At 30.5% G+C, this 45,627-nt stretch carries 38 protein-coding genes and 1 other RNA gene; 6 read left to right on the plus strand and 33 right to left on the minus strand.

Annotation, left to right across the window (positions count from 1 at the left end; all coding sequences use genetic code 11):
• Positions 1-247: 247 nt before the first annotated feature.
• Both N4A57_RS17615 and N4A57_RS17620 read right to left on the minus strand, forming a co-directional pair.
• Positions 248-493, minus strand: coding sequence for a YkuS family protein (locus tag N4A57_RS17615; protein ID WP_293659399.1), 246 nt, complete (start codon positions 491-493; stop codon positions 248-250).
• A 74-nt stretch (positions 494-567) separates the two neighbouring features.
• Entirely contained in the window at positions 568-1,572 is a 1,005-nt protein-coding gene (locus tag N4A57_RS17620; protein ID WP_293659400.1) for a LacI family DNA-binding transcriptional regulator, read from the minus strand.
• A 201-nt stretch (positions 1,573-1,773) separates the two neighbouring features.
• On the opposite strand from N4A57_RS17620, the gene N4A57_RS17625 reads away from it, so the two are divergent.
• Both N4A57_RS17625 and N4A57_RS17630 read left to right on the plus strand, forming a co-directional pair.
• Positions 1,774-2,712 carry a M23 family metallopeptidase gene (locus tag N4A57_RS17625; protein WP_293659401.1) on the plus strand — a complete coding sequence of 313 codons (939 nt, stop codon included), beginning with the start codon at positions 1,774-1,776 and terminating at the stop codon, positions 2,710-2,712.
• 52 nt (positions 2,713-2,764) lie between these two features.
• On the plus strand, positions 2,765-3,163 hold the full coding sequence (locus N4A57_RS17630) for a bactofilin family protein (RefSeq protein WP_293659402.1): 399 nt from the start codon (positions 2,765-2,767) through the stop codon (positions 3,161-3,163).
• 53 nt (positions 3,164-3,216) lie between these two features.
• On the opposite strand, the gene N4A57_RS17635 is transcribed toward N4A57_RS17630, so the two are convergent.
• From N4A57_RS17635 to N4A57_RS17650, 4 genes are all read right to left on the minus strand, one after another.
• A complete protein-coding gene (locus N4A57_RS17635) occupies positions 3,217-4,116 on the minus strand; it encodes a diacylglycerol/lipid kinase family protein (RefSeq protein WP_293659404.1) in 900 nt (299 codons plus the stop codon).
• Positions 4,117-4,236: 120 nt separating this feature from the next.
• On the minus strand, positions 4,237-5,715 hold the full coding sequence (gene pdxR, locus N4A57_RS17640; RefSeq protein ID WP_293659405.1) for a MocR-like pyridoxine biosynthesis transcription factor PdxR: 1,479 nt from the start codon (positions 5,713-5,715) through the stop codon (positions 4,237-4,239).
• 276 nt (positions 5,716-5,991) lie between these two features.
• Positions 5,992-6,288 carry a hypothetical protein gene (locus N4A57_RS17645; protein WP_293659406.1) on the minus strand — a complete coding sequence of 99 codons (297 nt, stop codon included), beginning with the start codon at positions 6,286-6,288 and terminating at the stop codon, positions 5,992-5,994.
• A gap of 92 nt (positions 6,289-6,380) precedes the next feature.
• The gene (locus N4A57_RS17650) at positions 6,381-6,623 is read right to left on the minus strand and encodes a hypothetical protein (RefSeq protein WP_293659407.1); all 243 of its coding nucleotides are present in this window, start codon (positions 6,621-6,623) and stop codon (positions 6,381-6,383) included.
• Between the two features lie 169 nt (positions 6,624-6,792).
• Here N4A57_RS17650 and spoVB point away from each other — a divergent pair, with 169 nt between their 5' ends.
• A complete protein-coding gene (gene spoVB, locus N4A57_RS17655) occupies positions 6,793-8,328 on the plus strand; it encodes a stage V sporulation protein B (protein ID WP_293659408.1) in 1,536 nt (511 codons plus the stop codon).
• On the opposite strand, the gene ssrS is transcribed toward spoVB, so the two are convergent.
• From ssrS to N4A57_RS17670, 3 genes are all read right to left on the minus strand, one after another.
• Positions 8,325-8,498: non-coding RNA, 6S RNA (gene ssrS / locus N4A57_RS17660), on the minus strand. The genes spoVB and ssrS overlap by 4 nt on opposite strands.
• A gap of 118 nt (positions 8,499-8,616) precedes the next feature.
• Positions 8,617-9,657 (minus strand): nucleoid-associated protein, encoded by a 1,041-nt coding sequence (locus N4A57_RS17665; protein ID WP_293659409.1) that lies wholly within the window; start codon positions 9,655-9,657, stop codon positions 8,617-8,619.
• Positions 9,658-9,821: 164 nt separating this feature from the next.
• Positions 9,822-10,883 (minus strand): 4Fe-4S dicluster domain-containing protein, encoded by a 1,062-nt coding sequence (locus N4A57_RS17670; protein WP_293659411.1) that lies wholly within the window; start codon positions 10,881-10,883, stop codon positions 9,822-9,824.
• A gap of 90 nt (positions 10,884-10,973) precedes the next feature.
• Between N4A57_RS17670 and N4A57_RS17675 the strand changes: the two genes are divergently transcribed.
• Genes N4A57_RS17675 through N4A57_RS17685 form a run of 3 tightly spaced genes read left to right on the plus strand, consistent with a single transcriptional unit; the run spans position 10,974 to position 18,165 of the window.
• Positions 10,974-15,866 carry a cytidyltransferase gene (locus N4A57_RS17675; protein ID WP_293659412.1) on the plus strand — a complete coding sequence of 1,631 codons (4,893 nt, stop codon included), beginning with the start codon at positions 10,974-10,976 and terminating at the stop codon, positions 15,864-15,866.
• Positions 15,867-15,874: 8 nt separating this feature from the next.
• Positions 15,875-17,113, plus strand: coding sequence for a lactate/malate family dehydrogenase (locus tag N4A57_RS17680; RefSeq protein WP_293659414.1), 1,239 nt, complete (start codon positions 15,875-15,877; stop codon positions 17,111-17,113).
• Entirely contained in the window at positions 17,110-18,165 is a 1,056-nt protein-coding gene (locus tag N4A57_RS17685) for an NAD(P)H-dependent oxidoreductase (RefSeq protein ID WP_293659416.1), read from the plus strand. Before N4A57_RS17680 ends, N4A57_RS17685 begins: the two co-directional genes overlap by 4 nt.
• Positions 18,166-18,452: 287 nt before the next feature.
• Here N4A57_RS17685 and N4A57_RS17690 read toward each other — a convergent pair whose 3' ends face one another.
• The 24 genes from N4A57_RS17690 to N4A57_RS17805 all read right to left on the minus strand — a co-directional run bounded on the left by N4A57_RS17690 (position 18,453) and on the right by N4A57_RS17805 (position 45,320).
• Positions 18,453-19,892: a stalk domain-containing protein gene (locus N4A57_RS17690; protein WP_293659417.1), complete on the minus strand. Its 1,440-nt coding sequence runs from the start codon at positions 19,890-19,892 to the stop codon at positions 18,453-18,455.
• A 34-nt stretch (positions 19,893-19,926) separates the two neighbouring features.
• Entirely contained in the window at positions 19,927-20,112 is a 186-nt protein-coding gene (locus N4A57_RS17695; RefSeq protein ID WP_293659419.1) for a hypothetical protein, read from the minus strand.
• A gap of 354 nt (positions 20,113-20,466) precedes the next feature.
• Positions 20,467-20,631, minus strand: coding sequence for a hypothetical protein (locus N4A57_RS17700; protein WP_293659420.1), 165 nt, complete (start codon positions 20,629-20,631; stop codon positions 20,467-20,469).
• A gap of 426 nt (positions 20,632-21,057) precedes the next feature.
• Positions 21,058-22,098 carry a zinc-dependent alcohol dehydrogenase gene (locus N4A57_RS17705; RefSeq protein WP_293659421.1) on the minus strand — a complete coding sequence of 347 codons (1,041 nt, stop codon included), beginning with the start codon at positions 22,096-22,098 and terminating at the stop codon, positions 21,058-21,060.
• A gap of 11 nt (positions 22,099-22,109) precedes the next feature.
• Positions 22,110-22,394 carry a putative quinol monooxygenase gene (locus N4A57_RS17710; protein WP_293659423.1) on the minus strand — a complete coding sequence of 95 codons (285 nt, stop codon included), beginning with the start codon at positions 22,392-22,394 and terminating at the stop codon, positions 22,110-22,112.
• A gap of 42 nt (positions 22,395-22,436) precedes the next feature.
• Positions 22,437-24,359, minus strand: coding sequence for an oxidoreductase (locus N4A57_RS17715; RefSeq protein ID WP_293659424.1), 1,923 nt, complete (start codon positions 24,357-24,359; stop codon positions 22,437-22,439).
• Between the two features lie 389 nt (positions 24,360-24,748).
• On the minus strand, positions 24,749-26,734 hold the full coding sequence (locus N4A57_RS17720) for a sigma-54-dependent Fis family transcriptional regulator (protein WP_293659425.1): 1,986 nt from the start codon (positions 26,732-26,734) through the stop codon (positions 24,749-24,751).
• Between the two features lie 351 nt (positions 26,735-27,085).
• On the minus strand, positions 27,086-28,747 hold the full coding sequence (locus N4A57_RS17725) for a leucine-rich repeat domain-containing protein (protein ID WP_293659426.1): 1,662 nt from the start codon (positions 28,745-28,747) through the stop codon (positions 27,086-27,088).
• Positions 28,748-29,110: 363 nt separating this feature from the next.
• A complete protein-coding gene (locus tag N4A57_RS17730) occupies positions 29,111-30,157 on the minus strand; it encodes a transposase (RefSeq protein ID WP_293659427.1) in 1,047 nt (348 codons plus the stop codon).
• Between the two features lie 234 nt (positions 30,158-30,391).
• Positions 30,392-31,045 carry a hypothetical protein gene (locus tag N4A57_RS17735; protein ID WP_293659428.1) on the minus strand — a complete coding sequence of 218 codons (654 nt, stop codon included), beginning with the start codon at positions 31,043-31,045 and terminating at the stop codon, positions 30,392-30,394.
• A gap of 33 nt (positions 31,046-31,078) precedes the next feature.
• A complete protein-coding gene (locus N4A57_RS17740; RefSeq protein WP_293659429.1) occupies positions 31,079-31,642 on the minus strand; it encodes a hypothetical protein in 564 nt (187 codons plus the stop codon).
• Positions 31,643-31,942: 300 nt separating this feature from the next.
• Complete coding sequence (locus N4A57_RS17745; protein ID WP_293659431.1) at positions 31,943-32,080, minus strand: IS3 family transposase; 138 nt, start codon at positions 32,078-32,080, stop codon at positions 31,943-31,945.
• Positions 32,081-32,231: 151 nt separating this feature from the next.
• Positions 32,232-32,381 (minus strand): hypothetical protein, encoded by a 150-nt coding sequence (locus N4A57_RS17750; RefSeq protein ID WP_293659433.1) that lies wholly within the window; start codon positions 32,379-32,381, stop codon positions 32,232-32,234.
• A 450-nt stretch (positions 32,382-32,831) separates the two neighbouring features.
• Positions 32,832-33,914 carry a ribonuclease H family protein gene (locus N4A57_RS17755; RefSeq protein ID WP_293659434.1) on the minus strand — a complete coding sequence of 361 codons (1,083 nt, stop codon included), beginning with the start codon at positions 33,912-33,914 and terminating at the stop codon, positions 32,832-32,834.
• Positions 33,915-34,147: 233 nt separating this feature from the next.
• The gene (locus N4A57_RS17760) at positions 34,148-34,873 is read right to left on the minus strand and encodes a YebC/PmpR family DNA-binding transcriptional regulator (protein ID WP_293659435.1); all 726 of its coding nucleotides are present in this window, start codon (positions 34,871-34,873) and stop codon (positions 34,148-34,150) included.
• Between the two features lie 109 nt (positions 34,874-34,982).
• Complete coding sequence (locus N4A57_RS17765; RefSeq protein ID WP_293659436.1) at positions 34,983-36,962, minus strand: TRAP transporter permease; 1,980 nt, start codon at positions 36,960-36,962, stop codon at positions 34,983-34,985.
• Positions 36,963-37,469 (minus strand): DUF1850 domain-containing protein, encoded by a 507-nt coding sequence (locus tag N4A57_RS17770; protein WP_293659437.1) that lies wholly within the window; start codon positions 37,467-37,469, stop codon positions 36,963-36,965. It lies immediately after the preceding gene.
• 65 nt (positions 37,470-37,534) lie between these two features.
• Entirely contained in the window at positions 37,535-38,542 is a 1,008-nt protein-coding gene (locus N4A57_RS17775; RefSeq protein ID WP_293659438.1) for a TAXI family TRAP transporter solute-binding subunit, read from the minus strand.
• A gap of 199 nt (positions 38,543-38,741) precedes the next feature.
• Positions 38,742-39,803, minus strand: a complete 1,062-nt coding sequence (locus N4A57_RS17780; RefSeq protein ID WP_293659439.1) for an ABC transporter ATP-binding protein — start codon at positions 39,801-39,803, stop codon at positions 38,742-38,744.
• Between the two features lie 10 nt (positions 39,804-39,813).
• A complete protein-coding gene (locus N4A57_RS17785; RefSeq protein ID WP_293659440.1) occupies positions 39,814-40,464 on the minus strand; it encodes an isochorismatase family cysteine hydrolase in 651 nt (216 codons plus the stop codon).
• A gap of 410 nt (positions 40,465-40,874) precedes the next feature.
• Positions 40,875-41,654: a 3'(2'),5'-bisphosphate nucleotidase CysQ gene (gene cysQ / locus N4A57_RS17790; protein WP_330671549.1), complete on the minus strand. Its 780-nt coding sequence runs from the start codon at positions 41,652-41,654 to the stop codon at positions 40,875-40,877.
• 159 nt (positions 41,655-41,813) lie between these two features.
• On the minus strand, positions 41,814-43,232 hold the full coding sequence (locus N4A57_RS17795) for a hypothetical protein (RefSeq protein ID WP_293659442.1): 1,419 nt from the start codon (positions 43,230-43,232) through the stop codon (positions 41,814-41,816).
• Positions 43,222-44,649, minus strand: coding sequence for a HAMP domain-containing sensor histidine kinase (locus tag N4A57_RS17800; protein ID WP_330671550.1), 1,428 nt, complete (start codon positions 44,647-44,649; stop codon positions 43,222-43,224). Before N4A57_RS17800 ends, N4A57_RS17795 begins: the two co-directional genes overlap by 11 nt.
• Positions 44,637-45,320, minus strand: coding sequence for a response regulator transcription factor (locus N4A57_RS17805; protein WP_293659443.1), 684 nt, complete (start codon positions 45,318-45,320; stop codon positions 44,637-44,639). Before N4A57_RS17805 ends, N4A57_RS17800 begins: the two co-directional genes overlap by 13 nt.
• Positions 45,321-45,627 lie beyond the last annotated feature (307 nt).

Below are 45,627 nucleotides of genomic sequence, written 5' to 3' on the forward strand. Positions count from 1 at the left end.
ATGCTACTCCAACATGACACATGAACCTATATACGAAGATTCACACTTTCGCTTGTGACAAGGACTTGGGTGGAAAAGATTTTCAATATATTTTCCTGAAATAGGCTCACATAAAGCAAGTTTATACACCAGAAATCTATATAAGTTGTATATCTATATATAGTTTAATAACACTACACTATTTTATCAGAATTTTATTTAATAGCAACTAAAAAATTATTAAAAAAGACCTCATAAGAGGTCTCTTTTAACTAAAAGTATTAGTTAATTGGTTTTTAATATCTTCCGGTGTACGTCCATCCGCACTTATAACAGATGCCTTAGTAGCAGTATCTTGCATACCTAAAAAGTTATTTTTCTGTCCTGTAACTATTACTGCATCTAGATTTCTTATATCACTGCTATCATTTTGAAGTTCAACTACATCATATCCTTCATTAGATAAAAAGTTCTTCACATTTTGTAAAGACTTTTCAACACCAACTCTTTTCATAGTCAAATGCCTCCATTTTCATAAATATAAGTATACATAAAATAGTATTCCTTATCTATGAAATATTTATACTATTACTTTATGGACTTAACGCTTTCCCTTTCTACTAAATTATGAGGTAGCTTAACTACATTACAATCTAGCTCTTCTTCGTTTATTTTCTTTATTATCATTCTAATGGCAACAGCACCAATATCATATATAGGCTGATGTATTGTAGTTAATTTAGGCCTATATATGGAGGATAGTTCAATATCATTAAAACCTGCAACAGATACATCATTAGGTACATTATACCCATTATCAAACAAAGCATTTATAGCACCAATAGCCATTACATCATTTGATGCAAATATGGCAGTAGGCATATGTTTACTTTTAATTAAATTTTGGGTTAATTCATATCCCTTTTCAATTTTATATTCCCCTTCATACACAATGTTTTCATTTAGTGCTATATTATTATCTTCTAAGGCCTTTTTATATCCTTCATAAATTCTTAAACTAAATGCATCACGTCCTTGTCTTCTCATAAGAGCTATTTCTTTATGTCCTTTGTTTATTAAATACTCTGTAATTTCATAGGCTGCTTTGAAATTATCTATGGATACGGAGGGGATCTGAACTTCGTCCGTATTTCGATTTATTAAAACCACAGGAGTATTCATATTAGATATGTACTTAATAAGTTTTTCATCTAATTCCCAAGTCATAAAGACAATACCTTCCACTTGTTTAGCCTTTAATAGGTTTAAATATCTCAACTCTTGTTCTTGGTCTCCATAGGTACTACATAATAAAATATCATAATTATACATTCTTCCAATTTCTTCAATTCCACTTAATATTTCATTTATAAATGTATTAGAAATATCTGGTACTACCACGCCAATTAATTGACTTTTTTTCATTACTAAACTTCTTGCTATAGGATTAGGCATATATCCAGTCTCTTCAATTATTGCCATTACCTTTTGCCTAATCTCATTACTTACAGGTTTAGATCCATTTATTACCCTAGACACGGTAGATATGGAAACACCAGCTTGTTTTGCTATATCTTTTATAGTTATACTCATTTTTTTCACTCCATTTTTATTATATTTATTTTTAAGAAACAAATATAAACAATCAGATTTTTAAGTAAGTCTTTCTCATGAAATTTACTAGTTCTACATTTAATTTAAATTTCCTTCTTATTTTTGGTTTTTTTTGAAGGATTTTTTATTTTTTTGTAGAATAATAGCCCTAATAGTGTTTTAGAAATGAGGAAATTTAATATGAAATTCAATCATATAATAAAAAAACTCAAAAATGAATCCGTATCTATTATGATAGTTCCACATACGGGAGAAAATGTTAAACAAATTAACTTTAAAAAATCATTTTTGTATACTTTTCTAGGTTGCTCATCCATATCCTTTATTATAATTTGTGCATCATTGGCTTTTTTAATAAGTGGCAATGGATCTTTATATAAGGATTTGGCTACCAAAGAAAAGATTATTAGTAAGCTAACGGCTGAAAACAATGTTCAATCAAAGGAAATTACTCAATTGAGGAACAAGACAAAATTAATTAGTGAAAAGCTAGAAGCTTTAAACGATTTAGAAGAACAAGTTCGAGCAATGGTAGGATTAAAAAAAAACATTGATTCCATGAAGGAAAAGGAAGTTTCAAGATCCTTAGTATCTAGAATAAACTTAGATTCATCAGACGAAGAATTAGACTCTCAAATATTATCCCTATCTGGTAGTATGGATAGTGAAAATGACAATTTACAGAAATTAATTAAGGATGTAAACAACCGATTAGAATTTTTAAAATGTAAACCTGACAAATGGCCTACTCATGGAAGAATAACTTCAAAGTTTGGTTATAGATTGTCTCCACTGACAAACAGAAGACAATTTCATAAGGGCATTGATATAGCCAATAAAACGGGGACAAATATCCTATCTGCAGCTAATGGTATTGTTGTTTTCTCAGATAGAATGTCTGGTTATGGAAATACTCTAATCATTTCCCATGGGTATGGTTATAGAACTGTATATGCCCATAATCAAAGGAATTTAGTAAAAGTAGGACAAAAGGTAACAAAAGGACAATTAATAGCTAAAATGGGAAATACAGGTCGTAGTACGGGACCCCATGTGCACTTTGAAGTCCATTATAATGGTAAAAGAATTAATCCTATGAAAATCTTGAGTAGTAAATAGTTTATGTGTACATAGGAAAAATAAAATACTTTAGAATAAATGGAGGTCTAGCATGTTTAAAAAAAATACTAGTTCAGAAAATATTAATACAAATATCAATACTTTAATTGGTAAAGGTTCTACATTTGAAGGGAAGTTAAATGCCCAAGGTACTGTAAGAATAGACGGAGAATTTCTTGGTGATATAATCATAAATGGAAATCTAATCTTAGGTGTTGAGGGAAAAATTTCAGGAAATATTCAAGGAGATAATGTTATAATTTCTGGTTCTGTACATGGAAACATTAACACTAATGAACAACTTAAGATCAATTCATCGGGGAAAGTTATAGGTGACTTAAAGGTTGACAGCCTTGTAATAGAAGACAAGGCCATATTTGAAGGAAAATGTAGCATGAAAACTAATTCTACACAAGTTATTCCTATAGAGAAAACTGCTGAAAAAAAATAACTTTAATGTACCTTAAGGGAGAGTCTATATTTAGTCTCTCCCTTGTTTGTTTACTATGGAATCACCACTTCTATTGCCTTAGGAATTGTTAATATGGTGGCTGGTAACCTTTCACCCTTTTCACCATCTAAATCCAATATTATATCTTTATTCTTAGAAGTAGGTGTTATTCTTATTTTATTAGATTGAAGGTACATAATTTTAGGATGGTTTATATGCTCTCCTGCAATCACTTGTAAAAACAAGGTGACAAAATCTTTTATATCACATTTTTCTATAATGCACACATCTAGTAATCCATCATCAGTCTTTGCCATGGGAGCAACCTTCTTAAATCCTCCAACCATAGGTGTATTAGATACTATGAACATGAATATTTCCTTTTTTTCTTTTTTTTCTTCATACTCAATTTCTACTTCTATACTATTAAAAAGGTTTTTAGGAATTTCCTTTACACCTTCCACATAATAAGCGTACTTACCAAAGGTAGTTTTAAAATCTGAAGATGCTTTGTATCCCACATCTGTAAACATTCCTCCAGCTGCTACATTTAAGAAATATTTTTCTCCAACTTTTCCTAGATCAATCTTTGCAGTCTTCATATTCTTAATCATGTTTATAAAGGATTGGCCATCATTAGATATTTTGTACCAATTAGCAAAATCGTTAACAGTTCCACTAGGAAGTATGGCCAGTGGAATATTAACATTATACTTTACCATTCCGTTTATAACCTGATTTACAGTTCCATCTCCTCCTACAGCTACTATTAAATCAAACTTACCTTGGGGAATATTTTTTAATTCATTTAAGGTTCCTTCTTCATTTATGGTATAGTATATATCCACTTCCCTTATTATTTTATCTAGTACTAATCTTCCAATTATCCTATCAAGGCTTTTTTGAACTATCTGTTTACCTGATGAAGGATTTATAATGAACTTTACATTCATAAGCTCACCTCACCTCATATTTTTATTTAAAATGCTTTCTTAAAAGTTAAATAATCTATTTTTTATCCTAATAAAATTCCTCATACATTCATAATTCCCTTTTTAGGTTCCTATCATTCCTTATAATAAGGGGGTATAGTAATCTCTTATATGTTCCTTATCATATCCCTTAATTATATTTGCCAATATGTTCATACCCTTTTCTATTTGTTCTGGGTATACGGCTGCTATACTTAGTCTAAAATAACTATTTTCATTTACTATGGGAAAAAATATATTTCCTGGTATTATTAATACATTTTTTTCAGCTGCCTTTTCATAAATTTCATCAGAATTTAGTCCCTCAGGTAGTTTAAACCAGAAGTTTAAACCTCCATTAGGAATGGAATATTCTAAACCTAATTGACTAAAGTATTTACTAATACTTTTGCCCATAACTTCAAATCTTTCTTCATATATTTTTTCCATATGATGTATATGGTCTTTCCAAATATCTCTTCTTAAGTATAAATCAAAGACCCTCTGATTTAATCCAGAAGTGGAAATATCTGATGTATGCTTAGCCCTTAATATTTTATGGTATACCCTTGGGGGCATTACTAAAAATCCAAGGCGCAGCCCAGGCATGAAAATCTTTGAAAAACTCTTAATATATATTACTAATCCATCCTTATCCAAGCTCTTTAATGTGCCATTTTCCCTTTTATTAAATACTAAATCACTTAGATAATCATCTTCCACTATTAATATATTATATTTTTTAGCTATGTCTAATATTTTCTTCTTTTTTTCTAAAGAGTAACTATAACCTGTAGGATTTTGAAAATTAGGCATTAAATATATTAACTTAGGTTTGTTAACCTTAACTGATTCTTCTAATTTCTTTATATCTATGCCATCTTCTAAAATGGGAATAGATATTATTTGGGCTCCCCTTGATCTAAAAGTTCCAATTGCCCCTGTATATGTGGGGCTTTCTACAATTACCCTATCATTATATTCTACTAGGGCCTTTGCTATTACGTCTATTCCCTGTTGAGCTCCTGATATTATTTGTACATTTTCGGGTTTGGTTTCAATATTATAATTTTTTAGATATTTAGTCAAAGACTCTCTTAATGGAAAATATCCTTGGCTTTCTTGGTATCCAAAAACTTCTCCCTTATCCCTATCTAACACCTCATTTAGCAATACTTTAAATGCTTCTACTGGAAATAAATCAGGAGTAGGAGTTGCACTGGCAAAACTTATCATATCTTTTCTAATCTGCATTTGCCCTTGGTCCATTAGTTTAAGATCATCCTTAGCAGGGTATTTTTCTAATATTACATCTTCGTTATCATATTCAAGTCTAGGGGATACAAAAGTACCACTTCCCATTTTTTTATATACATAACCTTCCTTTTCTAATAATCTATATGCATTTACCACAGTACTATTATTTACTTCTAACTGACCTGCTAGTGACCGTATAGGTGGTAACTTATAATGATCCTTTAATTGTCCTTTTATTATGCTATCTCTAATAATATTAAATAATTGGACATATAAGTGTTGAGGTTTTCTTTTGTCTAAAGTGTTTTTGTTGAATTTTTCCATAAGGCCCTCCTAAAAACAACTTTATCCGATGACTAACAATTCTATTTTTCCATCCGAATTAAGTTTTTCTTCATATGTATCTATAATTTCACTTAAGTTCCTTTCCTTTAATCCTATATATTACTATGAAATACTCCATATATTATAATTATACAAAAACTCCGTTTTATAAGTCTAGTTAAATCCTTTATTTTTAAATAATATCACATGTGAATAAAAAAAATACAGCTTATAAAAACTGTATTTAAACTTTTAGGAAAAATCTATTATTTATTTTTAGTGAATAGAAACACAATTTTGTCCATATTCTAATCGTTTTATGAAATTCTTTAAAAAACTCCTAGTTACCCTATTATCCTTAAGACTTATATTTCTCAAATAATTGTCTTCTATTTGAATTATTTCATTAGTTTTATTATCTTGAGCATATTCAATATAATATTTCATATGACTATTGTAAATTTTACTACACACATTAAATCCCTTTTCAACTAACTTTTCTTCTATGATTCTTCCTTCCTTTTCATTTTCTTTGGTAGTTAATATCATATAATCATATTTCTGTTTTTCCACCCTTATCCCTTCCTCACTTTTATATTTTATCACTTTAAAGCACTAAAGTTATTTATATAATAATAGCATTCCTTCTTTCTGTCAACTATATTTTAAATTTTTATTCTTTCAATTTTAACTCTCTTATCATGATCACATTTTTCACAATAAAATAAATGTACACAAAAATTACTATTTGCTCCATCTACCATACTTGTCAATCCAATTGGTAAATAGGGGCTATATTCATCTAAAAAATCTGTTATGGGGCCCTTATCAATCATAACACTTTCACATTTATGGCATCTGCACAAATATTTAGTTAAACCATTACATAAAGGACATACCAATTCCAATTTTCATACCTCCTCAAATCATTTTTCTTTTTTAATATTCTACACCTATTGATTATTTATTCTATTTAGGCATATTCAAGATTCATATTTTAACTTGTATGGAATATGATTATTATAGGTTAAAAAGTTTGAGATAAGAGAGTTCATCTCAGATTAAAGGAGGTCATTCATGAAAAAAAATTCTTTTCTTTACGGCACACTTTTATTAGTAGTTGTAAATTTCATAGTAAGATTTTTAGGATTTTTTTATAAAATAGTTCTTTCACGTATGATAGGTGCTGAAGGTATAGGGTTATTTCATCTAGTTTTCCCCATTTTAATGATATGCATCACCTTTACCACAGCTGGAATACCTGTAGCCGTATCAAAATTAGTAGCCCATAATATTTCCTTAGGAAATAAAAAAAATACCTATAGGGTTTTAGCCTTAGCCACCATAACAGGATTTATTATGAGTTCTTTCTTTGCTTTTCTCTTGTTTAAAAATGCCAGATTTATAAGTGATAACTTATTAAAGTCCTCAGATTCCTACTATAGCCTATTAGGTATTTGTCCCTCTATTGTTTTAATTACTTTATCTTCCATATTTAGAGGGTACTACTATGGTATAAAAGAAATGAAGCCTGCTGGTACTTCCCAGGTATTAGAACAAATTTTTAGAATCACATTTGTCATCGCCACATTATATATACTTGGTCCTATTGAAATTAAATATGCTGCATTTGTTGCTGTAATTGGTATTTCAGTGGGAGAATTGACAGGATTCATATGGTTATTGTACAACTTTAGGAAAACAACAAGATTAAAAAGAAACTATTCTCCCTTAAAAAACAGACCCCTATTTTACATAACAGATATACTCCTAATAGCTACTCCCATAACAATTACTCGATTAATAGCAGTTATTGTACAATCGTTAAACGCCCTATTAATACCTCAAAAACTTCAACTTGCTGGTTATTCCTACGTGGAATCTATGAAGGTTTTTGGTAAGATTACAGGAATGGCCTTTCCCTTATTATTTTTGCCCTTTATAGTAACATCTGCTTTAGTAATAAACATTATACCTAACGTGTCTCAGGAAATGGCCTATAAAAACCTTCATAATATTAGAGTTAAATCTGCTTTAGCCATAAAAATGACCTTATTCGTATCAATTCCACTCTTTGCTCTGTTTTTAACTTTTTCTGAACCTATTTGTACAGTAATATATAATGAACATGATGTATCCTTTTATCTATCCTTTTTATCTTATTCAGTTATCCTTTGGAGTCTTCATCATACGGCAGCAGGAGTGCTCCATGGCATGGGCAAACAAGTAATCACTACTATTAATTACCTACTAGGAACTAGTGTTCAGCTATTTTGTACTTTTTATTTAGTCCCTAATCCCCATTATGGTATTAAAGGATTTTTATATGGATTTTTAATATCATCCCTTATAATATGTACTCTTAATGTGTTATCCTTAAAATTTTTCATAAAAAAAATGCCCATTAAATTTATTAATGACATTTTAAAACCTATAATATGTACTTGTTTCATGATTGCATGTATAAAATTTGCTTACTCAATCTTACAGATTGGTCTTGTTCTCAATACAACCATAAGCATTTTATTTGGATTTTTAGTATATATGATCTCCATATTACTTACTGGAAGTGTAAAAATTAGTACTTTAAAATATGTCTTTACAAAAAAATAAGCCCCAGAATGCCGTTTTGCTTTATAATTCACACCCGCGTCTCAACTAAGTGGGTACCTGCCCCTTATTTCTGAAGTCCAATAAAGGCATTACATAGATAAGGAAACCCCAGTTCCCGGATGTTATTTGTCGGTTGAATTATGAAGCTTATACGCACATTCTAGGTACGTTTAACTATATTATACAATATGTTAATACAGTTTTAAAGGGAATGAAATTGAAAAGCTATAATTTATATCTATTTTTAGTAATTTAATAATATTTTATTCTCCTAAACTGTATTTTGACCTATCTTTCTTGAAAAAATCTCACATTTTTCACTACTATATTTACAGTTCCATCACCATTTCTTTTTATCTCGATTTTAGCATCATCTTCAAAATCTTCATATTCTCCTTTTATTTCAATTCCCGTATTTGTCTTCATAACCCTCCTTTTCATTTTTTTCTCTACCCAATTTTTATCTATATCAAATCCATGCAATTCTATTCCTTCATTATTCATGTGCTGTATAAAATGATCCTTTTTATCCTTATCCTCACCTAGTAGGTCCCTTGCAAATCCATCTAAATCTACTTCTGCAGCATTTTTAAGAAGACTTATAGTTCCTTCTCTTAGTTCCTGAGCCTTGTCTATGTCTTCTCTTAAATTTTTTCTAGTCCATTTTTCAGCTGCACTTTTAAATATTTTTGTTTTATCCCTACTATCTAATATCATATTACAATTTAAAAAATCATTTATAAAAAATTGTGCTACCCCTGCATCATCTTCCTTATTAAACATTTGCTTGTCTAAAACTATTAGATCATATTCAGCATCTTCATCATATCTTTTTATGAAAGCACATTTTTGTATTTTTTGATTTAGTCCTGGAAGACCTATAGCCTGAGGTACTATGGATATTTTAAATTTTTCCTCCACAAATTCCACCTGATGTATAAAAGATGTACTATAATCTAACTTAAGAACAGCTATATACTCATTATCTTCAAATGAATATAGGGCTATAACTAAATCACAAGAGGATATGTTATTATTACTTTTCATTACTTTAAAAAGTTGTTTTCCAATCCTTTGAGAATTTTCCACAAAGGTTTCACTATCATTAAATATGTCTTGGCAAGAATTTAATACTACTTGATTTCCCGATCTGAAATTAGCTTTCTTATTAGTTTCATCTTGCAAACACTTTACAATATGTTTTTCTAAAAATTCATGGATAACCTCATCTATTTCCTGTTCATAATCTGTTAAAAGTGGCATATCGGAATTATTATCTAAAACATGGATTATTGCTTTTTTTACTAAAATAGAATCTGTATTTCTCATTATATATTACTCCTTTGTTGAATTATTTAGTACTAGATTTAAAGTCCAAAATCTATTATACTATATAAATTAATCTTCTTTAAGAAATTTTCATACTTTAATTATTTTCTAAATTAATTATAAAAACTCCTTTTTTTAGTAAGGAGTTTTTATAGGAATATGCCTTATTCTAACCAATCTGCATTCCCTCTTATATAGGGCCTAATAGGATATTTTTCTGTAAAATTTTTGAGTACTTCTTTTTTAGCCCAATCTTCTTTTAAATTATTAACTAAATTACCTGGTATATTATCTGAAAAGGGGCAATTAGCTAAACATATCCCACAATCCGTTCCTAAAGCCCTCCATCTTCTATAGCATTCTTCTGCATTAATCTTCCATCTTTCAATTCCATCTATCATTTCCATAGGTCCCTTAGGTATGGACCTACCTGGACAAGTGCTAGAACAACGTCCACAGACTTTACAAAATTCAATTAAACCAAAGTCATCTTTAGGATCTTCTATTAATTCTAAATCTGTGGTTACTACTCCAAGCCTGACTCTAGCTCCATATTCTTTTGTTATTAAAAGTCCATGCCTTCCAATTTGTCCAAGACCTGCATCCCTTGCCACTAATGGAGCTATAACTAAATAATTTCCATCCATATGATTCCTTGCTTCATATCCTAATTCCCTTATGTAGTGACTAAGTATCATTCCTATTATGGCTCCATCCACGTATCCTTTAGTTACTTCTATTGATTCAGACAATTGGGGTCCACGAAAGATCATATCCTTTTCCATCTCAACGGCAAATACAATTCCATATTTATGTTTATTTTTAATTTCCTCTCCATAATTCTCAGGTTCTCTTCCCCTATGGGAATAATAATGCTCATCCTTAAGTTTAGTTATACCTACTAACTTTCCATTATAATGTTTAGCCAATCCCTTTATGATCTTAGTCATTTTTTTTATATCATCTATTTTTTTCTTATTAGAATTCACTTCCCCTTCAGAATATTTTTTTATCTTTCCTAAAAATCTAAAGGTAGCATCCACAATGGGGGAAGTAATAGGATTGTACATGGCACTTCCTTCTCCTCCCATAGGTGGTAATTCTCTTATTTCACTATCTATTTGAAGCTTATGGGGGTTTCTTCTGTAGTAATCTTCATATTCCTCAGTTCCTCTATCATATGCCATTCTAGCAAACATGGTATCTCTTTCATCTATCTTTTTCACTAAATCACTCCTTTTTCATTACATATGTACATTTAAACTTATAATTACGTTATAATAAAATTGACAAGGATATATACTAGGAGGTATTTTATGAGCAACATAACTATTCAAGAATTATACAATAGTATATCACGGAAATTATTAGATGATTCTTTTTTAAATAAATTCTCACTAAATAGGGATTTTGTCAAAAACCATATAGAGTCTAATCACTTCTTCTTAGAATTAAGTAAAATAGTTTCTAAAAGGGATTATTCCTGCATTGGAACTTTAAACTTGTGTAAAAACATATTAACAGACTTATGTATAGAACAAGTTCCTAATAACTGGCTTGAATACCTATATGAATTTTGTTTATCAAAATCCTTTCCCCATGCAGTAAACATAACCCTTAATCCAAAACTACATAGAGCCTCTTATATTTATCTTGAGGTTTTAAGAATTATATCACAATTTCAAAAGAAATCCAACGATAACACATGGCAGAGTAAGTATCCTCTAAACTTCCTATCAAAGAAAGAGATGAAGTCACTAGAAGATAGTAGTGAATACATGAAATTCATAAAATCCTTTAACAGGCAATATGTATATGAGCTTATGAAATTAAATCAAGAAGTTAAAGGATTTAGTACCATAGATCATATATGTGGAGTTCATTATCTTGCCATGTATATTGGAAAGCAGGTCCATAACTCATGCCTATCAATTGATTTAGGTAGAGTATCCGGTTCTACTGCTGGCCATGATATAGGTAAATTTGGCTGTACTAGTCAAGAACAGAAAAGAGTTCCCTATTTGCACTATTACTATACGGATTTATGGTTTAATAAAAACAATATAGAATATATAAGAAATATTGCTGCTAACCATTCCGTTTGGGACTTAGAACTTGAAAATCTGTCTATTGAATCTTTAATTTTAATATATTGTGACTTTAGAGTTAAAAATGTAAGTACACCAGAGGGATACAAAATGACCATCACATGCCTATCAGATGCCTTTGATGTAATACTTAATAAGTTAGATAATATGGATGAGGAAAAGCAAAAGAGATATACAAAGGTTTATAACAAATTAAAAGACTTTGAAAACTTTTTATTAGATTTAGGAATAAGCGTAGATGTTAATGAAAATATATCTCATAGAAAAAAGGATAAAACATATTATTCCCTGTTACAGGGTAAAGAAATAGTTGATAATGTTAAATATTTATCCATATATCATAACGTGGAGGTAATGCATCTTCTTAGGACAGAAACTTCCCTAGACCTAATATTACAATCTGCAAGAAGTGAAAAAAATGGGCAGACTATAAGGGAGTATTTAAGTGTTTTTGAAGAATATTCCACATACTTAACTCAAAATCAAAAACTCATTACTTTAAAATTCTTATATGAACTTTTAATCCATCCCGATGACGATATTAGGAAACACAGTTCTGAAATAATAGGTAAATTAATAGCCATATATGACACTGAATATAGGAAAGAATTACCAAAAAATGCAAGTATATGTATGGATAATATTACTAGCAAAGAACTTCTTAATAAGTACATTCAGTTATTCCTATATCCTAGCCACAAGATAATTCCTAAACATCAAGAATGGATAGGAGAATTATTAAACACTATGATTAGTTCTTTCTTTGAAAATCATAAAAAGAAAAGTTCTAAAATATTAAATTTAAATACCGCTGACTATATCTACACTTTAATCCGATTTTATAACAAGGAAATCCATGATAGTAATAGGCTCTTTTATTTAATTGACACCATTAAGCATATTCCTTTTACTAGAAAGGACTCCTATTATGAAAGTTTCTTTTACTTTCTAATTGATATATGCGATTCACAGGAAGTATTTTTGAGAATAAGCGGATTAAATAGTTTGATTTACATAATAAATTCAGATCCTATTGAAGGAATTTTTATTGAAAAAGTAGAAAAATTAATTATGGATTATCCCTACAAAAACAATTCTATTGTGGAGGATTATCTTCTTGTTAAAATAAACAAAAAATTAAATATTAATAAGGAATATGATTCTTTAGAATTAAGTCAAAGTGATTTATCATCTATTTCTCTAAAAAATTTAAAGTCTGCTACTAATCCTATAATTAAAAAAGTTCAAATAGAAATTTTATTGGAAAATGCTTTAACTAGTAGGGAACATGAAAAGTTCAAGGTGGCCCTTCATTATTGCAACCTTTTAAAGGTAAGTTCTCATAACCATGTAAGAAGGGAAGCTGGCCTTGCTATTTTAAAGTTAATACACCACTTGTCCTATGAAAATAGAAATGAAATTGTAGTTGAGTTAGTAGGGGCATTAGAACTTACAGGATATCAATTTTCAAAATATATACCTAACTATTTAGGTGAAATAATTCTAACTTTAAGACCTAATGAATTAGATGATTTTATTAAAGAATTTAGTCTTAAAATTAAAACATCTAACGATAATATAAGCTCCTTGTTACTAAAAACCATCGGAGTTGCCGTTGCAAATTATTCAATTTATAGAAATGAATTTTCTCAAGATGATACATGTCACAGCAAACGCCTTATGAATATGTTAGGCCTTTTATTAAATGGCCTTGTTCACTATTCTCCAAAGGTAGAACAAATGGCTTTAGGAGTAATAGGTAGGTCCATATTTGCTTCTAATAAAATTGATTTAGAAGAAAAAAATAGTATATTTAAACTCATAGCTAAAAAAATATTGAACCTAGTAAGGAAAGATAAAAATAATTCTCTGTTGTTTTTATCTAATGGAGCATCATTACATCATATATATAAATTTATTTCTGATTACATATTTACTAAGGGGGATTATTGCCTAACATTGCCTGAGAAAATCGCATTTTTCCCTGGTACCTTCGACCCATTTTCCCTTAGCCATAAAAAGATTGTAACCTCTGTAAGGGATTTAGGTTTTGAAGTTTATTTAGCCATAGATGAGTTTTCTTGGTCTAAGCAAACCCTTCCCCATAAGTTGAGAAAAAATATAATTAATATGTCCATAGCAAGCGAACTGGATATATACACATATCCAAAAGAATTGCCCACTAATATAGCTAATGATGAAAATCTGAAAGTTTTGAGGGATAATTTCCCCTACTCTCATGTTAACATTGTAGTTGGAAGTGATGTTATTATAAATGCATCTGCCTATAATAAAGAAAATACAAAGGATTCTATCCAGTCCTTTCCCCATATAGTATTTGACAGGAACAATCTATTATCTAAAAAGGAATCTAGTAAAAAACTTAAGACCATATCAGATAAATTATCTAGCCCATGTACAGTATTAACATTATCTGCTCCCTTTGAAGAAATTAGTTCTACTCAAATAAGAAACTATATAGATGAGAATAGGGATATTTCTAGTTTAATAGATCCACTGGCTCAAAGATATATATATGAAAATGGTTTTTACAGAAGTGAGCCTCAATTTAAGAGTCCTACTGAAAAATTATCCTTTAAAGTTCAAATAGTCGAAAACTTCGATATAGATTCAATAAATGAATTGTCCTCTTTATTTAGGGACCATTACGAAGATTCTCGATCAAAATTAGTAGACTTTTGTAATAAGCCCTCTGCTAGAATATTGATTTTAAGAGACTTAAATAGGAATGGACAAATCCTTGGTTTTTCCATCCATCATTGGACTAGATTAAATTCCCTATACAATGATTTAAAAAATATAAAAGTTTCCGAATATGTGAGGGAAAACTCTAGTGGAAGGATATTGATTTTAGATGGAATATTTACAAATATGGGTAAAAATGGACGAGAATTAGAACAGATAATATTAACAGAAACCCTATCATTTTGTATTTCTAAGGACTATGAGTATGCCGTATATAATAACATGCTCCCTAAGTATCATTCTAATACATTACAAGAAATTTTATCTTTACAGGGCTTTTTAAAATTAGATTTTAGTAATGAATCTAATGCCGTATATGTAACTAGCATGAATTCTCCAACCACCCTGTATTTAGATATTGAAACAGTAATGAAAGAACCCTTTAAAAGTAATATCCATGTGCAAAAGGCCATAATAGAATCTAGAAAGAAAATCCAAAATGCCCTAACAAAACTATATCCTGGTAATTTGGTTTTATCCTTTAATAGACAAATTTTACACGAGAGATTAATTAGAAAAATATGTGCTCAAAATAACGTTCCAACTATACCCTTTGTTCCCAAAAAACTAGGAAAGGCCATGTGCGTATCCTTTGGTAATATGTTAAATAGAAGTATAATACCAAATACGGTGACCAAATCTATGCACACAGAAAAAATGTTTTTCCCACATATGGATGATTTTAAAATAGGCCCTTTCCCCCATTACACTGATCTTGATACACAGGTGAAAATGATAAAATCCTTCAATAGACCTGTCATATTAATAGATGATATTCTACATAAGGGTTATAGAAATAATGTTATCCATCCCCTACTTCAGAAGCATGAAGTCAATGTGGAAAAAACTATTGTGGGACTATTATCTGCCCGTGGAAAGGAACTTATAGATAGACAGGGAAGGCATGTGGATTGTGCCTATTATATACCAAAATTAAGAGCATGGTTTAACGAAAGCTATCTTCTACCCTTTTTCGGTGGAGATACCCTGTGGCGTGGAGAAACTCCAAGGAGGAATTTAATACCTTCTGTAAATCTATTATTGCCCTATACGTCACCAACATACATTGCAAAAGCGTCTAATGAATCCATATATAATTTATCAAAGACTTGTATCCAAGCTTCCATAAACATATTAACTTCCATTGAAAATGAATATCATAATATTAACGAAAGAAAATTAACATTAGAATCTTTAGGTGAAGTATTTATAGCACCCCGTTGTCCAGACCAAGGTCGTGGAATGCACTATGATTTAAATTTAAATCCATCCCACTACCTGTTAAATGACTTAGAACGCTTAAGTAGGCTAAAACAAATATTAATAGAAAAGTAGGGATTAAAATGTATTATTATAAACTTAATGACAAATTGTTATTCTCTCAAAATTCATATGAAGATTTGGAAAACTGCACTTTAAAAGAAATAATTAATTCTAATGAGGTTATATATTATTTAGTAGATAGGAATCCTAAGTTCTTTAGGGATTCCTACTCTGTATCCCATATGGATTTACTCTTTTTTAAAAGGGAAGGTATAAACTTAATAGATGATTGTCGTATACCTATGATTACGGAAAAATGGATACAGGATAAAATAAATAATAATAAAATTTGTGCCATAAACACTGCTTACCCAAATTGGAAAAAATTACTTATACCTAAACCTAATAGGAAATTTAAAATAAACATAGTGGGCTTAGGAGATGTGGGTGGAACTTTAGGTATAGGCCTTCGTCTCCTTGGTGGAGATATAGTAGAAAAAATAGGCCTTTATAACATAGATTCTAATTCACTACATAGATGGAATTACGAATTGAATCAAATCTACTCCATGGACAAAACTCAGTTTCCTTCTGTAGAAATAATAGATGAGGATGATCTATTTAATTGTGATTTATTTGCCTTTTGCGCTTCTGCCTTTGTTCCTAAGGTTGGTTCTAATGTAGGTGATGTACGTATGGTTCAATTTGAAAAAAATTCAAAGATCCTATCTATATATGCTAAATTAGCCCGTGAAAGAAATTTCAAAGGAATATTTGCTGTAGTATCAGATCCTGTTGACCTCTTATGTAAAGTAACCTTTTTAGAGAGTAATAAAAACTCCAGTGGTGATTTAGACTTTAATGGATTATTCCCTAGCCAAATAAGGGGCTATGGTTTGGGAGTAATGCACGCTCGTGCCCTTTATTACTCTAAGGAAAATGAAAAAACTATCCCTTACGAAGATGAAGGTCGTGCTTATGGTCCCCATGGAAATGGCTTAGTTATAGCTAATAGTATATATGATTATGATGAAGATCTATCTATAGAGTTAACCAAAAAGGCAAGGGAAGGAAACTTAGATGTTAGGGCTACAGGATTTAAACCATTTATAGGACCAGCCCTATCATCTGGAGCCTTATCCCTACTTGCCACCTTACGTGGAGATTGGAACTATAGTGCTACTTTCATGGGTGGAGTTTTTATGGGTGCTAAAAACAGATTAATGCCTAGTGGCTTGGAAATAGAGAGGGTGAAACTTCCTAGTAAATTGTATACAAGACTTGTTACTACCTATGAAGAACTGGTGAATATAATATGATGGACTTATATATTTTAGGTTCTAATAGTAGATCTGAAATTTTAAATAATATGGTATTAAATAGTACTAAAAACTTAAATCCTATTATGGTTGACAAAGTAAGTGAACTTTCTAATCTACAGGGAAAAAAACTACTTTTTGCCATAGAATTAAATAATATTGGAGTTTGCTATGACACTTTAAAGACAATAGAGTATTTACAAAACCTAGGAAGTGAAAGTCTTATTAACTGTACAGGAGCCCTTTTAATCCATGGTCCTAACGAACTATACACTAAAAATTTCAGCAGAGAAATAATTTTTTTAGCCAATTCCCTAGGGTGTGCTTTCATAGGCCATCCCCTAGTGGAGGCCATAGGTAATCTGAAAAACTTTTTAACTTGGCAAAAGACTATGGATATGACTTTAGAAGAAATATGCTATAGCCTATCTAAAAAGCTTGTGAGTAGATTAGTAAATTTCACAGAAGAAAAGATAGTAAATCCTAATATTTTAGCTCTACACTCTAGTTCCTATAAAACATCTAATACTTTATCCCTATGGAATCTAGTTAAAAACCATTTACCTAACTTTACAGAATTTCATGTGGAAAATGGAACCGTATTAGATTGTACAGGTTGTTCTTTTAAAACTTGTATGCACTATAGTGAAAAAAATAGTTGTTTCTACGGGGGAGTCATGGTTGAAGAAATCTATCCTTCTATTGAAAGGGCCCATAGCATACTCTTTTTATGCCCTAATTACAACGATGCCATCTCGGCTAATTTGTCTGCTGTTATTAACAGATTAACAGCCCTTTATAGGAAGCATTCCTTTTATGAAAAGAACCTTTTTTCCATAGTAGTATCAGGAAACTCTGGCAGTGATATTGTGGCTAAACAACTACTAGGTGCCTTAAATATTAATAAGGGATTTAGATTACCACCCTATTTTTCCCTCATGGGTACGGCCAATGAACCTAAAAGTATTTTAAATCATGATAATATAAAAAGCATATCAAAGGATTTTTCTAGTCACATATTAAATGAAAGCAAAAGGCAAATTTTTACTTAATAAAGATTATATAGATTTCGTAACACTAAGATTTCTTTATACAGTAACTTGCCTATAAGGGAAAATATATTGAAAATCTTTGGAACCCTGGAACGTCACAACATCCTATTCTACTCCAACATGACTCATGAACCTATCTACGAAGATTCACACTTTCGCTTGTGACAAGGACTTGGGTGGAAAAGATTTTCAATATATTTTCCTGAAATAGGCTCACATAAAGCAAGTTTATACACCAGAAATCTATAATGACAAACAAACCCTTTATAAAACTTTGTTTTTTCATCTTATTTTCCTGCCTTATATACCATCATTTGGTGCCTATAACTAGGCATTCCTGTATTGTGGGAAATACTATTTGACAAATATAAGTCAAAATGACCTATAACATTATTATTTGGAATTGTATCATGGGCATGGGGCATACCAGCTAGGGATGCGGCTATATTCATACCATCTTTAAACACTACAACAGCTCTAGGTTTCCATGTCCAGGTGCCAAATAAATACCTCATTATTGTTGTATCATAGGCAGTTAATGGTTCAATGTCAGAATGATTATATCCTCCCATCATCTTAACTTTAAATTCCATGGCCGTATCCACATCTGTAATAATAAATATATCTCCCCTTTTTAGTAAATATTGTCCTTCCCTAAACCAATCTACAACTTTTCCCCTCCTCTGTGGGACTAAAGACTCTCCTGGACTAATTGTATAATTTCTAGGTGCATAAGTGGAAATGTATATAGTCTGTCCTGCATTAAGATATTGCTCCTGGTCCATATAATTATATTTTAAAACCTTATCAGGAGAGGTTCCTAATTTTTTAGCAACACTATATACCGTATCACCAGCTGCTACCCTATAGGTATCCACCTTAGGCCCAGTTTCTTCATAATATATGCCTGCATTTGGTTGTATATTATCACTAGGAATTAATAATTTTTCACCCGCTTCAATCCTATCAGATGTCAAATTATTTATATTCTTAATTTCATCTACTGCTGCATTAAATTTGTTTCCAATTTTCCAAAGACTATCTCCCCCCTCTACTGTATAGGTTTCAATAGCCTCTCCTTGTGTTCCCCTTGTTAAGACAACTGACCTAGTCTTATTATCCCACCCCACATTAAATCCTAATATTTCACTTATGAAACGAACAGGAACCATTACCCTGCCATCTATAATATAATGGGGTGCCATTTCAATGGATTTTCCGTTAAACCTAGCCCTAGTAGCTCCCATGATAAAGGAAAAGTTTAAATTATCCTTATTAATACCAACCGTTTTGCTCTCTCCATTCCACCATATACTCCCACCTGCTGATTTAATAAATTCTCCTAAGGGTACATAGGCCCTATTATTAATTATGACAGGGTCTTGATCATAATTTTGAATTTTATTATCCAAAGTTATATTAACTCTTTTTAGATTATTTATATTTTCTTGAACAATGGTATTACTACCAAGGGCTGTCACTGATGCAAAGGGGATTGAAAGGAGTAATAGGGAACCCACCACCAGTTTAACTTTTGCTATTTTAAGATTTGAAAAATTTCTTTTTACATACTTATGTATAGCTTCATATAGGGACTCATTATTTTCATTTTTATCATAATGAAATTCACTGGCAAACTCAGCTAAGGTTGCACTAGGGTTTATTTCTAGAATAATACTATATCCCTCTTTAGTTAATTCTAGTTTATGGCCTATAAATATATTCATATTAAAACCTCCATAAAAAAGTAACTAATCCTTTTTATTGTTCATTAATAAAACTCCTTGATCCCTGTGCATCTACCTTTTTTCCTCCTATTAGGGTAGCCACATTCTCACCCTTTCCTTCCACCTTCATAGCTACTTCATTATTGTTTAATCCCATTTCCTTTCCAAGCTTACTCTTATTATTTACTAGATCTCTAAAATCCACTTTAGTTTCATTCATACTTTTCACCTCAAGATTTAAAATTTATTTTCTAAATATATTCTTTGTGATTTTCTAATAAATATTAATAGAATCATAAGTTTCCTAACAATTATATATTTGTATATGCATAATATGTAATATACTAAATTTTAAGAGGTGTTTATTGTGCCTACTTCCTGTAAAGATTTTACATGTGATTTCATATACATTATAGTCCTCTCCCTATTTTTTGTTATACTTTCTCTTATTTTAGTCAATTGTTGGAGTTAAGAAAACACAGTTTTTGGAAAACTGTGTTTTTTAATAGATTTATTTATATTCTTTTCATTCATTTTATCTTATTTTCACTATTTCCTCGGAAATGGAAATAATTTATTTCTTAGATAGAACTGTCTTTATTGCATCAGCTAATAATTCATCTGAAACCTTAGATACTACCTCTTGTCTTTTATTTTTCTTCTCATCTATTTCCTTTAACTTCTCCTTATCTATCCCTTTTTCTTTTTTCACTTTTTTCTTTTGCCTAAAAAAGAACATGCTCTGCCTCCTAAATGGATCTATTCTGTAAAGTATTCACACCTTTTCCCTGTGGATCTATACACAAGTATAGAAGGTAATTGATTAGATTTAATCCCATAGAGTTTACACCCATTAGGAAATTGATTATTCCATGTTACATAATAATATTTGCATTTTTTACAGTAGATTCTTTGATTCTCCATAAGATTACCTTCCCTTTACTTTAAACATATTTATATATTAATATTTTATAAAGTTTTTTTCAATAGGGTTAATCTTCTTTCTAATATCATCCTCAAGGGCTAATAATTCGTCTTATAGGTACTAGGATTATTGGCAACTACCTAGACTGGGCTTTCACCAGTAAGCTACATCTTTACTGGGCATGCTTTGTGAAAAAAAAAGAACTCCCTTCTTAATCTTAGGGAATTCTTTCCAATGTATCTAACCTTCCATCTCTATCAATATCTTCATTATACTTTTATCTGTTTTTAATTTTTCAAATGCTTCACCTATATGATCTAATGATACTATGGTCTTTTTATAATCCTCTAATAAAAATCTTTTATGCTTCACTAATGTAATAGATTGAGCTAAATCATTTTTAGCACCTGCTACACTTCCTACCATGGATAATTCTTTTAGGATCATTTCAAAGGGTTTATAATTAACAGCACAATCTTCACTGGCTAATCCAAAGGCTACAATCCTACCACCTGGTCTTACAAGTTTAAATGTCTGATCATAAGTAATAGGAAGACCAACAGATTCAATAACTATATCTCCACCTCTGCCTTCAGTTAAATCCTTAACCTCTTCATACATTCCATCTCCGCTTTTTATAACGTAATCTGCTCCAAATTCCTTGGCCTTTTTCATTTTATCTTCATCAAGTCCAATCACAATTATAGGTGCAGCCCCACATATTTTTGCCATTTGCACATGCATAAGTGCAATAGCTCCGTCACCGATAATTACAACACTTTCAGCAAAGTTTATATTATGTTTTTTAGCTGAACGGACTACGCATGAAATAGGTTCTAATAGTGCAGCATCCTTTAGATCCATTTCCTGTGGAATTTCATAGATCATTTCCTGAGGCACCGCCACATATTCAGCAAATGCTCCATCTATATGAATCCCTAATTGCTTCATTTCTTCACACATGATAGGTTGATTTTGTCTACAATAAAAGCAAGTACCACAACTAAAATTAATATCTGCTACTACCTTTTCCCCACCTTTAAATCTTTTTACTCTATCCCCTACTTTTTCAATAACACCTGAAAATTCATGTCCTGCAATGAAAGGAAGTATGTCCTTAGAATAAGCACCATTATAAATATGCATATCTGTACCACAGATTCCACAATATTTTACTTTTACAAGGACTTCATCATCTTTAATTTCAGGTATATTTACACTTCGAACTTGAATTTTTTCAGGCTCTAAAAACATAGCACCTTTCATTTTTCCCTTTTCCATTTCATTTCCCCCTATACTCTTTTATAAAGATTTACCTCTGTTTCACTTTCTTGTAAATCTCTTAATTTAGGAACGATCTCAACAAAATGTGAAGCCTTCACATGTGCATCAATAGCCTCTTGATCTTCCCATTCTTCTATAAAAGTAATTATCTTAGGGTCGTTTATATCTTCATATAAGTTATAGGAAATACATCCCTTTTCTTTTCTTGTTTCTTCTACTAACGTTTGTGCATATTCTTTAAATTTATTGATATTTTCTTCCTTCACTACTCCCTTTGCAACTATTGTAATCATGTTATTCTCTCCTTTTTATTGGTTATTTTTGTAATATATATTTTATATTTGTAAAGCTGTTTTATATCCTTCATTTACTGCATCTAAAATAGTTCTTACCCCTTGTGCATCTCCGATAAGACTTACCTTTTCATACTTTTCCTTTATGGCTTCAAATAGTGAATTGTTTGGTTTTGAACCAACTGCCATAACTACTGTATCCACATTTTCCATGAATTGATCTTCTCCATTTGAGGCAACCAACACTTTATTTTCTCCTATTTCTTTTACTTTTGTATTGGTCATAATATTCACATTTAAGTTTTCTAGGGCTTCCATTAGGAAGAATTTTACTCCTGCCTCACAATCTCTTGCAATTGTATCTGTAAGTTCAACCAAAGTTACATTCTTACCATGTTTTGCTAAATGCTCTGCCGTTTCAGCTCCTACAAGGCCGCCTCCTATAACAACTACATTTTGTCCTGCTTCATCCCATCCTCCTAATACACTATTTGAAGTTAGAACTATAGGATGGTCTACTCCTTGAAGGGGCGGAATAAATGGTATAGCTCCTGTTGCTACTATAATGTGGTCTGCCTTTTGGTTTTCTAATAGGTCTTCGTCCACCTTTGTATTTAAGTGAATATGAACACCAAGCTTTTCTAATTGATTCTTTTGCCATACGATAAAGGATGTGATTTCTGACTTAGTAGGAGGAACAGCTGCTAATAATAATTGTCCTCCAAGTTCCTTATCTTTTTCAAATATATGAACTTCATGACCACGTTTTGCTGCTACAATAGCAGCTTCCATTCCACCAGGTCCACCACCTATAATAAATACCTTTTTCTTTTCCTTAGCTTCTGATATAAAAAGCCCTTTCTCATTTCCCGTAAGGGGATTTAATACACAATTTACAGGCAAATCTTCAGAAAGCATTCCTGAACAACCCTGACGGCAAGCGATACATTCTATAATTTCATCAAACATTCCTTCTTTTGCCTTGTTTGGTAGGTCTGGATCAGCTAAAGAAGCTCTTGCCATACCTATCATATCTGCCTTTTGTGATAATAATATTCCTTCTGCTAAGAATGGATTATTAATACGTCCTGATGTAATCACTGGAATAGATAATATGGATTTAAATTCTTTAGCAAAATCTGCTTCCCATCCATGTTTAACTGCCGCAGGAGCTGTTATATGAAAACCACTTGCATAAACGCCTACAGACACATCAATGGCAGCAACCCCTGCATTTTCTAGTATTTTTACGATAACTTTTGTATCTTCTATTGTTAATCCATTTTCAATTAACTCATCTGCAGATATTCTATATAGGATAGGATAATCTTTCCCTGCCTTTTCTTGGATATTTTCAATAATTTCAAGGGCAAATCTAGCTCTATTCATCACATTACCGCCATACTTATCTACTCTCTTGTTAGAAAAAGGTGACATAAATTGGTTAATCAAATAACCATGTGCCCCTTGTAATTCAACGGCATCAAATCCTGCTTTTTTAGCTCTTAAAGCTGCATCTCCAAATTGTTCTACAATAATTTGAATCTCCTCTTGTGTTAAAGGATGGGGCATTTCGCCTATTACAGGGTCAGGAATAGGAGATGGTGCTACGATTTTCATTCCCGTAAGTGCACTGCTAGTTTCTCTTCCTGCATGGAAAATTTGAAGAGCAATTTTTGCTCCATGCTTATGAACTCTTTTTGTTAATTCTTTATTTGAGTCCATCTGCTCATCATTCCACATACAACCCATATACTTAAAGCCTTTGCCCTCTGGAGCAATGGCATAATTTTCAGTGATTATAAGGCCAAATCCTCCCTTAGCTTTAGCTTCATGATAATCAATAAATCTGTCTGTAATTGTGCCATCTTCATTACAAAGACTAACAACCATAGGTGGTACTACAAAACGGTTTTTGATCTCTAGCTTTCCTATGCTAATTGGTTCAAATACTTTCTTTAACATATTTATTCCTCCAAAATTGTTTATTGTTTCACAAATATACATAAGCAATACTAATGCCAATTTTCATAAGAATAAAATAAAAAATATTTTTTATAATTTTTTAGAAAAACTTAATCCTATAATAAAGTTTTATTATTTATTTTTTGTGATAAAGATTGATTTTAACCCGTTTATTTCAAAAATGTAATTCCATATTCTTAAAAATATTATGAAGAAATATGACTTCACAGTTAGTAACAAGCTATTGCTTAAGGTATTTTAAAATATTTCTACAAAACAAACATGTCTCACATATGACACATGTTTCAGTTTCATGTGTCATTTATGAGACATGCTTTAAATAATCATAAGGTTTCAATATTCAAACACCCTAAACCCTACTACATTTTTTATTTCCTATAATTTTCCCAATCTATGTTTAAGCTTTTTAATTTTCTGTACATTTTACTCCTACTAAAGCCTAATTTTTGTGCTGATTTTTTTATATTCCCATTATTTTTTTTCAGTATAGTTATGATAAATTCTTTTTCATTATTTTCAATCACCTGATCATAATTATACTTTTCCACTTTCACATTACACAAAATCTTATCTGGAAGATCTTTGTCTTGTATATAATCTTCCTCACATATATTAATGGCTCTTTCAAAGACATTACTAAGCTCCCTTACATTCCCTACCCAATCATAAGCATTTAGTAATTTTTTCGTATTTTCATCTAATCCCTTTATCTTTTTATTTAATTTTTTGTTAAACTCTTTTATAAAAGCTTCTATGAGTATTTCAATATCTTCTTTTCGTTCTCTTAAGGGAGGTATATAAATATTTAACACATTTATTCTATAATAGAGATCTAATCTAAAGGAATTTTCCGAAACCATATTTTCTAAATTTCTATGGGTAGCAGCTATAATTCTCACATCAATCTTTTTAGGATTTCTCCCTCCTATCCTATAAACTTCTTTCGTTTGAAGAACTCTTAAAAGAGATGCCTGAACTTCAAGGGGCATATCTCCAATTTCATCTAAAAATATAGTTCCTCCATTTGCAAGTTCAAATTTGCCAGGGTTCCCTTCTTTTTTAGATCCTGTAAAAGCCCCTCCCTCATAACCAAAAAGCTCACTTTCTATAAGTCCACTAGGAATAGCTCCACAATTAATGGCGATAAATGGTTTATTTTTTCTTTTGCTAGCGCTGTGAATAGAATGAGCCATTAACTCTTTTCCCGTACCACTTTCTCCTACGATTAACACATTAGACGAACTATCCGCTGCTATTTTTCCAATATGTATAGCCTCTTTCATGACCTGAGACTGGAAGGTAATATCTTCAAAGCTATAATAGGCAGTAGATCGTAACATTTTATTCACTAGCTCATGTACTTTTTCCATTTCTTTTAAGATGATAATGAACCCTTTTATATTTTCTTCATTCCATATAATAGAGATGGACAAAATACAATTTAGTATATTTCCTGAATGAAGTCTTAACCTTTGTTCTTGATCTATAGTGTCTTTTTTTGAATGGATTAGCTTTTCTAAATTCATATCTTCTAACAAATACTCTCTTACGTCTTTATGAATATAATTTTTTCCCATATCTAGTTCCATGAGTTTTAAGGCTTTTTCATTTATACTTATGATTTTCATATTTTTGTCTAATATGATGATTCCCTCGGATATACTCTGAAAAGCTTTTTCTCTTTGTATGATTAAATCTTGTTTTTCTGCTAACTCACTTTCAATAATCATTTGTCTTTCAATAGCTCCTGCAGCTGCAGTGACCATGCTAAGAATATGAGGATTTGCATCTGCTAAGACACAGGAGATACTCAAGCAGCCTATTAAATTTCCTTCCCTATCATGAACAGGAGCTGCTGAACAACTAAGGGGATGATTTTCTAGTGCGAAATGCTCTGCTCCCAAAATTTGAATAGGTCTATCTAAATAAATAGTGGTTCCTATGCCATTTGTCCCTATATATACTTCCTTACACAAAGCTTTTTTATTATGAACTTCAATCTTTTCAAGGTCTTCTTTATCTCCTATTACCTCTAATACACAACAGCTTTTATCTGCCACTATTACAGTACAACCTGATCCCTTAAATGAATCATATAGATTTTCCATATAAGGAACTGCTGACCTTATAAAGGCATCACTCTCTTTCCTTTTTCTTTCAAATTCTTCTTCAGATATATAAATCGGGTCATTATGCTGTGGATTCACATGATTCTCCACACTTCTAGCCCATGACTCAGCAATAAAATCTCTTATCTGATTACTGGGTTTAATCCCTTTAAACACAAAGTTTTCCCATTCTTCATAAAGCTCATGGTTTTTTTTCCTATCAATCATATCCATATCAAGTTTCATGAGTGATAAAACTTGATATTTCACCACCTTTCGTGAAAATCAACTACTATAATTAGAAATAACTATCTTATACAATAGATAATACACTTTGTTTTAGGAATGTTCAAAACATAAATTGGTCAATTTTATAAATAAACATAAATAATACCCATTAAAACTATGTAAATTTTGTGTAACACCATCCTTCCTTTTATTTGTTTTAAAAACAAAATAAGGGTAGAGGAATATAATTTCCTACTACCCTATTATTTTACTTAATTCCGTCTTCAACATAATCAATATTATCAAATTTTGAAAATTGAGGTAAAAAAGCTAACTCTACAACTCCTGTTTTCATATTATTCCAATCTTTTAATGTTCTAGAACAGCCGTATAGTTCCCATCTTTATCTTTTGTTAGGTTAAAATTCCTACTTTCAAGTTTGTCATAATAATGGCTAATAGGATTGTAATTCTTTATCTTATATTCATCCAGCATTAACTCTCTCAAATTCACAAGATTTTTTAATGGCTTTATATCATATATTTCATTGTATTTAATATCTAGGTTTCTTAATTGTATAAGATTGCTCAATGAACTTATATCACTTATTCCATTATCGCTAATATCAATAGAATTTAGATTTTGTAAATTACTTACTACAGATATGTCTTTTATTTTATTGCCTCCAACGCCTAAATACGTTAAATTTATTAGGTTTTTTATTGGCTTTATATTATCTATTTCATTATCCCTTAAATTTAAGACCTGTAATTTCGGAAGATTGCCTATTGAATCTATATTAGTTATTTGATTTTTACTAATTTCTAGTGACTGTAAATTTTCTAAATCACGAAGTACAGATATATCAGTTATATGGTTTCCATCTAAGTATAAATCAGTCAAATTCTCACACTTTTTTAGTGGCTCAATATTACTTACTTTATTATTATATAAAATTAGAGATTTTAAATTAACGAGATTTCTTAATGATCTTATGTCAACTATATCATTATTATTAAAAGAATCATGTTCATAATTACCAAGTCTTAATGACGTTAAATTTACAAGTTTTCTCAATGCCCCTATATCATTTACTTTATTATTTCCTATATCTAAATCAGTTAAATTTATAAGGTTTCTTAACGAATTTATATTTTGTATGTCATTCCCTGAAATACCCAGAACCCTTAGATTGGTCATTTTTGTCAATGGTTCTATATTGCTTATTTTGTTATCATCAACGTACAATACTTCCAGTCTAGTTAAGTTTTTTAAGGGTGTTATATCCTTTACTTTTCTATTATATCCTATCCTTAAGTCAACTAAATTCTCAAGACTTTTTAATGGAGAAATATCTTCTATTTGATTGCCACCTATGCCCAAATAATATATCTTAACTAAATTACTTAGTGGTTCTATGTCTTTTATATTGTTACCGTGTATGTCTAACCACGCCACATTAGTTAGGTTTTCTAACGGTTTTATATTGTTTATTTTATTAGAATCCAAACTTATATTAATCAAAGAACTCATTTCTTTTAATGGATCTAAATTACTTATATTATTATAATCTAAATTTAAGTGCTCTAAGTCAACCAAATTTTTTAATAACCTGACATCATCTATTTCATTGTGTGAAAGATTCAAACTCAATAAATTATTAAGATTTTTCAAGTGTTTTATATTGCATATTTTATTATTGCTCATTTCCAAATATTTTAAATTCACGAAACATTCCATTCCTTCTAGATTGCTAATATTCTGATTATTTATCACCAATTCTTCAATATCACTGACCTCGTCTTTATACATGTCACCTACAGGTTTATTTATTGCATTTCTTATTGCTTTTTCTAAATTTTCATCTGGAAAATGAATATGCTCACAATTCTCCCTAATTGCAGGTATTACAATGGTAACTTCTGTATCTAATGTTATATCTTGTGCATGAATGTTCAATGCCGTATTGCTTAACAATGTTATTATTACGCACATTGTCAATACACCTGACTTTATTATTGTTTTCTTCATAAATCCTCCTCTTGTGTCATTAGTTAATACCATATTACCATTTTTTAGCATATATTTGAATATATTACATCAATTTTACTACAACTAAAAAAAATGGAAAAGGTGAAATATATGGTATATATCTCTCTGACCTACGTACAGTGATTAGTGTATTTTATGAATAAAATCTATAATTTGTAACTACCTTCACTCTAAAGTTTTCGCTCCTTGACTTGAACTATTATATTATTGTTAAATAGAAGGATTTCTATCACTTTTATTCCTTTTTAGAAAAATAATGGAAATAGATAGAGTTACAAATACCCTATCATGGCCATATCCAATGTTAAATTTAACCATAAATTCTAAAATAACTAGACTTTATCATATGTCATAGAGTATAAAATTGAATTTTAGCTTATACTTTCTTATATTTGAGCCATAACACTTATTAAGCCATTTTAGACCGCTGCTAAACAAACTATAGATTCTAATAACTCTGTTCTTAATTTTCTTCGTGGTTCCTATAATTTTACTTTTCTTATTTTTAGAACAATCTGCTCCCAATATAACCATCCATGTGTAGGCTATACATAGACATAAATACAGGTTTTTGAAATATACAATGCTATCTGACCATGTATTTTCCATGCGAAATTCCTTAGATTTTAAATCTCTAAACATTTCTTCTATAATAAATCTCTTTTTATATTCTAAAATACACCTTTTGCTATCCATATTACTTGCTATATACCAAGTATCTTCGGAATCTTCTGCTTTACACACAACTAAATTACAATTATATTCTTTTGCACTTAGTAGAATATTATTAAAATGCTTTGTCCCTTTTTTCAATGGTCTTATGTCTTGTAGTTTATTGATTTTATCTTTACTATCTATTTTTATAATCATATCTTTCGTGCATCTTATGCAATACTTCCAGACCAAATCATCTATAAACTTGAACAAATCAATACTTTTAAAGAATCTATCTTCTAGCAATATAATTTCATAATCATAAGGTTTGAAAATTTGATAAAGATCCTTTATAGCTTCTTTTATATGAGAAAAATCTTTATTGTTAGCTTCATTATATTTAAATATCCTATACCACAGGGTGATTGCCCTTTTGCCTACTTTCAATGAAAACTTTAATATTAAAAATCTATCATCAATGGTTGAATGATCAAATATTATAATAACTTTGTTGCATTTACTACTCTTCACATATTTTCTAATTAAATCTTCAATGAAAAATCCGTATAAATAATCTGGATTTATAGGTGAAGACCTAAAAAATCTATATATTCTTTTAATTTTACTTTCTTCAGTTGCATCTGTGAAACTATCTTTAAGTTTTTTAGATATATCAGAAATAACAACTGATTCTGCTAATATTATTCCAATAATTATATATACTAGGTTTTTCAACCTTTTTGGCGTTATGGATAAAATTGCATATAGCATTTTTTCTAATTCTGTGGTAATATATTCTTAGTTATTTGTCATAGTCAAGCTCCTTCCATATAAGTTTTGCAAAACTTACATGGAAGGAGCTTGACTATGATTTTTTTCTATACTTTTTTGATGATAATTTAAACCTTGGATAACAATTCCTTTTTACTCTCCGTAGGTCAGATTATAAGATAATAGATTTTATTTTGATTATAATTTAGAATATTTCTCAACATATAATATACATAAAATCAGACACATGAAAGAAAGAAATAGATAAATTATTTCTACGTAATACTTTCTCCAAAATCTAAAGAATCTTATATATAATTTCACTTTAAATTCTTTCAATTTATTTGTGTCATCTATAGATGATAGCACCTCACAAGAATTTAATTCCTCATTAAATTCAAAGTTATCTATACCTCCGCACATATCAAGAATTAACTCTTTAGTAGTATTTCCCCTTAGTCTTGTGTTCTCATCAATTACCTCTACTTTTTTAGGGTATATAATCATACTAGGAACACTATCATTTTCATTATTATTCAAGTAATTTATATCTACTTGTCCAAAGTATATATTAACTTCTTCTTTAGCTTTCTCACTCCATAGTGTAAGTTCAACTCTAACATATTCTCTATCTACCGGAATTTTAACTCCTGTTTGTAAGTTGTACCAGTAATACTCATCAAAATTCATATATGGAGAATGAAAAGAAGAAATATTTTCTCTGCCTTTAACCAACAAATTAGGAGCATTAATGATATAATCAAAATACCTTTCTGCTTCTTCCTCTAAATTATTATTAGCCCCTAAATATATCTCATTACTTATTTCAATGTTTTCGAATGGCAACGGCAACCCAATCAAAATCTGATAAGTATCTCTATGTGCCTATTTCATTATCTTTACTTTTAATAATTGACCAGCAATTAGTAGTGTATTGATTTCATTTATATTATTGGCATTAAGTACTTCAAACTGACTGGGCAAATTGCTAGATTTTTTAATATTATTTAATTTATCGAGAAGCATCATGAATCCTATTAGAATAGCTACTCCTACAGTAATAAAGGTTACTACAAATCCATATTCATATTTGCTAAATGTCAATGGATAAGATAACAATAAAATACTTTCCCATATAATTATAACAACAAATAATGAAAAAATTGCTAACTTAATTATGCTATCATTTGCACTAGCTGTACTATTATATAGGTTTCTATATATGTTAAATAACGAACAAAATTCTGTTTCCTTATCAATATCATCATATCTTCTTAAAGTTCTTTGAAATTTTTCCATTTCCCATAATATCTCTCTCAGCTTTTGTATATTATGTTGTCTGTTTATAGATATGAAAATTGTGACCAGCCCAACTATAGTCGCAATGCTTGAAGTTATACCAAATGCTATTGTCAAAAGATTACTAAAGTTCAATAGTTTCATTTTCATCCCCTACCCTTTTTTATTGTTTATTCCATCTCTATTTTTATAAATTTATTTCTATTTTTAATATTTTACTAACACCAATTGTGTTTATACATTTTCATTCTAACTCATTCTTTCTAATAAATTGCCCCCAGTAATTACTGCTCCTAGTTACCAATATACTACATATACAAGATAATCTAGACTATATATCTTGTTTATTAATGTATCTACGGATTAACCCCTTTATTTTGGACAAAAACTCATTAATTCTTCTCTTTTCATAGTATTCCTTTAAGTTTTTCTCCAAAATAAAAGATTTAACTATAATCTGATTACTTGCTTCTTTTCCTTGTTTTCTTTCCAATTTTCAAAATATTCACTAGGACATAAGTACCCTATTGATCCATGTATTCTAACCTTATTATAATATTTCACATACTGATCTATAAGCTTCGGCATAAAATTCATACTCATTTTTAGATATGCATTCTTCTTCTAATAATCTATGAAATGATTATATATATGCATTTTTATTTGGTGTTTTACACGGTATTCTTTCATGCTCTATATTCATACCTATACATTCTTTTTCAAACTTTTTACTAATAAATTATGGCCCATTATCAGACCTGATTATTAATGGTATTTCATTTAATAATATATCGCTCTTTATTAAAGCTCTCTTTAGGCTAACTATTACATCTTCAGCCTTACAGCTACGGCCTATATGATAATACGTAGAAAAATCTGTCTCCTCCATTTATGTATCCATACTTTATATCTACTTCCCATAGGATATTAGAAGCTTTTACAGTTCTATTAATAGCTATTCTTTTCTTTAGAGTATTTCTCTATGGTTTTAATACTTTTAATTCTTTGCATAAAAGGTTTACTTTATTGAATCCTTTTATCATAACTCCTTTTCTACCTTTAAATGTATCGTTATTTTCAACTTTGTCTATATGTATATTTAATTCATCTGAAATTTTCTTTTTTAACTTTAGCTTATGGTATTCGGAAACAAAGTAATCAAATGAGATCAGCTAAGGCTTTACTTCAGTATCATATACTACATTCATTACACCTACTGATTTCATTTCTATACAATTAAGATAAATATGTATGTTATTCCGAAAAATAATAATAATACAAAATTTGAACTGGTCATAATTTTTTTATCTCCATTCTGTGTCTCTTTAAATCACTTGATTTATGGTCTTTTATTGTCAAGCCTTTTTTCTATATAATAGAATAACTCTTCAATTTTATCTTTATGACCTAATAAGTACGGTCTTTTACTACTGTATTTTTCATAATATTTATCTGTCATTTCTTTATTAACCCTACTGTCTTTTGCATAGCGAATTATTGCGGCAACTGAATGATATATGTTTGGAGAATTATTTTCAATCACTCCTCTTGCCCAACTTTCTGTTTCTGAAGACAATCCACTCAAATATCCAAGTTTATCATTTCTATTTCCATTTTCTCTCACATTTTCTTCTTTCTTCTTAACTTCACCTTTTTTAATAACAATTTCTTTGTCATTGGCACTAACTCCATCAAGAGCTGCTTTTGCTAATTTATCAGCAATCTCATTATATACGTCTCCTGAATGGGCTTTTACCTTTACAAAGGTAATATTAACTTGCTTCATTTTTTCTACCATATACTCATAATATTTTTTAGTATAATCATTTTTTCTTTTCCATGTTCCCTTAGCCCAATGTTCTAAACCTTTATAATCATAATATATTTCTATATCCTTATAATTATTTTTTATTGCAAATTGAACAGCTCTCATTGCTCCTACCATCTCACCAGCAACATTTCTTAACAGAACTGCTCCCTTATCACTTCCTACTCCATTTGCCTTATGAACTATACTTCCATTTAATACAACTACGTACCCATAGGCATAATTAGCTATGCCTTGTCTAAAACTACCGTCAACATATATTTTTAAAATATTAGCCCTTTGTATATTATTAGCATTATTAATATTTATATCTTTACCTTGAATTTTCTCAGTCTTATTTCTCTGTTTTACAAGTTTGATACTTTCAGCAGGTTTATGTTTAAGTAAGTAAGGACATTTCTTAACTAAATCATCAGACTTTAAACCCACGTCAGATGCTAAATAACCTATAGCTTCGTCTATTGTTTTAAAACTTTTATACTTAGCTCCTTTATATGCTTCAACTACCCCTTTGCAATCATCCCAATTTATGTATATATTAGGCAACACACCTCTTCCTTCGGCTACTGCATAATATTTTTTCTTTTTTGCCATATGTTTCACTCCCTTATCCTATTATTATACAACAAACTACCAATTTCTTCTAAATCAATTCCTATATGCGAAAACCCAACCTCTAAGTCCCTGAATTTCCCCCACCTCTTAAAAATAACAATTCATATGAAAAACTTCACTTATATTTTTGTCCGAAAAACAAAAACACACCTTTTATCTAGCTAGATAAAAGGTGTGTTTATCATTCAAAACCCAATAAAATGTTCCTATGATTATTCTTCAGGCATGTCCCAGTTGTGATAAATTTGTTGAATGTCATCATCATCCTCAAGCATGTCTATAAGCTTATTCATGGCCTTTGCTTGCTCTTCACTATCAAGAGCCGTCATAGTTTGAGGAATCATACTTACATCTGCTTCTAAGAATTTATATCCAGCAGTTTCTAGGGCATCCTTTACTTCATAAAAATCTTCTGGTGCCGTTAATACTTCGTAGATGCTTTCATCATCTACTATAAAATCTTCAGCTCCAGCTTCTAAGGATGCTTCCATTAGGGCATCTTCGTCTACTCCATCTTTTTCAATTAGGATTTGACCTTTTCTATCAAACATGAAAGATACACACCCAGGAGTTCCTAGATTCCCTCCATTTTTATCGAAATAGTACTTCATATTACTTCCCGTTCTATTTCTATTATCCGTTAAAGTCTCTACTATTACTGCTATACCGTTTATACCATAACCTTCATAGGAAATTCTTTCAAAGTTATCTCCATCATTTCCACCTACACCCTTTTTTACAGCTCTTTTTATATTATCATTTGGCATATTGATGGCTCTTGCCTTATCTATGGCATTTTTTAAAGAAGCATTATATTCTGGGTCTCCCCCACCTTCTCTTGCTGCAACTGTTATAAATCTTGCATACTTTGTAAATATTTTTGCTCTTTTAGCATCTTGTTTATTTTTTCTATTTTCAATAGTACCGTGTCTACCCACGAAAATCACTCCCTACATCTTATGTAACATTGTAATTTTACCATAAATAAAAAAAGTAGTAAACGTTATAAAAGGCTAAAACAAAATGTTTTAGCCTTTTATATCATATTTAAACTTGCAATTGTTTATTAACTCTATTTTTTTGTCCAAGCCATACAAGAACTACTAATCCTAAACCAACTCCATTAAGTACTAAATTAGTCATTACTAATAGAACTCCACCAAGACCTAATACAAGTCTTTCCCAACTTTTACAATGGGTCAGTGAGTATCCACTCACACCTCCACCAATGGCAAACATACCTAATAAAGCTGTTGATAAAGAAATTATTAAAGTAGCTGCCTTTGATCCTAATATTAAGGATTCTGGAGTAAATACTAATACTAATGATGGTGATGTTGCAAATACATATGGCACCAGATAAGCTGCAAAGGCCAGCATAGATGCCTGGACTCCGGTTTTAAACGGGTTGGATCCGGCAATACCAGAGCCTGCAAAGGCTGCCAAAGCAACAGGTGGTGTAATATCTGCAATGATACCGAAATAGAATACGAATAAATGTGCTGCTAATACTGGAACTCCAACAGCTATTAATGCAGGAGCTGCAATAGTAGCTTGAACTATATAGTTTGCAGTAGTAGGCATACCCATACCTAATACTATCGATGCAATCATAGTAAAGAACATAGTTAGGAATATGTTTCCTTGAGATAAAGCAACAATACCATTTGCAAACTTAATTCCAAGTCCAGTTAATGTTACTACCCCAACGATTATACCCGCACTAGCACAAGCCATAACAACGGCTAATGCACTCTTTGCACCTTCTTCTAATCCTTCTATTAATTCTTTAAAACCAAAGTTAACATTCTCGTCTAAGTGTGAGTTTATAAATCCTATAATTATAGTTGATAATATACCCATTAAAGCTGCTCTCATAGGTGTATATCCTTTAACAAGTAAGAATACTATTGCAAATATAGGCGTTGCTAAGAACCATTTTTCTTTTAATAGTCTCTTTAAATTAGGTATTCTTTCCTTTGGTAGACCTTCTAAACCATTCTTCTTAGCCTCTAAGTGAACCATAATGAATATACCCACGAAATAAAGGAATGCTGGTATGGATGCTCCTAAAGCTATAGTTACATATGGAAGATCTGTAAACTCAGTCATGATAAATGCAGCTGCACCCATTATAGGTGGCATCAATTGTCCTCCAGTAGAAGCTGCTGCTTCAACCGCGGCGGCAAATTCACTTCTGTATCCAATACTCTTCATAAGTGGAATTGTTACTGATCCTGTACCTACCGTATTTGCAACGGAACTTCCTGAAATTGTTCCCTGCGATGCACTTGCTACTATGGCAGCCTTAGCTGGCCCTCCAGTAGCTCCACCTGCAATGGCTAAAGCCAAATCAGTTAACCAGTCTCCTATACCAGTTTTCTTTAAATAAGATGCAAATAATAAGAACAAGAATATAAATGTAGATGATACCATTATAGGTATACCTAGTATGGACTCTGTACTTATCCATGCATAAGTTGCTATTCTAGGAATAGAATATCCTCCATGGGATAAGAATCCTGGGAAATACTGCCCAAAATAAGCATATAGTAAGAATGTTCCCGACACTGTTATTAATACGGGACCCGCTACCCTTCTTGTACCTTCAATAATTAATGCAATTGCAATCAAGGATACTATCATATCCATTTGATTATAAGCTCCTGCTCTGTATAAAAGGTTTTCAAAGTTCACAACGTGGTATCCCACAACACCTACTGATAATACTATAAATATAAAATCATACCATTTAACCTTATTTGTCTTGTCATTTTTTGTCATAGGATATAATAGATAAATTACTACTAATCCAAATCCAACATGAATACTTCTTTGTAACGTAGGTGGTAATAATCCAAATGTAGCAGTATATACCTGCCATAAACTCCAGATGACAGTAATCACGAAAACTAAAGTCTTGTTTACGCCACTTAACTTTCTGTAGGAAAATTCTCTGTCATATTTGGCCATAAGCTCTTCTTGCTTCGCTTCATCCATTGTGTTGTTCACATTTGTATTTTTCATCTACTTTATTCCCTCCTTAGCCATATATTTTATAAGGTTCATCCTTTTGACCCTTACTTTTACAAATCCCCCTGGTCTGTATAATTGTCTCAAATATACCACATTATTTTCAATACATATTATATGATCTGCTATTACCTCTCCTATAACCACTGGAACCTCATCAAATTCCATGTTGTAGTTATATACCCTTATATGATCGTCCTTATACTCCCATTTGGTGTTGTAATCAGGTCTTGCAGGTAAGTTAGCACTAAAAGTGTCGAATTTCATTTCATTAATAGCGATTTTCAGATTATTTAGTATTTTATACTTTTCTATAACAGGTCTCTTGCTTACAGAATGTATCCAGTTAACTTCAAAGGTTTGTCCTGTTTTTACAGGCATCCTAAGGAGTACCTTACCATTATCCACTCCCCTATCAGCAACAAACACTTCTAATACTGTCAGATTATAACTAAAGAGAATCAACGCCAAAAGTGCAATAATTAAAAATGTTTTTTTCATCTCTCTCTTCCTCTTATTAAGGCCGAAATAGCTTTCACTATTCCGGCCTAATATGTGAAATATTTTTACTTAACTCCAACCTCTTCATAGTACTTCATAGCACCTGGATGTACTGGAGTAGTTACTCCTGCTAAAGCATTTTTAACATTAATTTGCTTACCTCTAGCATGTCCTTTAGCTATTTCTTCAGTATTTTCATACATTTGCTTAGTTAAGTTATATACCATTTCTTCTGGTAGATCTTCCTTAACATATAATACAGCTTGTAAAGTTACTGTAGTAGCATCTGTATCTTGACCCTTATATTCTCCACCAGCAATTGTAAACGGTGCAGCAAACGGAACCTTTTCTTGTAACTTAGCAAACTCATCACCCTTAATTTCTAATACTTTTACAGGGTTAGTAGTAGCGATTTCCAATACAGCTGAAGATGGGAAAGATACAACAGCAAATGCAGCATCAATATTACCATCTTTTAATCCTGCAACAGCATCAGAAAAACTTCCTGGCTTTGCAGTGAAATCCTTAGGAGTAATTCCATAAGCTTCTAATATTGGCATTGCAGTTGCGAAAGTACCACTACCCGGAGGTCCTGGGTTAACTGATTTTCCTTTTAAGTCTGCAATAGAGTTAATTCCTGAATCCTTAAGAGTGATACAGTGGATAACTTCTGGGTATACAACACCGATTGCTTTAAAGTTCTTAATAGCTTTTCCACCAAAACTTTTTCCTTCTCCATTGAAAGCGTTATCAGCAATGTTATTCATAGCTAATACTAAATCAACTTCTCCTGAAGATACTCTATTGATGTTCTCAACAGAGGCACCAGCTGGTTGAATAGTTACATTTACCCCTTCAACTTTGTCATTCCATACATTAGCAATAGCCCCACCTAGTGGGTAATATGTACCTGATGTTCCACCTGTAGCAAAAGCTAATTCCATTGTTCCTCCATCTGCTGGAGCTTCCGTTTTAGTTCCTTCCTTTGGTGCTTCTTCCTTCTGTCCGCAACCAACTAGCCCTAATGATAATACTAGAACTAAAACAAGAAGTAGCGATAAGCTTTTTCTCACTTTTATTCCCCCTTCATTCATTCTTGTAAAATCCTTTTGAAAGATTCCACTTCCTTAGTTGCAATAATAAAACTTTTTTAAAAGATCGATTTTTTCGCAACTTTCTAATACAAATTATATAATATATAGCAAAATTAGTCAAGAAATACAAATAGCACGTAGTAAACCCTCTTATTTACTACGTGCCATTACTTTTTTTCTATTTTTCTTTTCCAAAAAACATACTATCCGTAATTGCAAATTTTATTTTATCCCCCTTTTTAATTTTGTCAGAATCATCCATATTTTGCATCATTAGTTTGACCTTTGTCGCATTTTGCAATATAACGCTACACATTTCCATATTCCCCTTGTATGTTATATCTTCAATAACTCCTTCATTATAAACTTTTTCCTTGTTCCATATATTTATTTTTTCAGGTCTTACTGCAAAAGTATGTGCTTGGCCCACTTTTAAATTCTTATGAGGATTAATAAACAATCTCTGACCACCCATATCTATTTCACAAAAGTCCTCTTTAACACTTTTTACCATCCCCCCCAAAACATTTATTTCTCCTATAAATTTAGCTACAAATAAATCTTTTGGCTGTTCATATATGTCTTTTGGGGTTCCCCTTTGTACAATAGCCCCATCCCTCATTACCATTATTTCGTCAGAAAGTTTAAGGGCTTCTTCTTGATCATGGGTAATGAAAATAGTTGTTATATTAGTCTTTTTTTGTATTTCCTTTAGTTCACTTTGCATTTTAATTCTCAGTTCCCTATCAAGGGCATTTAATGATTCATCTAACAATAATAAATCAGGTTTTATTATTAAAGCTCTACCCAAGGCCACCCGTTGTCTTTGTCCTCCTGATAATTCATTTACCTTCCTGTTTACAAAGTCCTTTAATTTCACAATAGATATTATTTCTTCAAGTAAATTTTCCTTTTCTTCCTTTGTATTTTTTTTATTTTTCAGACCATACAGTATATTTTCCTTGACTGATAAATGGGGAAATAGTGCATAATTTTGAAAAACCAATGCAACATTTCTTTTATATATGGGCATGTTAGTTATTTCATTATTTTTCAAATAAATTTTCCCTTTATAAACTTTTTCTATTCCACTTATTATCTTTAGTAAGGTTGTTTTTCCACATCCCGATGGACCTAATATGGATACAAAACTCCCTTTTTTAATACTCATAGATACATTTTCCAATACTAAATCATCACCATAATATTTACTCACATTTTCAATTTTTAAATACGACATTCATGTTCTCCTATATTATTTTTTCCACAATCTCAATACCATTTAAATCCATCATATAAAAAGACATTATATTCAGTAGTTCTCCATCATGGTAGGTCACATCTAAATTATATGTTTCCACACAGTTTCTAGGTACGATTATTCTATTTTTTATATTTTTCTCATTATGATAAGCTTTTAGAGTTAATGCCAATTGCATTACACATATATCTGTACAATCTCCCACAATCATATAATTTTTCACTTTTTCGTTAACCTTTAACCATTTAGAAAATTCTTCATTTACAAAGGCATTTGTAGAATTTTTGCATATTATATGACTATTATCATCTATGTAACCTTTAAGCTCATCCACAATTTCTGACTCCCTTGTATCTACCAAACAATGGGATGGATATGTTTCAAATTCTAAGGATTCCTTCGTATGGACATCCTTTATAAATAGCTTTTTGTAATCCCCGCCCTTCTTTAACAAAACCTCTATTGGTTTTATTATTTCCCCAATTCTGTCTGAAAATAGGTTGCCTTCTCTTATAAATCCATTTATCACGTCTACCACTACAATAGCAGTACAATCCTTATCCAATTCTTTTAAAGACAGGGCTTTTAAGTTCTTGTATTTTTCATTTATTTTATTTAAGTTGTCAATCATTTTTTCCATTAGTCTCTACTCCTTTAGCAAATATGATAATTATACATAGTATAATTTCCTAAATAATACTATTTAATTATACTATAAATGATAGGGTATATAGGGGTTTATAATTTCCTATAACTTATAATTTTTCCTTAAAGGTAACTATTTATAATATAAAAGAAAAATTAAACTTATTAAAATATATATCCCATGACATAAGAGAATCAGGAGGAAGATTTTTTCGTGGGCTGTTATGAGAATGAATATGCTTAAATATTTTCCCAAATTGAAAGCCCTAGTAAATTGTCCTCAAGATAAAATCCATTTTCCCTACAGGAGTAATTAATGAATTATTATTCTTGTCTAGAGCTAATCATACCTGTCTTTCTATACCTGATAATCATTAGCCTTTTAGGGAAGTTCCTCACTTTAATTTATATCAATTTATTTTCTATATTATTTAATATATAAAACCCTTTATCATTCAAACTATTTTCTCTATTATAAATCATCTCCGTATCATCCATTTGTCTAAATACTCCCCCAGCTTCTTTAACAATACACTCCATTGCTGCTGTATCCCATTCCATAGTTAGGCCAAATCTATAATATACTTCTGCATCCCCTCTTGCTATCAAACATCCCTTCAATGAGCTTCCCGTTCTTTTTTTATATTTAATATTATTTCTTCTTATCAGTTCTTTTAATTTATTTGATGCATGAGATCTGCTCATTACTAATCTTAAATTTTCTTTTTTATTAGAAACATATAACTTCTTAATATGTCCGCGTTTTTCACAAAAAGCCCCTTCATTTTTCACCGCGTAGTAAATTTCATCTCTTACCGGAACATAAATTACTCCCAAAACAACTTTATTCTTATATGCAAGTGCTATATTTACTGTAAATTCTCCATTTCTTTTAATAAATTCTTTAGTTCCATCTAGGGGATCAATTATCCAACACCAATTATTGTTCAGCCTTTCTTTATCATCCTTTAATTCTTCAGATAATATGGAGTAATTTTGAAACTCTTCTTTTAACTTATATACTATTATTTCATTTGATCTTTGGTCAGCTTCTGTTAGTGGTGATTTATCTTCTTTATACTGTACTTTTATTGAACTGTTATATATCTTTAATATATCTTTTCCCGATTTAATGGCTAATTCCTTAGCCATGTTCAATTCTTTACTTAAATCTATAATAAACACCCTCTCTTAACTATTAATTCAATGTTCTTCTTTCCATAAAAGTTTAATTTATAAACTTATATGTATTTCTACTACAAATATTCACTAAATAATCTTTTATGCATTGGTAAATTTTTTTAATTCTGTAACACAAAAAGGATGGCCATACCATCCTCTTTTCTATTCTTTTTCCACATTATTTTTTTTCATATTCTTTTGGATTTCTTCTTTTATTATTTTATCCCATTTATCCACATATGAGTAGATAGCCCACTCTGCCATTACCACCTTTTCATCTTCTTTCTTATCTATTACAGCCATGGGATCTTTAGAAAGTCCTATTTCTTCAATTTCATATATATATATTTTTTTATCACTTATTATTATAGCCACATCCCTATTAGGAGATGTAAATCCATCTATGGCCTCCGGAACCTTTTTCTCCACTTCCAACCAACTTATATGAAATTTATCATAATTCACTATTTTTTTTGAAGGAAATCTTTCCACTTGAAAATCGAAATAATCCCTATTACTGTCATTATAATAAGTTCTTCCCTTCATGGCCCAATGACCCTTATATCTATATAGCATAAAATTATCTTCCCTAAGATTTTTATCTAAGCTATCATAAATACTTTTATGTAAAGAGTTTAATAATCTTTTAAAACCAACAAAATAGTCTTCTTTTAATTTTTTTCCACCCACATCAGAAACTTTTATCCCAATACGTTCCTTAAGCCCATCTATAGGAATTATCTTAAATCTCATTTCATTAGTTTCATTATGCCTATATTCTATCCCCATGTATTCACTGGCTGTAAAAACTATTTTCTTTTCCCTATCCCATTCATTAGCTTCTTCCCTTATTATATCTTCTTCATTTTTTATAGGATATGCATATATAAGGTTAGGAATTCCATCTTCTTCACCTGTAAGTGCCACTTTCCAAAATCCAGTTTTTCTTGGTACAAACAAAAAATTCATTTCTAAAATAGGATTTAATTTATTTTCCTTTGTACTTATCCATAGGGTCTTATATTCTTTAGAGTCACTTCTCATACCTATTAATACTCCCGTTTTAGATATTTTTTTATCTAAAGGAGCTTTTATAAATTCTACTTTTTCTTCATCCTTCATTTTCTTCACATTGAAAAATATATACTCTACAAAAATCACCAGATCATTGTCATCCACTTTAATAAACTGAGCAAATAACTTTCCATTAGAAATTATATCAATTATTTCAACTTCTTTTTTACTTATACCAAGACTTTTAGGGCTCACCTTATAAGTATTTGAAAAATATTTCTCAGTATTCACCCTTTTCACCTTATAGGAAGGCCTTTTCCATACTTCATTTCCTATTTGAATCTTATCTTCACTAAATATTATCCTACTATTAATCCATTTATTTAAATTTTTTTCAACATTTAAATCATTTAGTATTAGTCTATAATCTTTTATACTCCAACTTCCATGAACAGGTATGGCTTCATTATTAGGAGCTATCACATTATCAGCTTTTTCTATTTTCAAATCCATACAACCAGAAAGGAAGGTCATAAAAATTATAACTACAAATATTTTATACTTCATCCTTCTTCTCCTCTATGGGTAATAGAACATGAACCCTTGTTCCACTCTCCATCTCACTTTCTAAATACAATTGTCCTCCATGAATTTTAACTATTTCATCACATATGGACAAACCTATACCATTCTTAGATTTACTATTTTTACCTTTGTAGAATTTTTCCTTAACCCTAGGTAGATCTTTCTCACATATACCACACCCATTATCTTCTATTAATATATGTACATGACTTTTCTCTTTTTCAGCCCTAAGTTTCACTACACCATTTTCATCTACAAACTTAAAAGCATTATCTAAAATATTTATTAAAACTTGTTTTATTTTGTTTTTATCTCCATTCACTAAAGGAAGAGGCCTTTCATATTCTACTAGAAACTCAATATTTTTTCTATATGCAATGGGTGTCATATGGGTTTTTATGTATTCAATAATTTTTTCCATATGAATTTTTTCCCTCTTAATAGTTACTTCTCCTGATAAAAGTTTAGAAAAATCCAATAGTTCCTCTACCATTTCCGTAAGTCTTTCACTTTCCTTTTCTATAATATTAAGTCCTTCTTTTATACTATCTTCATCCTTAACTATTCCATTATTCAAAAGTACTGCCCATCCCTTTATTCCCGTTAAAGGAGTTCTTATTTCATGGGATACGGATGAAATAAAGTCATTTTTAAGTCTTTCCCTTTTTAATATTTCTTCGGCCATATAATTTAAAGTGTTTGAAAGTTTTCCTATTTCATCATTATAAAATATCTTTGCCCTAGTCTGAAAGTCTCCTTCAGTCATTTTTTCTGCACTTTTAATTAGATCTTTTATAGGTTCTATTATTGTATTTGCTAAAAACAAGCTTACTAGGGCACCAATTGCCATTACAAGGACTCCTATACCTATAAATATTATAGATATATTCTTCATTACTAAATCTACCCATTTTAGTGATGTTACAAAACGTAGAACCCCTACTATTTCATTTCCTGATTTTAAAGGGTGTGATATGGCCATTACCTTATTTGAGTCATAATGAACACTGCCTACATATTTTCCAATTTCTCCATTAAGTGCCTTTTTAAAATCCCCAGACTCCATGGGACTATCATAGGTAACTCCAATAGAATCCATAAGGACCTGTCCTTTAGAATCTATAATTTGTACTTGAGCGTCCGTCTGATGCCAAAATGCATCCACATCATCTAATACATTTTCTTCTAAAGATTTTGAGCTAAAATATTTTTCATATAAACTAGCAGAAATCTTAATTTGATTAATGAGTATATCTTCCACATTTCCATAATAATATTTTCTAACAAGTCCTATTAATAACATTTCAAAGATCAATACGGTCACAATAATTACTATCATAAAATTACTAACTAATCTTTTTTTAATACTTTCCTTAGCCATTTTCTTTATCCTTTCCACCTATATCCAGTACCCCAGACAGTTTCAATATATTCTGGCTCAGAAGAAGTATCTTCCACTTTTTTTCGTAGCCTTCTAATATGTACATCTACGTTTTTCGACTCACCTACAAATTCCCAACCCCATACATTTTTTAATAATTCTTCCCTACTAAAGGCCTTTTGGGGATTTTGTATAAATATTTTCATCAATTCATATTCTTTAGGAGTTAAATCTAACTCCACATTATTTTTATATACCTTTTTAGAGTATATATCTATTTTAAAGGGTTTACTTTCTAATATAGCTTCCCCCTCATGAACTTCTTTTTTACTTCTTCTTAATAAAGCCTTCACCCTTAAAATCAACTCCGTTGGATTAAAAGGCTTTACCACATAATCATCTGCTCCCTTTTCAAGTCCATTTATTTTATCAATATCTTGACTTTTAGCCGTTAACATGATTATTCCAATATTAGGATATTTTTTCCTCAATTGATCGCATACATAAAACCCATCTACTCCTGGTAACATTACATCTAATAAAACCACGTCTGGATTTTCTTTTTCCACCAGTTCTAATCCTTCTTCTCCTGTGGCCACATCCATCACTTCAAATCCACTACATTTAAAGGCCACCCTCAAAACAGAAGATATGCTACTGTCATCCTCCACTATAAGTATCTTTTCCATATAATTCCTCCCAATATTCCCACTTAACTATGGATTTCGTAACACTAAGATTTCTTTATACAGTAACTTGCCTATAAGAGAAACGATTGAAAATCTTTGGAACCCTGGAACATCACAACATCCTATGCTACTCCAACATGACTCATGAACCTATCTACTAAGATTCACACTTTCGCTTGTGACAAGGACTTGGGTGGAAAAGATTTTCAATGGTTTCCTGAAATAGGCCCGCATAAAGCAAGTTTATACACCAGAAATCCATATTAAATATTATATCATCATAACATATAGTTTTCCTATTTTACGC

Origin of the sequence: Anaeromicrobium sp., assembly GCF_025210435.1 — a bacterium.
Classification (GTDB): domain Bacteria; phylum Bacillota; class Clostridia; order Peptostreptococcales; family Thermotaleaceae; genus Anaeromicrobium.

What these genes read in the sequence shown, in the direction of transcription:
- N4A57_RS17765 (WP_293659436.1), bottom strand. Translation starts at nt 36,962, where the DNA reads ATGAAAAATACAAATGTGAACAACACAATGGATGAAGCGAAGCAAGAA.
- N4A57_RS17725 (WP_293659426.1), bottom strand. Translation starts at nt 28,747, where the DNA reads ATGAAGAAAACAATAATAAAGTCAGGTGTATTGACAATGTGCGTAATA.
- N4A57_RS17695 (WP_293659419.1), bottom strand. Translation starts at nt 20,112, where the DNA reads ATGAATGAAACTAAAGTGGATTTTAGAGATCTAGTAAATAATAAGAGT.
- N4A57_RS17720 (WP_293659425.1), bottom strand. Translation starts at nt 26,734, where the DNA reads ATGAAACTTGATATGGATATGATTGATAGGAAAAAAAACCATGAGCTT.
- N4A57_RS17620 (WP_293659400.1), bottom strand. Translation starts at nt 1,572, where the DNA reads ATGAGTATAACTATAAAAGATATAGCAAAACAAGCTGGTGTTTCCATA.
- N4A57_RS17750 (WP_293659433.1), bottom strand. Translation starts at nt 32,381, where the DNA reads ATGGAGGAGACAGATTTTTCTACGTATTATCATATAGGCCGTAGCTGT.
- N4A57_RS17680 (WP_293659414.1), top strand. Translation starts at nt 15,875, where the DNA reads ATGTATTATTATAAACTTAATGACAAATTGTTATTCTCTCAAAATTCA.
- N4A57_RS17700 (WP_293659420.1), bottom strand. Translation starts at nt 20,631, where the DNA reads ATGTTCTTTTTTAGGCAAAAGAAAAAAGTGAAAAAAGAAAAAGGGATA.
- N4A57_RS17785 (WP_293659440.1), bottom strand. Translation starts at nt 40,464, where the DNA reads ATGGAAAAAATGATTGACAACTTAAATAAAATAAATGAAAAATACAAG.
- N4A57_RS17805 (WP_293659443.1), bottom strand. Translation starts at nt 45,320, where the DNA reads ATGGAAAAGATACTTATAGTGGAGGATGACAGTAGCATATCTTCTGTT.
- N4A57_RS17795 (WP_293659442.1), bottom strand. Translation starts at nt 43,232, where the DNA reads ATGAAGTATAAAATATTTGTAGTTATAATTTTTATGACCTTCCTTTCT.
- N4A57_RS17710 (WP_293659423.1), bottom strand. Translation starts at nt 22,394, where the DNA reads ATGATTACAATAGTTGCAAAGGGAGTAGTGAAGGAAGAAAATATCAAT.
- N4A57_RS17690 (WP_293659417.1), bottom strand. Translation starts at nt 19,892, where the DNA reads ATGAATATATTTATAGGCCATAAACTAGAATTAACTAAAGAGGGATAT.
- pdxR (WP_293659405.1), bottom strand. Translation starts at nt 5,715, where the DNA reads ATGGAAAAATTCAACAAAAACACTTTAGACAAAAGAAAACCTCAACAC.
- N4A57_RS17675 (WP_293659412.1), top strand. Translation starts at nt 10,974, where the DNA reads ATGAGCAACATAACTATTCAAGAATTATACAATAGTATATCACGGAAA.
- N4A57_RS17740 (WP_293659429.1), bottom strand. Translation starts at nt 31,642, where the DNA reads ATGAAAATGAAACTATTGAACTTTAGTAATCTTTTGACAATAGCATTT.
- N4A57_RS17715 (WP_293659424.1), bottom strand. Translation starts at nt 24,359, where the DNA reads ATGTTAAAGAAAGTATTTGAACCAATTAGCATAGGAAAGCTAGAGATC.
- N4A57_RS17745 (WP_293659431.1), bottom strand. Translation starts at nt 32,080, where the DNA reads ATGCCGAAGCTTATAGATCAGTATGTGAAATATTATAATAAGGTTAGA.
- N4A57_RS17625 (WP_293659401.1), top strand. Translation starts at nt 1,774, where the DNA reads ATGAAATTCAATCATATAATAAAAAAACTCAAAAATGAATCCGTATCT.
- N4A57_RS17705 (WP_293659421.1), bottom strand. Translation starts at nt 22,098, where the DNA reads ATGGAAAAGGGAAAAATGAAAGGTGCTATGTTTTTAGAGCCTGAAAAA.
- N4A57_RS17615 (WP_293659399.1), bottom strand. Translation starts at nt 493, where the DNA reads ATGAAAAGAGTTGGTGTTGAAAAGTCTTTACAAAATGTGAAGAACTTT.
- N4A57_RS17665 (WP_293659409.1), bottom strand. Translation starts at nt 9,657, where the DNA reads ATGAGAAATACAGATTCTATTTTAGTAAAAAAAGCAATAATCCATGTT.
- N4A57_RS17755 (WP_293659434.1), bottom strand. Translation starts at nt 33,914, where the DNA reads ATGGCAAAAAAGAAAAAATATTATGCAGTAGCCGAAGGAAGAGGTGTG.
- N4A57_RS17685 (WP_293659416.1), top strand. Translation starts at nt 17,110, where the DNA reads ATGATGGACTTATATATTTTAGGTTCTAATAGTAGATCTGAAATTTTA.
- N4A57_RS17780 (WP_293659439.1), bottom strand. Translation starts at nt 39,803, where the DNA reads ATGTCGTATTTAAAAATTGAAAATGTGAGTAAATATTATGGTGATGAT.
- spoVB (WP_293659408.1), top strand. Translation starts at nt 6,793, where the DNA reads ATGAAAAAAAATTCTTTTCTTTACGGCACACTTTTATTAGTAGTTGTA.
- N4A57_RS17635 (WP_293659404.1), bottom strand. Translation starts at nt 4,116, where the DNA reads ATGAATGTAAAGTTCATTATAAATCCTTCATCAGGTAAACAGATAGTT.
- N4A57_RS17630 (WP_293659402.1), top strand. Translation starts at nt 2,765, where the DNA reads ATGTTTAAAAAAAATACTAGTTCAGAAAATATTAATACAAATATCAAT.
- N4A57_RS17770 (WP_293659437.1), bottom strand. Translation starts at nt 37,469, where the DNA reads ATGAAAAAAACATTTTTAATTATTGCACTTTTGGCGTTGATTCTCTTT.